This window comes from Chryseobacterium sp. CP-77 (assembly GCF_036362765.1).
In the GTDB taxonomy this organism is placed as follows: Bacteria; Bacteroidota; Bacteroidia; order Flavobacteriales; family Weeksellaceae; genus Chryseobacterium; species Chryseobacterium cupriresistens.
Window position 1 is genome coordinate 3,863,986 of record NZ_CP143637.1, and the last position, 57,671, is coordinate 3,921,656.

General features: G+C 35.9%; 42 protein-coding genes and 1 riboswitch (2 of these 43 only partly in view). Of the genes, 16 read left to right on the forward strand and 26 right to left on the reverse strand.

Annotation, left to right across the window (positions count from 1 at the left end):
- Window positions 1-146, forward strand: partial view of a hypothetical protein gene (locus V0410_RS17225; RefSeq protein ID WP_330745020.1) — the final stretch only. It extends 772 nt beyond the left edge of the window; only the last 146 of its 918 coding nucleotides appear in the window; the start codon falls outside the window, past its left edge; its stop codon occupies window positions 144-146.
- Window positions 147-191: 45 nt separating this feature from the next.
- Here V0410_RS17225 and V0410_RS17230 read toward each other — a convergent pair whose 3' ends face one another.
- The 18 genes from V0410_RS17230 to V0410_RS17315 all read right to left on the reverse strand — a co-directional run bounded on the left by V0410_RS17230 (window position 192) and on the right by V0410_RS17315 (window position 18,408).
- Window positions 192-1,133, reverse strand: coding sequence for a glycosyltransferase family 2 protein (locus V0410_RS17230; protein WP_330745021.1), 942 nt, complete (start codon window positions 1,131-1,133; stop codon window positions 192-194).
- 172 nt (window positions 1,134-1,305) lie between these two features.
- Window positions 1,306-2,244, reverse strand: a complete 939-nt coding sequence (locus tag V0410_RS17235) for a glycosyltransferase family 2 protein (RefSeq protein WP_330745022.1) — start codon at window positions 2,242-2,244, stop codon at window positions 1,306-1,308.
- Entirely contained in the window at window positions 2,244-4,040 is a 1,797-nt protein-coding gene (gene asnB / locus V0410_RS17240; RefSeq protein WP_330745023.1) for an asparagine synthase (glutamine-hydrolyzing), read from the reverse strand. Before asnB ends, V0410_RS17235 begins: the two co-directional genes overlap by 1 nt.
- Before the next feature lie 202 nt (window positions 4,041-4,242).
- Complete coding sequence (locus tag V0410_RS17245; protein WP_330745024.1) at window positions 4,243-5,166, reverse strand: glycosyltransferase family 2 protein; 924 nt, start codon at window positions 5,164-5,166, stop codon at window positions 4,243-4,245.
- A gap of 4 nt (window positions 5,167-5,170) precedes the next feature.
- The gene (locus V0410_RS17250) at window positions 5,171-5,896 is read right to left on the reverse strand and encodes a class I SAM-dependent methyltransferase (protein ID WP_330745025.1); all 726 of its coding nucleotides are present in this window, start codon (window positions 5,894-5,896) and stop codon (window positions 5,171-5,173) included.
- Window positions 5,897-5,926: 30 nt separating this feature from the next.
- The gene (locus V0410_RS17255; protein WP_330745026.1) at window positions 5,927-6,856 is read right to left on the reverse strand and encodes a glycosyltransferase family 2 protein; all 930 of its coding nucleotides are present in this window, start codon (window positions 6,854-6,856) and stop codon (window positions 5,927-5,929) included.
- A gap of 1 nt (window position 6,857) precedes the next feature.
- On the reverse strand, window positions 6,858-7,526 hold the full coding sequence (locus V0410_RS17260) for a hypothetical protein (protein WP_330745027.1): 669 nt from the start codon (window positions 7,524-7,526) through the stop codon (window positions 6,858-6,860).
- A gap of 27 nt (window positions 7,527-7,553) precedes the next feature.
- A complete protein-coding gene (locus tag V0410_RS17265) occupies window positions 7,554-8,423 on the reverse strand; it encodes a glycosyltransferase (RefSeq protein ID WP_330745028.1) in 870 nt (289 codons plus the stop codon).
- A 1-nt stretch (window position 8,424) separates the two neighbouring features.
- Window positions 8,425-9,603: a glycosyltransferase family 4 protein gene (locus V0410_RS17270; protein WP_330745029.1), complete on the reverse strand. Its 1,179-nt coding sequence runs from the start codon at window positions 9,601-9,603 to the stop codon at window positions 8,425-8,427.
- A gap of 1 nt (window position 9,604) precedes the next feature.
- Window positions 9,605-10,195, reverse strand: coding sequence for an acyltransferase (locus V0410_RS17275; protein WP_330745030.1), 591 nt, complete (start codon window positions 10,193-10,195; stop codon window positions 9,605-9,607).
- 16 nt (window positions 10,196-10,211) lie between these two features.
- A complete protein-coding gene (locus V0410_RS17280) occupies window positions 10,212-11,117 on the reverse strand; it encodes a glycosyltransferase family 2 protein (protein WP_330745031.1) in 906 nt (301 codons plus the stop codon).
- The gene (locus tag V0410_RS17285; protein WP_330745032.1) at window positions 11,114-11,749 is read right to left on the reverse strand and encodes an acetyltransferase; all 636 of its coding nucleotides are present in this window, start codon (window positions 11,747-11,749) and stop codon (window positions 11,114-11,116) included. Before V0410_RS17285 ends, V0410_RS17280 begins: the two co-directional genes overlap by 4 nt.
- A gap of 2 nt (window positions 11,750-11,751) precedes the next feature.
- Window positions 11,752-12,834 (reverse strand): DegT/DnrJ/EryC1/StrS family aminotransferase, encoded by a 1,083-nt coding sequence (locus V0410_RS17290; protein WP_330745033.1) that lies wholly within the window; start codon window positions 12,832-12,834, stop codon window positions 11,752-11,754.
- A 10-nt stretch (window positions 12,835-12,844) separates the two neighbouring features.
- Window positions 12,845-14,038, reverse strand: a complete 1,194-nt coding sequence (locus V0410_RS17295; protein ID WP_330745034.1) for an ABC transporter ATP-binding protein — start codon at window positions 14,036-14,038, stop codon at window positions 12,845-12,847.
- Window positions 14,038-14,778: an ABC transporter permease gene (locus V0410_RS17300; RefSeq protein ID WP_330745035.1), complete on the reverse strand. Its 741-nt coding sequence runs from the start codon at window positions 14,776-14,778 to the stop codon at window positions 14,038-14,040. Before V0410_RS17300 ends, V0410_RS17295 begins: the two co-directional genes overlap by 1 nt.
- Before the next feature lie 273 nt (window positions 14,779-15,051).
- On the reverse strand, window positions 15,052-15,915 hold the full coding sequence (gene rfbA, locus V0410_RS17305; protein WP_330745036.1) for a glucose-1-phosphate thymidylyltransferase RfbA: 864 nt from the start codon (window positions 15,913-15,915) through the stop codon (window positions 15,052-15,054).
- Between the two features lie 95 nt (window positions 15,916-16,010).
- Window positions 16,011-17,090, reverse strand: coding sequence for a dTDP-glucose 4,6-dehydratase (rfbB, locus tag V0410_RS17310; RefSeq protein ID WP_330745037.1), 1,080 nt, complete (start codon window positions 17,088-17,090; stop codon window positions 16,011-16,013).
- A gap of 4 nt (window positions 17,091-17,094) precedes the next feature.
- Window positions 17,095-18,408, reverse strand: a complete 1,314-nt coding sequence (locus tag V0410_RS17315; protein WP_330745038.1) for a UDP-glucose dehydrogenase family protein — start codon at window positions 18,406-18,408, stop codon at window positions 17,095-17,097.
- A 213-nt stretch (window positions 18,409-18,621) separates the two neighbouring features.
- On the opposite strand from V0410_RS17315, the gene rimP reads away from it, so the two are divergent.
- The 11 genes from rimP to pckA all read left to right on the forward strand — a co-directional run bounded on the left by rimP (window position 18,622) and on the right by pckA (window position 37,178).
- Window positions 18,622-19,089: a ribosome assembly cofactor RimP gene (rimP, locus tag V0410_RS17320; RefSeq protein WP_034691441.1), complete on the forward strand. Its 468-nt coding sequence runs from the start codon at window positions 18,622-18,624 to the stop codon at window positions 19,087-19,089.
- Window positions 19,090-19,105: 16 nt separating this feature from the next.
- The gene (nusA, locus tag V0410_RS17325; protein ID WP_002982960.1) at window positions 19,106-20,341 is read left to right on the forward strand and encodes a transcription termination factor NusA; all 1,236 of its coding nucleotides are present in this window, start codon (window positions 19,106-19,108) and stop codon (window positions 20,339-20,341) included.
- A 76-nt stretch (window positions 20,342-20,417) separates the two neighbouring features.
- Window positions 20,418-23,387, forward strand: a complete 2,970-nt coding sequence (gene infB, locus V0410_RS17330) for a translation initiation factor IF-2 (RefSeq protein WP_110008475.1) — start codon at window positions 20,418-20,420, stop codon at window positions 23,385-23,387.
- A 305-nt stretch (window positions 23,388-23,692) separates the two neighbouring features.
- Complete coding sequence (locus V0410_RS17335; protein ID WP_330745039.1) at window positions 23,693-26,488, forward strand: SusC/RagA family TonB-linked outer membrane protein; 2,796 nt, start codon at window positions 23,693-23,695, stop codon at window positions 26,486-26,488.
- Between the two features lie 12 nt (window positions 26,489-26,500).
- Window positions 26,501-27,940 (forward strand): RagB/SusD family nutrient uptake outer membrane protein, encoded by a 1,440-nt coding sequence (locus tag V0410_RS17340; protein ID WP_330745040.1) that lies wholly within the window; start codon window positions 26,501-26,503, stop codon window positions 27,938-27,940.
- Window positions 27,941-28,032: 92 nt separating this feature from the next.
- Window positions 28,033-29,970 (forward strand): putative porin, encoded by a 1,938-nt coding sequence (locus V0410_RS17345; protein WP_330745041.1) that lies wholly within the window; start codon window positions 28,033-28,035, stop codon window positions 29,968-29,970.
- Window positions 29,971-29,982: 12 nt separating this feature from the next.
- Entirely contained in the window at window positions 29,983-31,569 is a 1,587-nt protein-coding gene (bshC, locus tag V0410_RS17350) for a bacillithiol biosynthesis cysteine-adding enzyme BshC (protein WP_330745042.1), read from the forward strand.
- 38 nt (window positions 31,570-31,607) lie between these two features.
- The gene (locus tag V0410_RS17355; protein ID WP_330745043.1) at window positions 31,608-33,572 is read left to right on the forward strand and encodes an amino acid ABC transporter substrate-binding protein; all 1,965 of its coding nucleotides are present in this window, start codon (window positions 31,608-31,610) and stop codon (window positions 33,570-33,572) included.
- Window positions 33,573-33,642: 70 nt separating this feature from the next.
- Window positions 33,643-34,518, forward strand: a complete 876-nt coding sequence (fabD, locus tag V0410_RS17360) for an ACP S-malonyltransferase (RefSeq protein WP_330745044.1) — start codon at window positions 33,643-33,645, stop codon at window positions 34,516-34,518.
- 10 nt (window positions 34,519-34,528) lie between these two features.
- Window positions 34,529-35,434, forward strand: coding sequence for a GYDIA family GHMP kinase (locus V0410_RS17365; RefSeq protein WP_330745045.1), 906 nt, complete (start codon window positions 34,529-34,531; stop codon window positions 35,432-35,434).
- Between the two features lie 127 nt (window positions 35,435-35,561).
- Window positions 35,562-37,178 carry a phosphoenolpyruvate carboxykinase (ATP) gene (pckA, locus tag V0410_RS17370; protein ID WP_330745046.1) on the forward strand — a complete coding sequence of 539 codons (1,617 nt, stop codon included), beginning with the start codon at window positions 35,562-35,564 and terminating at the stop codon, window positions 37,176-37,178.
- 49 nt (window positions 37,179-37,227) lie between these two features.
- On the opposite strand, the gene V0410_RS17375 is transcribed toward pckA, so the two are convergent.
- Together V0410_RS17375 and aroQ are read right to left on the reverse strand one after the other, a co-directional pair.
- A complete protein-coding gene (locus V0410_RS17375) occupies window positions 37,228-37,668 on the reverse strand; it encodes a hypothetical protein (protein ID WP_330745047.1) in 441 nt (146 codons plus the stop codon).
- Between the two features lie 37 nt (window positions 37,669-37,705).
- The gene (gene aroQ, locus V0410_RS17380) at window positions 37,706-38,113 is read right to left on the reverse strand and encodes a type II 3-dehydroquinate dehydratase (protein ID WP_330745048.1); all 408 of its coding nucleotides are present in this window, start codon (window positions 38,111-38,113) and stop codon (window positions 37,706-37,708) included.
- Between the two features lie 244 nt (window positions 38,114-38,357).
- Window positions 38,358-38,455: riboswitch (SAM riboswitch) on the forward strand.
- Between the two features lie 83 nt (window positions 38,456-38,538).
- On the opposite strand from aroQ, the gene V0410_RS17385 reads away from it, so the two are divergent.
- Together V0410_RS17385 and V0410_RS17390 are read left to right on the forward strand one after the other, a co-directional pair.
- Complete coding sequence (locus V0410_RS17385) at window positions 38,539-41,472, forward strand: SusC/RagA family TonB-linked outer membrane protein (protein ID WP_330745049.1); 2,934 nt, start codon at window positions 38,539-38,541, stop codon at window positions 41,470-41,472.
- Window positions 41,473-41,490: 18 nt separating this feature from the next.
- Window positions 41,491-42,984 carry a RagB/SusD family nutrient uptake outer membrane protein gene (locus tag V0410_RS17390; protein ID WP_330745050.1) on the forward strand — a complete coding sequence of 498 codons (1,494 nt, stop codon included), beginning with the start codon at window positions 41,491-41,493 and terminating at the stop codon, window positions 42,982-42,984.
- Between the two features lie 121 nt (window positions 42,985-43,105).
- Here the strand turns inward: V0410_RS17390 and V0410_RS17395 are convergent, their stop codons facing one another.
- The 6 genes from V0410_RS17395 to V0410_RS17420 form a co-directional block, all read right to left on the reverse strand.
- Window positions 43,106-43,567: a hypothetical protein gene (locus V0410_RS17395; RefSeq protein WP_330745051.1), complete on the reverse strand. Its 462-nt coding sequence runs from the start codon at window positions 43,565-43,567 to the stop codon at window positions 43,106-43,108.
- Window positions 43,568-43,579: 12 nt separating this feature from the next.
- On the reverse strand, window positions 43,580-44,008 hold the full coding sequence (locus V0410_RS17400; protein ID WP_330745052.1) for a hypothetical protein: 429 nt from the start codon (window positions 44,006-44,008) through the stop codon (window positions 43,580-43,582).
- A 29-nt stretch (window positions 44,009-44,037) separates the two neighbouring features.
- Window positions 44,038-50,742 carry an RHS repeat-associated core domain-containing protein gene (locus V0410_RS17405; RefSeq protein WP_330745053.1) on the reverse strand — a complete coding sequence of 2,235 codons (6,705 nt, stop codon included), beginning with the start codon at window positions 50,740-50,742 and terminating at the stop codon, window positions 44,038-44,040.
- Window positions 50,743-50,748: 6 nt separating this feature from the next.
- Window positions 50,749-51,216: a hypothetical protein gene (locus tag V0410_RS17410; RefSeq protein WP_330745054.1), complete on the reverse strand. Its 468-nt coding sequence runs from the start codon at window positions 51,214-51,216 to the stop codon at window positions 50,749-50,751.
- Window positions 51,217-51,222: 6 nt separating this feature from the next.
- The gene (locus V0410_RS17415; protein ID WP_330745055.1) at window positions 51,223-52,056 is read right to left on the reverse strand and encodes a cell wall anchor protein; all 834 of its coding nucleotides are present in this window, start codon (window positions 52,054-52,056) and stop codon (window positions 51,223-51,225) included.
- A 188-nt stretch (window positions 52,057-52,244) separates the two neighbouring features.
- Entirely contained in the window at window positions 52,245-53,051 is an 807-nt protein-coding gene (locus V0410_RS17420) for a class I SAM-dependent methyltransferase (RefSeq protein WP_330745056.1), read from the reverse strand.
- 347 nt (window positions 53,052-53,398) lie between these two features.
- Here V0410_RS17420 and V0410_RS17425 point away from each other — a divergent pair, with 347 nt between their 5' ends.
- The gene (locus V0410_RS17425; protein ID WP_330745057.1) at window positions 53,399-53,722 is read left to right on the forward strand and encodes a DUF6660 family protein; all 324 of its coding nucleotides are present in this window, start codon (window positions 53,399-53,401) and stop codon (window positions 53,720-53,722) included.
- 148 nt (window positions 53,723-53,870) lie between these two features.
- Window positions 53,871-57,671, forward strand: partial view of a CusA/CzcA family heavy metal efflux RND transporter gene (locus tag V0410_RS17430; RefSeq protein WP_330745058.1) — the 5' portion only. Its footprint extends 561 nt past the window's final position; the window shows 3,801 of its 4,362 coding nt (coding positions 1-3,801); it begins with the start codon at window positions 53,871-53,873; its stop codon lies off the right edge, out of view.

Here is a 57,671-nt window from a genome sequence, read left to right on the forward strand (position 1 = left end):
CCAAAAAATATGGCGTTTATTTCTTTGATTTCTCTTCCAAAGCCAAGGAATATCAATACACAGATGGAAATCATATGTATAAAGAATCCGGAAAAGTATTTACCTCACAAATAGCAGATTCTATTCTGTCTAAAACAAAAAGATAAGTACAATGTCCTGATTGTAGCGCAGCAGAATCTCTCAGATCCAGATCAGAATAAGTATTTCCTGAAATTAATATTATACAAGCCGGAACGGATGCTCGGATAATCTGTGACAAGATACTTTAAAATCATATTCCACTTTTTGAGGAGGGGAGCATTGGCAATTTCAAAACTACGGTGCATTCTTTTAATATGAAGTTTCATATGAGCGGGAATCGTACTCTCGTTTTCAGACCAGTCTTTCACCTCTTTCCAAAGCAAAACTCTTGTTGTGGCAGGTTTTATTTTCTTGGAATCTACCTTTGTAATCCTGTTGTCTTCATGCACACCTCTTACTGCAACCGCTTTGTCTAAAATACCCGGATAAAGATCAAGATAATAGGATAAACGGAATAAAAATTCGGTATCCTGATGCAATCTTAAATTTGTTTTGAATAAAGGATTCATCTTCCGATGTAAAGATTGTTTCCTGATCGTTAAAGTATCAATACTAAATAAACCAAAGCTGCCCAACATATTCATTTGCCCCGGAAATACATCCTTCGGCTTATGAATTTTGTACACCGTAGTTAAGCGATCCTGAAAAATTCTATAATACTGTTCTTTTGCTTTTTCCGAGTAATAATGTACACCCAATGCACCATACACACCTTCTACTTCGGGATTTTTAAATAATTCCCTTTCAGCATCAAATCTGTTGGGAAGGTAATAGTCATCGGCATCCAGAAAGGCAATGAAATCACCGGTAGCCTTTTCTATCCCAAGATTTCTGGTAGGGCCAGCACCATGATTGCCTTTGTCGGGGTGCTGATAAAGCTGAACTCTGCTGTATTTTTCAGCGAGTTGCTGACAGACCAGCAAAGCGTTGTCAGGAGACTTGTCTTCCACTAGAATAACCTCATGAACTTCATCAAATTGAAGCGCAGATTCTACTGCTTGGGAGACATATTTTTCTGCATTATAAACGGGAATGATGACTGAGATTTTCATTTTTTCAATAGGAAATTATATTGTGTTTATGCGTTATCTTCTTACTGGAGAATTTAAGCTTTTAATTTTATTTTTAAGTAATGGATTATCTTTTTTCTGCAAAATGATATAGAAATGCGGACACTACAAGTATTTTAATTTTCTGAAAAATATTTCTTCAGGTTATTAAGCTTCATGAGTGCATGTACGTAAAGCGGTATTGCGTTTTCAGAATATCTGGATTTTTTAAAATGGCAGCCAATAGACTCATCATTTTAGAAATTCCTTTTTTCTCCGAAAGTTCAAATGCTTTTTTCCGTAAATAAAGTTGATTTGCGGCATCTGTATCCAGGGGGACAGATCTGGACCACTCGTATAAGGAATTCCAGAAAAGGAATTGTCTGCTGTTATACTGTGGCGAGTATCGGATAATCTTAGTAATTCTGTTATCATCATGTATTCCCCTTATCGCAACGGCTTGGTCTATAATACCTGATTTCAGATAGCAGTGATAAGCCAGTTTAATGATAAAATCAGAGTCCTGATGTACTCGGAGAATATTATTAAACCTTAGCTTATTCTGATCCAGGGCAGATTTTCTGACGGTTAGTCCATTCAAATGAAAGAATGTACCGAAAGTTTTCGGTGTAAGCCCGAGAAGCCCTCTGAATACTTCTTTTCCTTCTGCCGGATAGTTTACTGTTGTCAATGTATTGTCACTGAATTTAGACTGAAATTCCTTTTTCCCTTTTTCAGTGAGATATTCAACCCCTATGGCATTGAAGATCCCGTCTACCTGTTGTTCTTTAAAAAGATCTTTCTCCGCATCAAACCTATTGGGGAGATAATAATCATCAGCATCCAGGAATGTAATGAAACTTGAGGCGGCTTTTTCAATACCCAGATTTCTTGAAGCAGCAGCACCATGGTTTCCTTTGTCAGGGTGCTGGAGCAAATGAACTCTTTGATCTTCGCCAGCTAATTCTTTACAAATTTCCAATGAATGATCAGAAGATTTATCCTCAACTAAAATAACTTCCTTCACTTCTTCAAATTGCAGGGCTGACTGTACTGATTTTTTTAGAAAATCAGCAGCATTATATACAGGGATAATGACAGAAATATCAAGCATCAGAGAACATATTTATTATTATGAGCCCAAAGGGCAAGCTGCAATAAATTCCAGTGCTTATGATCCTTGTTCAGAAATTTTTGGGTAGTATCAAAATCAATATAGTTAAAAACCTTTTGAGACGAATCTCTTAGAAGATCGTCGGAGAGCTTTAGAAGGTTTTCTTCATTAAACCAGTTCTTAACGCTGTGTCCGAAACCTTGTTTGTGACGTTTTCTGATTGTGTCGGTCCAATAATTATTCATGGATTCACGAAGGATAATTTTATCATTTTCACTGGTGATTTTCAGCTGATCAGGAAGCTGAATACAGAATTCTGCAAAATCAATATCAAGAAAAGGAGTTCTTACTTCTAATGAATTAGCCATCGCCATTCTGTCTGATTTGACCATCATATTTCCAGGGACATAATTTTCCAGATCTACTCTCATAATGTCATTCAACGAATCAGGATTCGGAGTAAAGCTGTATCCCTGCTGATAATCCTGTGAACATCCCAAAAGGGCACGTTCCGATTTATTAAAAACATTTCTTACGGAATTCAGATGAAAATCCAGAATGGAGTCGTACTTTAAATTCTGTTGGGTTACGAACGAAACCGTCTTTGCTTTTTTGTAAAGGTTAAGGCCGAATCTGGCGATTAGATTTTTATAACTGAAATGATTTTTCATCATATTTTCTACTGTATAAAAATGATATCCGCCGAACAGCTCGTCTCCAACATCGCCTGAAAGGGCTACAGTCAGATTTTTTCTTGCATTTTTACAGATCTCATAATGCGGAAGGTAAGAGGTATCAGCAAAAGGTTCGTCAAAGAAAGGAGAAACATGCAGTAATGATTCAGCCAGATCTTTTTTTTGCTCATGAACTTCTATATGATTGGTGTTGTATTTATCTGCGATTTCTTTGGCATATTTGAGCTCGCTGTCTTTATGGTCATAACCAAAACTGATTGTCGTCTGATGGGGTAAGAACTCATCCACAAGAGCAACTATAGATGAAGAATCCAGGCCGCCGCTCAGAAAACTGCCAACCTGCACATCTGCAATAAGCTGTTTTTTAACAGCATTTTTCAAAAGGTACAGAAACTCCTCCTTAGCATCAGAGAGGCTGATCACCCTGTCTTTTGACGGCAGGCTGTAATACCGTGAAACAATCACCTTTCCCTCTTTCCAGATCAGCTGATGAGCGGGTGGTAAAGTATATATATTGCTGTAAATGCTCTGATAGGTGCTTACATATCCATATTGGAGATAGTTGGAAATGGCTTCAGGATTTACCTTGGGACGGATTAATCCTGATGCAAGAATCGCTTTGATCTCTGAAGCAAAAATAAATTCATTATTATTTCCGATGGCATAGTAAAATGGCTTTTCACCAAAACGGTCTCTTGCACAGAACAATTGCTGTTCACGGTCATCCCAGATGGCAAAAGCAAACATTCCCGGAAGATCATGGATGAGGTTCTGCTGCTTTCTCTGATACATCGCAAGAATGACTTCCGTGTCGGAACCTCCATGGTAAGGATATTCTGCATATTGTCTCTTAATATCCTGATATCCATAGATTTCACCGTTAAGAACAATACATTCATTTTTTGTATTGGAGAACATAGGCTGTTTCCCGTTTTCGGACAAGTCTATAATGGAAAGTCTGCGGTGGCCTAATATTGCATTATCATAGAATTCAAAGTCTGAAGAATCGGGTCCGCGATGAATCAGAGAGTCTGTCATTTTTTTGATTTCCTCCTGATAATTTGCTGCATTATTGCTTATAATTCCGGCTATTCCGCACATATGCTTTTATTTTTCATCATTAATTTTATCATTTTGTAAAGCTAAATTACAATAAATTAAGGAAATTTCGATCGGTTTAGATCAGCTGTTGCCTCAAACTATTTGAATCGGCTATGTTCTGAATCATCTGTGTACAAGGGTCTGATAACTATGATTTTATTTTTGACGGATATTCATCAATATCAGCCATTGTCGATATTGATTATCTGGTGAAAGTATATTTTATAATTTTTAGTAGCTGGCTTATCCCCGTTCCGATATTTTTGGAAATGGAAAAGCGTTCAAATATGGCTCCATAAAGCTTTCTATTCCATACAGGAGAAACAAACTCCTTTTCGTAATAATATTTATTGATAAGCTGATCCAGGGTTTTTACTATCTGCTGGTTTGCTCTCTGATCATTATTAATCCTCTTAATATTTTTAAAAATATCAATAGAAGTGCGGTATTGTTTTTCTGTTTCTAATGAGCTGTAAACACCGCCGCTATGAAGACGGTAAACGCCCACTACTTTATTAAAGCTTCTGCCTTTTCCAAATTCAAGGGCATGATAAAAATAATAAAGATCCCTGTAATTGGGATAAATGTCAATCCACTTCTCATCAATACAGTCTTTTCTGATCAGATAAGTAAAAGTTTGGGTAGGGCGCTGTACAAAAAAGCTGTCCTGGGTATAATCAATATATTTCTGTCCGTTGAACATGGAGTCTTTTCCATCTTCTGTCAGTTTATTTTCATCCTGATGGAACAGTAAATTTCTGGCGGTCACCATGACATATTCTGAATTGTTCTCAAGGAAATCATACTGAAACTGTAGCTTTTGCGGGTCAATCCAGTAATCATCTCCTTCACAGTAGGCTAAGTATTTTCCTTGAGCTTGTGCGAATGCAAATCTTTGGTTTTCCACAAAACCTATATTGGTCTTATGATTAAAATAACGTATGATATTTGGGTATTGCTTTGCAAATTCTGAAATAACCCTGTCAGAATCATCCGGTGAATTGTCATTACAAATAACCAACTCAAACGGAAAGTCTGTTTTTTGAGAAAGCACACCTTCAATAGCCTCCTTTAAATAAGGGGCGTGATTATAAGTGAGCATAATGACCGATATTTCTGGCTTCATTGATTTAGTAATGAAATCTGTTAAGGAGGGATGGAATAATATCTTTTGATTTTAAATTGATCAATTCTTGAGGATTCTTTTTGAGATCCTGAAACGTGTAGGAAATAAACTGCCTGAAAAATTCAGTATCCAGCTCAAAATTCATAGGAAGATTATGTTTTTTCTGAATAATTCCGAGACCATAATCTGTGTCAATAACAAAAACCTCAAGATCCTTCGGATATTTTTTTAGCAGATAAAGGATAGATTTCCAGGTATCACCGTTCCACTCACCAGTCCATTCCGGATGTTTTTCTTTCGTAAAAAATTCTTCTGAGTTGTACGCTGTTGAGGCTGGCTCACTCACAGGAAAACAGTCATGCATGACAATAATTGATTTTTCATCCATGAAAGGAAGGATATTCAGAACATCTTTAAGTGCCTGGTGGTACGTATGCATACCATCAACCAGAGATATTTCAACACTGCCGAAATTTTTAAGAAACTCTTTTTTTTGCTCAAAAAAATCATCACTGGTCATTTCAAAATAATGCGTTTTTCTATTATTTTTAATGTCAAAGACTTTTCTTTTGAGTTTTTCCATTTTGGGTATTATGAAGTTGGGGTCTATTGCAATTTTGTTTTTACAGCTTATGGCATATAAAGATGTGCCACTTCGGGTCCCAATTTCAAGATATTTTTTAAAATTAGCTTTCTGGATGATACTGTTGATAAGACGAATTCTATTCATTTTTAATGCTGGGTTTAGATTTATTCTGAATTATACATGTTTTAGATTAAGAAATGCAGCCCCTTTATTTTTAATGATGGTTCTTGCGTTCATGATTTCATTAAACCGGGTCTTCTGATATTGATATTCTTTCAAAGTATCGGAAGCAGCAGAAAACTGCAGCTGGAGAGCTTGCTTTATCATTTTAGGAATGAAATCTCTGTTAAGTACCTTGGAATCAAACGGGAGCGCCGGATTCAGATAGCGTTGTTCCCGCTGCACTCTCAGAGCATTGATATGGCTGGTTTTATGGAAATCCTGTTTGCCATCGTGTACAACTCTGCTTGGCGGGCATACGATGATTTTTTTCCTGAAAAAAGAAATACGTTGTACATATTCATAATCTTCAGAATAATGAAAAAAGTAAGGATTAAAGCCCCCGATTTCTTCAATGGTTGCTTTGGGAAGCAGCCAGTGAGCGGCATTCACAAAATCGATCTCATAATAATCTTTCAGACTATTGTTAAAGCTGTCTGAAAATATTCTGTTATCCGGAGTATTTCTTGCCAGATAACGTTCGAAAAAAATATCGAGCTTTTTCTCGCTTCCATCCATGTGTATCGGACTTAAAATCCCCAGTTGATTTTTGTCGGGGTATGCGTTGTAGACATCCAATAGCTTTTGAAAACTATCCGGATAAATCCACGCATCCTGATTCATCAGGTAGAAAAAATCTGCTCCTTCTTTATACGCTTTTTCTATCCCTGCATTATTCGCTTTCCCAAAACCTAAATTTTGTGGAGATTGAGTGAAGTCTACCTCAGGAAAATACTTTTTGATATATTCCTGAGTACCGTCTGTTGATCCGTTATCTATTACAATACATTTTACAGGAACTGAAGAGGTTCTTAAGCTTGAAAAACATCTTTCTGCCCACTTCATGGCATTATAAGTAACAATGATTACGTGAATAGCCACCATCTTAAATATACTTTCGGGTTAACGTTTCAAGATAACTTTCAGGACTGATACCTGAAAAGAAGTCGTGAATTTCTTTATCAAAATCTACTCTGTAGAAGTCTCCTTCGTTCACTTCTGAATAATAGGCCTTTCGATGGGTTTCTTTTTCAATAGCACCTATAATTTCTTTTAAATCAAAATTATAGGGGAAAGAAAAGTTAATAACTTTATTAGGAAGATGCAGGCAGTAGGACTCTAAAAATTTAGAAATATCTTCTATATCCAGCAATAGCCTTCTTGCCTTTGTATGAACTGTAAACTGGTTTGAATTTTTAATCTGATTTTTAAGAAAATTGAATAATGTATTTGGGTTTCCTCCGTTTCCTACAATATTTCCAATTCTGAGAATAAGGTAGTTTTTACACTTATTTTTGATATAATTTTCAATTTCCTTTTTATGTAAAACGTAAAGACTGTCTTGTTTTGACTGATCATGAATGCTTAGAGTAGAAAAATAAATTAATTTATGATTGCTGTTACTCTCAATACATTTATCCAACAGAGTAAATTCTCTTTCAAACTCTGAACTTGTCGTTTCCAGAGAATTCGAAACTCCAGAAGCGAAAAATAGATTTTCCTCTGAGTCTATATTTTTTAATGAATTGGCAATAAGTCCGTTTCCTATGATCATATTATATTAAACAGTTTTAGATAAATTTTAATTCTTAATGTTGTGTTTTTTATTGATACTTCCGGCGTATCTTATATAGCCGTAATACTTTTTGGCTATTTCCAAATGCTCATTAAAATTAAGTTTTTTGGGATAAAATTTTAATGTCAGAAATAGGTTTTTTTTATTAACAGGGTAGTATTTAAAAAAATTGTGTAAAAACCCTAGAAATATTTTCTTTTCAGCTTCGGTGTCAATTTCTTTTTGAAAATCAGATCCTATACTTTCCCTTACTTTGATATTGGCATCTAACCAAGTTTTATCCGGATTTCCACCAGAAAAATGTTGAATCAGGATATTGTTAACCACATAATTCTGTTTTTTTGTAGAAACTCTTAAACTAAAATCAAGATCATAGCCATGGAAACCTTTCAATAGATTTTCGCTGAATTTAAACTGATTAAATATTTCTTTTTTAATTCCCAGAAAAACCCCGTCAACAGCAAAGACTTTATTTCTGTTTTCCTTCGTTGTTTGAATGGGAAAATACAGGGTATTTTCTTTATTTCCCTGTAAAATATTTACGAAATTATATTTCTCAGTAACGGTCCAGCTTGATGGAGCAGAAGGAACGTAGGATGATCCTGCAAGCCCTATAATTCCTGTATTTTCCTGGTTTAAATGATTTATGAGTGTATTCCCCCAATCTTCATTTTTAAATAAGATGTCTTCATGGATGAAAAGCAAATAATCAAAACCAGCTTTTTCCGCGCCTTTGTTATAAGCTTCACAAATACCCATCAATCCAGGATTGTTTATTTTAATGATTTCATAAGACACCCCAATTGTTTCTGCAATATTTTTTTCAAGTGCAGAAAAATAGTCAGGAAGATATGATGAGATTATGATGGAGATCATCCTAAAGTAAGTTATCAATTATTGTAAAAATTTTACCTGCCAATTTCTTGTCAGAATATTCGTTTTCCAATCTCTGATAAATATTTTCGCCATAACTTTCTCTTAGATTGGCATCCTGCATAAGTTTAACGGTTTCTTCAGCCATGGCATCCATATCCAGATAAGGAACAAGTACTCCATGATTGTTTTCCAGAAATTCAACGGCACCACCGCTTTTTTCAAAAGCTACGATGGTTTTTTTTAGTTTTGCAGCAGTCAGCATAACTAATGGAAAAGGATCTTCACGGGACATTAAAAGAAAAACATCAAAAATATTTATATAATCATTTGGCGTTTTGTTATGATCGATAAAAATGATGTCCTTTTCTACCCCTAATTTTTCAGCATCCAATTTGGCACATCTTACAGCAGCACTTTTGGATGTCCCTCCAAGGTTGATAAATTTAAAGCTAAGGTCAGTTTTCTGTTTTATTTTCTGCACCAAAACAGGAACCATCTCTGTACCTTTCCTTAACTCTTGCGAACTGGCAATTCCAACGATCAATTCTTCGTTTTTAATATTCAATTCCTTTTTCAATAATTCTTTATCCTTCTGGAGGTTGAGAACATTGTCTACGAAAGAATGTATTGCTGTTACTTTCTGAGGGGCTGCATTGTACTTGTTGATAAGATTGTCGGCAACAGCTTGCGAACCTGCTATAATTTGGGTGATATTTGAAATGTTTTCTAAAACAAACTCTTTAGAGTAAGTACTTTCAATCCCAAAACTAAGCTCGTGAATAGCAACAATTGTAGGAATGTTTTTTTTATAAAAAGGAAGCGTCCAAATCAATGATTCCATTGTGTTTCCATATACCAGATCGTATCTGTTTTCAAGAAGAGAGGTGGTAATTTTATCAATTTTGTCTTGTTGAGTCTCTTTTTTTCTGAAAACAATTGATTGAACTCTTTTTAAATTTCTTTTTAAAAATGAAAAAGACTGTAAATGATAATGAGCAACAACAATATTGTTAGCTACTTTTGCAAATTCTTCATACAATTCTCCTCCTCTGATCAATAAAATATCGATCTGATAATTCTCTTTTTCTTTTTTTAATCTTTTTATTAAATCTAAAACAAGAATGGGAGCACCGGATAAAGAAGCTTCGTGAGAAATAAATAATATTTTTTTTGTACTCATTTTAGAGGGTTTGAGAAATTAAATTTTGACTATTTTTCATAATTGTGTTTTCAGGAACAGATTTGTGTATTACACAGCCGGCTCCAATAATAGAATTGTCTCCGATAGTAACCCCTTTTAATATTACAGTATTGCTTCCAATCCAGCAATTTTTGCCAATTTTAATAGGAGACGTCATATATTTTTCTTTTTCTACAAAAAGTTTTTTACCTTTTTCGATAAGATGATTATGATCGTATAGCCTTACACCTTCACCAAAAATGGTATCATTACCAATTTCAATTTTATCTAAACAATTAATAGAACAATAATTGTTGAAAAAAACGCCTTTTCCAATTCTAAGCTCAGCATTCGGAAAAACTAAAATATTGCAATATTCTCTCAGTAAAAAATTTTCGCTAATTGTAATATTTCCTGTTTGATTATTTTCTCCTTTAAAAATATCTGCATCTTTGGGCGAAAAACTTGGATGAATATTTATATTAGGTCTGGATATGAAAATATTCCATTTTTCCTGCTTTTTTCTTTTATCATTATTCTCGACAAGAGTAATGATTTTTTGTGCGATATTATTTTTAAGCTTTGTAAACATTTTAGAAAATTAATTTTTACAATTTTAATTTCTTCATAATTTTAGATTTCATGATTTTTAAAAGACTTCCCATATTGGTAATCGTTTCAATATATCGATAATCTTTTAGTTTTAAATCTAATGCTTTTTTCTCATCAAAAGGCCTTATTAAAGCATTTCTGAAATTATTATATTGTACAAGAAGATTCTCATGAACTTCTTTATTGCTTTTAAAATGAAGCAGTAAAAATCTTAAGCAATACATGGTATTTACCATTTGATCTACCTTGTTTTGTGTACTCCACATACCGCTTCCTACTCTGTAGGTTGCCATTTCCTGCGGAAAATATTTTATCAACCCGAAAGACGCATTCAGCATGTGCATGGGATAATCGCCGATGGGAGAATATTTCAGCCAGTCAGGGAGAATCTCCATATTTTTTCTGAAAACCACAGAAACGGTGATAATGAAGTTTTCTTTTGCAAGATCTTCAATTGTATAAGTTTCTTCGGTATCAGGATTAGGATAAGTGAATTTTTCGTCTCTTGTGGTAAGTTCGTTAATCTTATGAAATGTCAGACTGTAATCAGGATTTTCTTCCAAAAAATCAACCTGTTTCTGCAGTTTTAAAGGATCTTTCCAATAATCATCGCCTTCACAAATGGCAATATATTGACCTTTGGATTCACAAATGGTCCATACAAAATTGGGGATGGCACCTTTATTTTTCGTATGTTTTATGTATTTTATCCAATGTCCGTTCGGATGGGTGTTGATAATATTTTTTACAACCGCTTCGGTATTGTCCGGCGAGCAGTCGTCTGAAATAATCAGTTCTATTTCTCCATTGAAAGCCTGTGACAAGACCCCATTAATACTTTCTTCTATATATTTTTCATGACCATAGGTGATCATCACAACGCTTACTTTAGGATTCATCATGTATTTGTTTTAATAATTTTTGCAGGAACTCCCACAGCTACGCAATTGTCCGGAATGTTTCTTGTGACAACGGCCCCGGCTCCTATAATGACATTGTTTCCAATCTTAATGCCCGGAAGAATGATAGAACCTGAACCTAATTGACAGAAACTGCCAATATATGCCCTTCCTAAAATTTTCACATCAGGTGAAATTTCTGTAAAATCACCAATTTCTACATCATGAGTGATAATAGAATTGTAATAAACAATAGCACCAGTTCCTATGGTAACATCGTTGGAAATTTTCACCCCGTCTAAAATATTTGCTCCTCTGCCGATGCTTATTCCGTATGAGCCGATGTCGGCTTTCGGGCTTATGGTAGAGGTTAATTTTCCACCGGCTTCTGTAAATTTGTCGGCTAATTTTTTTCTTAATCTAGGATTTCCAATTCCGACGGTGAACTTTTCATCAATGGTTTCAAAATACTTTTCTGCATCCTGAATATTTTTCAGAACAGGAAACTGATGATACAGATTACCAAAGACATCATCATTCACATCGTCATAAAAAGCAAGATCGGCCAGGTCATTATTCTGATGGCAGATCTCTAATACTTCTTTTGCAAATCCTTTGGCTCCGATGATTAACATGATTAATTATTTTGTATTCTCAGCATAAGCCGGGCAATAAGCTCAACTTCTTCAAAAGTCAGGTCATGATAAAGCGGAAGGCATAACGCTCTTTTCGCAATATCTTCAGTCACCGGAAGTTCCAGTTTCGGGAGATAAGGTAATGATGATGCCAGGCTCGGATAGAAATATCTTCGGGTAAAGATTTCTTGTTTATCCATTTCGGCTTTTAATTTTAACAATAATTCTTCACTTTCTAAAATAATAACATAATAAGGGAAATTTTCATTAGCATTTGAATGCCACAATGGTTTTACGGCTTTTAAATTTTTCAGCTTTTCATCATAAAGTCTAGATAAAGCTTTTCTTTTTTCATGAATTTCGTTGATGTATTTAAGATTAATCAACCCCATGGCAGCATGAAATTCAGAATTTTTTCCGTTAAGTCCTAATTCAGCAAATGAATCAAATCCTGAAATTCCAAAGTTCCTGATATATGCTAATTTTTTTAATAGATCCGGATCTTTGGTGATGACCAAACCTCCTTCAATGGTATGGTAAAGTTTTGTTGCATGAAGGGAACACGTAGAAATATCACCATATTCAAAAATTGATTTTCCGTTCACTTCCACTCCAAAGGCGTGGGCTGCGTCATAAATTACTTTTAAATTGTTTTTTTTTGCAATAATCTCTATAGCTTCCACATCACATGGATTTCCATAAACGTGTGTGGCAAGGATGGCGGTAGTTTTTTCTGTGATGGCTTCTTCAATTTTTTTAGCGTCAATGCACAGGCTTTTTGGATCTATATCAACAAAAACGGGCGTACAGTTTTCCCAGACGATAGAACTCGTTGTAGCAATGAAAGAAAATGGGGTAGTGATCACTTCACCTGTAATTTCAAGTGCCTTGATCGCCATTTGTATGGCTACGGTACCGTTGGTTACAAATAATAGATGCTGTACTTTGAGGTAGTCTTTAAGCTCCATTTCTAATTGACTCGCTAAAGGTCCCATATTGGTAAGCCAGTTTCTTTTCCAGATACCGTCTAAATATCTTTCATATTCTTCCTGTGGCGGAAGAAAGGGTTGGGTTACGGGAATCATAAATAAATTTTTAGTGTAAAGTTATGATATTTTCGCTATCAAGCTCAAAGGGTATCCATTGTTCTTTTTCTCCGCTTACCATAAACTCAATAATGTTGTTGATACGAAGAAAAGGTGATTCTGTCGAAGGCTCGTACAACCCGACATCCAGAATGTATTTTCCTAACGTGAAAAGCGGATTTTTAATGGTTGTTTGGTAAGTAATCTTTGTGCTTTGGCCTATATTTTCTCTAGATTCTCTTACAAAAATTCCGGCAATTGGCTTTTGCTCTTTATCCTTGAATTCAAGATATAAAACAGGCAGCTCATGTACAGGTTTATTGATTTTAAATTCAAAAGAAAGAATGAAATCCTTATGGCGGTGAATTTCGTTATTTAAAAGGTTTGTTTTTGCAGAAATTAATTCAAAAGTCTGATTATCATAGACTTTATTTTCGCCGTTATTCGAAAATTTATTGTAATAAAGCTGAATTCCTTTTCCGATTTCTTTTCCATGATATTCAACCTTACCATGATCCATTAAAATAATTTCATTACAAATCCTTGAAACCATCGGCATGCTGTGAGAAACAAAAATTACGGCTGTATGAGGAAGCAGTTCGTCAATTTTGCTGAAACATTTTAAGACAAAACCTAAATCGCCCACGGCTAAAACTTCATCAATAATCAAAATATCCGGTTCGAGATGGGCTGCAACCGCAAACCCTAACCGTACTTTCATCCCTGAGGAATAGTTTTGTACGGGGGTATCAATAAAATCTCTTATTTCAGAAAAATCAATGATAGATTCTATTTTTTCTTCAACATCTTTTTTAGTAAAACCTAAGATGGAAGCATTGTTATAGATATTTTCCCTTCCTGTAAGAATCGGATTAAAACCGGCGCCCAATTCTATCAAAGCTCCGATTTTTCCTCTCATGACGATTTGTCCTTTGTCAGGAGCGTATAATCCGTTCAAAACTTTTAGGAGGGTAGATTTTCCGGCACCGTTATGACCGATCAGTCCGATACATTCTCCTCTTCTCAGCTCAAAACTTACATCATGCACTGCCCAGAATTCTTTGGGACGCAATTCTTTATTGATCGATAAACCCAGTGTACTTCGGATAATGTCTGAAGCGCCGTATCTAAGCGAGCTTTTCAGGTTTTTACTGAATTTTTTAGATACGTTTTGTACCGATACTAATACTTCTTTATCTTTCATTACCCTGCAATTTTTTCAATAACAATCGGCATTGATTTTCTGAAAATAACCAAACCAATCAATAAAACAATAATGCTGACAGCCGTTAAGATAACGGTAAATACCAGTGACTGTGCTTCCATTCCTACCAATGTATTTCGGGTATCATTAATAAGATATGTTAAAGGATTTATTTTAAATAAAATTTTAAAAACCCCAACTCTTGGCGCGGCATACACTACAGGCGTGAGGTACATCAAAAAAGGAATACCAGTAGTAAGTACTTTGCTGATATCGGTGTAAATTAATCCTAATGGTGTAATAATTAGCCCTATAGCAAAAGCAAAAAGTGTTAAAGCCACAATATAAAATGGATACAAAAGAAGGCTCCATGAAGGTACTACCTGATACACAATTAAAATTGCAACGACAGGTATCATTTTTATAGCTAAATTGAAAAGAGTAGTATATAACCCTTTCATTAATAAGGCTTCTTTTGGGAAATTAATTTTTGAAATAATTGCTCTTCCTGCATTCACAGAATTGATAGGGCTCTGAACAGCTTCAGCAAAGATATTCCAAAGAGTGGTACCTACGATAACGAAAACCGGATAGGGAATTCCTCCCGGAATATTGACATTTACCACGCCTGAGCCATTTAGGAATAACCAGATCAATGAATTGATTATTACCGGAGCCAATATCCAGAAAAACCCCAATAAAGACTGCCTGTGCTGAGACTGAATGTCTCTTTTGGTCATTTGATAGGCTAAAAAATTAGAAGATTTTATATCCCGGTAAATCGCTTTGAGCTCTTGGAAAAAATGTGTTTTTTTATCAGATGTGTATACTACGGTTTTCAAAGTAGATTTTTTTTCAAATTTATAATAATTAATCTTATCCCGGATTTTATGTATTAGGAATATTATTTACATGCAACAGGAAAATTACAACTAATATATTAATAGTTGTATTATAATCAAAAGCTATTAACATTTTTATAGAATAGCTTTTGATTTTTGTAGATGAATTTATTATTTTATTACGAGCTGTTTCAGGTATTCACCGTATCCGCTTTTACCATATTTGGTAGCCGTTTCAAGCAGTTTCTCCTCATCAATGAATTTGTTTCTGAATGCAATTTCTTCAATACAGCCGATTTTAAATCCTTGTCTTTTTTCAATAACACTTACAAATTCTGAAGCGTCATGAAGAGAATCAAAAGTCCCTGTATCCAGCCATGCCGTTCCTCTGTTAAGAACAGCTACTTCAAGTTTTCCATTGCTTAAATAAACATTGTTGATATCTGTGATTTCCAGTTCACCTCTTGCAGAGGGCTTGATGTTTTTAGCGATTTCAACGACATTGTTATCATAAAAATACAGGCCGGGAACAGCGTAGTTTGACTTAGGATTTAAAGGCTTTTCTTCAATGGAAACAGCTTTCAGGTTTTTGTCGAATTCTACTACACCATATCTTTCAGGGTCTGCTACGTGGTAAGCAAAAACAACTCCTCCCTGCGGATTGGTTTTGTTTTTCAATAAAGTTCCCATTTCGGAACCATAGAAAATATTATCTCCCAATACCAGTGCGGCGGGGTCGTTGCCAATAAATTGCTCACCCAGAATAAAAGCTTGTGCTAAACCATCAGGGCTTGGCTGTACAACATATTCTATATTACAGCCGATTTGCGAGCCGTCGCCCAAAAGTTTGATGAAACCTTCCTGGTCATGTGGAGTAGTGATGATAAGAATATCCTTGATTCCTGCTAAAAGCAATGTGGAAAGCGGATAGTAGATCATAGGTTTGTCGTAAACAGGCATCAGCTGCTTGCTTACGGCAATAGTTAGAGGGTAAAGTCTTGTTCCGGAACCTCCGGCTAATATTATTCCTTTCATGTTTTGGTGCGTAAGACGCTTATTTCTTTTGTGTTGTGAGTTGAATTTCTGTGAAGATAAAGAGTTCTATTGCTCTGTTATCTCAAATAATATATTTAGCTGTATTGTTTGCTGTAATAATCCTGATAATTTCCAGAAGTTACATTTTCCAGCCATTCCTTATTTTCCAGATACCAGTCGATGGTTTTTGCTAATCCTTCTTCAAAGGTAACTGAAGGTTTCCAGCCTAAATCTTTATTCAGTTTTGTTGCATCAATAGCGTAACGTTTGTCGTGACCCGGTCTGTCTTTAACAAAAGTGATCAGTTTTTCTGAATAACCTTCCGGTCTTTCCAGTTTGGCATCCATTTGTTTGATCAGTTCTTTGACAAGATCAATATTCTGCCACTCGTTGAATCCTCCAATATTGTAAGTCTCACCGGTTTTTGCTTCTTTAAAGATCTGATGAATCGCCTTGGCATGGTCAATGACAAACAACCAGTCTCTGGTATATTTTCCATCACCGTAAATAGGAAGGGGTCTCTCGTTGATGATATTCGAAATACAAAGAGGGATAAGCTTTTCGGGGAAATGATTCGGGCCGTAGTTGTTGGAACAGTTCGATACGATGAAAGGCATTCCATAGGTATTTCCGTAAGCTCTTACCAAATGGTCAGAAGCTGCTTTTGAAGCTGAATAAGGAGATTGAGGGTCGTATGATGTGGTCTCCAGAAAGAAACCTGTTTCCCCTAAGCTTCCATATACTTCATCCGTGGAAATATGATAGAAAAGATTGTTTCTTTTTTCATCCGGGAATCTGCCGTGGGTATGATCGGGATTTAATGTCCAGAATTCTTTACAAAGGTTCAGAAGATTAGCGGTTCCGTTCACATTCGTGTTGATAAATGCCATTGGATCTGTAATACTTCTGTCTACGTGGCTTTCTGCTGCTAAATGTACAACTGCATCCGGATTATATTTTTCGAAAACTTTTCTAAGTTCTTCCGGTTTTGTGATATCTGCTTTTTCGAAAACATAATTCGGCTCATTTTCAATGTCCTTTAAGTTTTCCAGATTTCCGGCATAGGTAAGAGCATCAAGATTGACGATCGTAGTATCCGGATTGTTTTTTACAAACTCTCTTACAACATGGGAGCCGATGAATCCGGCACCTCCTGTAATGATAATATTTTTCATTGATTTATTTTGTGATGGTCTTTCTTCCTATACTTTTATAATGAAATCCATTCTGTTCAGGGATTTCCAGTGGGTACATATTTCTGCCGTCAAAAATGACTTTGTTTTTCATCTTTCTAGCCATAAGGTCAAAATTAGGATTTTTGAATTCCGGCCATTCTGTAGCAATAAACAGTGCGTCTACATCTTCGAGTGCATCATACATTCCTTTGGCGTATTGTATTTTATCACCTAAAAGCTTCTGAACATTATTTTCTGCAACAGCATCATATGCTACAATTTTTGCACCTTTTTCCAATAAAAGAGCAATATTATCTAAAGATGAAGCTTCTCTAATGTCATCTGTATTGGCTTTGAAGGCAAGCCCCCACATAGCAATTTTCTTTCCTTCAATACTTCCTCCGAAATATTTTTCAATTTCAGACACTAAGATCACCTTCTGGGCTGTATTTACATTTTCCGTAGCTTCAAGGATCTGAAAATTAAAATCTTCCTGCTTTCCGGATTTTATAAGTGCTTTTACATCTTTAGGGAAGCAGCTACCTCCATATCCGATCCCCGGGAATAAGAATCTGTGTCCGATTCTGTCATCACTACCCATCCCAAGTCTTACCTTATCTACATCTGCGCCCACTTTTTCACAATAGTTCGCGATCTCATTCATAAAGGTAATTTTTACTGCCAGAAATGAATTCGCAGCATATTTTGTAAGTTCTGAGGATTTCTCATCCATGAAAATGATAGGAATTCCGGTGTTGGTAAAAGGCTGGTATATTTTAGACATGATGTCTTTGGCTCTTTCCGAACTTGCACCAACCACTACTCTTGAGGGATTCATTGAATCTTCAACCGCAAATCCTTCTCTTAAAAATTCGGGATTTGAAACAACATCAAAAGGGATATTTGTTTTTGCTGAGATGGTTTCTCTTACTCTGTCTGCAGTTCCTACAGGAACCGTACTTTTATTGACAATGACTTTGTATCCGGTCATCATTTCGCCAATATTATCAGCTACCTGAAGTACATAAGACAGATCTGCAGATCCATCTTCTCCCGGAGGAGTAGGTAATGCCAGATAAATCACTTCGCTTTTGTCTAAAGCTTCCTTAAGGTTGGTAGTGAAAAATAATCTTTCAGACTGAATGTTTCTTAAAAACATTTCTTCAAGGTTCGGCTCATAGATGGGAACTATGCCGTTTTTCATACCTTCTACTTTTTTTTCATCAATATCAACACAGTATACTGAATTGCCAAGTTCTGCCAGAGTGGTTCCTGTAACCAAACCTACATAACCTGTTCCTACAATCGTTATATTCAAAATGTCTGTTTTTAAATTCTAAGACAAAAGTAATAAAAATCTTCTGACATATTCTTTTAATTTATTGTAAATGAATCTGGCGCTATTTACTTGATACTTAAGATTATTTTGCATTTTTAGAAAAAAAGCTTATATTTGCAATGGATTTACGGAAAAAATGGGAAGGCTTCGGAAGAAAGCCTTTTTTCGTACTGTAAATCAAGATAAAAATATATGGAGTTTAGAAAAAGAATTGAAGAATTATTAAATGAATTCCTTGAGACCAGAAAAGATCTGTTTCTTATTGATCTTAAAATTTCTGCAGGGGATGATATTACAGTGATTTTGGATGGTGATAACGGAGTTTCTTTGCAGGATTGTCTTGATGCAAGCCGTGCAATTGAATTCAATATGGATCGTGAAGAGCATGACTTCAGCCTTCAGGTGATGTCTGCAGGACTGAGCGAGCCATTATCCACACCAAGACAGTTCAGTAAAAACATTGGAAGAGAGATTGAGGTGATGCTGGAGGATTCTTCTAAAATTGAAGGAGAATTGTCAAAAGTAGACGATGAGAAGATCACACTTGTTCTGCGTTACCGGAAACCGAAAGATATCGGAAAAGGAAAAGTAGATGTGGAGGAGGAGAAAGAGATTTCTTATCCTGAGATCAAAAAAGCATTAGTAGTAATTAAATTTTAAAAAGAAAAAAGAATAGATGGATAATATAGCGTTGATTGAATCCTTTGGTGATTTTAAAGACGAAAAAGGGATCAGTAAGATTGATCTTATGGCAATTATTGAAGATTCACTGAAAACTCTTTTAAGAAAGAGATTCGATTCAGATGATCATTTTGATGTGATTGTAAACCCGGATAAAGGAGATTTTCAGATATTTTTAAATAAAACAATTGTAGAGGACGAAATGTCTGAAGATGATGATTTGGAAATTGAAATTTCTGAAGCGAAGAAGATTGATCCTACCTTCGAAGTAGGTGAAGACTTTACAATGGAAATTCCTGTTGCACAGTTGGGAAGAAGAAATATTCTTACCCTTAAGCAAATCCTTGCTACAAAACTTCAGGAACACAATAATGCAATGCTGTACGAACAGTTTAGAGATAAAATTGGTGAAATTGTTGTAGGGGAAATCCACCACATCCGTCATAAGCACGTGATTCTGCTGGATGATGAAGGAAATGAATTTATTTTACCAAAAGAAAACCAGATCCCATCCGATTTCTTTAAAAAGGGTGAGAATATCAGAGCTATTGTTGAGACAGTAGATTTTAAAGGTTCTAAACCACAGATTATTATTTCCAGAACTGCACCTAAATTCCTTGAGAAGTTATTAGAGCTGGAAATTCCTGAGATCCAGGACGGAACAATTATCCTGAAAAAGGTAGTGAGAATTCCTGGTGAAAAGGCGAAGATTGCAGTAGATGCTTATGATGACAGAATTGATCCTGTAGGAGCTTGTGTAGGAGTGAAAGGATCCAGAATTCATGGCGTTGTAAGAGAGTTGAGAAATGAAAACATCGATGTTATTCAGTGGTCTAAAAACCCTGAGATCTTGGTGAAGAGAGCATTAGGAAATGTTACTATTAACAAAATTGAAATCAATGAGGAGACGAACTACGCGTTGGTGTATACTCCTGTTGAAGAAATTTCTAAAGTGATCGGAAAACAAGGTCAGAATATCAGACTGGCTTCTTGGTTGACAGGATATGAGATTGATGTATACAGAGAGTCCAGCGAGGATGATGATGTTGAATTGAAAGAATTTAACGATGATATCGAGCAGTGGATTTTGGATGAGTTTAAGAAAGTAGGACTTACAACTGCAAAATCAGTATTGGATAAAGAAACTGAAAGTCTTTTAAATATGGTTGACCTTGAAGAAGAAACTATTGAAGAGGTGAAACGTATTCTGAGAGAAGAATTTGAAGATTAAGATTTTAAATAAATTTTAATAAACAGTAAAAAAGAAATACTTTAATTTTAAAAATTAAAAACAGTAAATAATATAAATGCCAAAAATTAGATTAAATAAAGCGGTTAAGGAATTCAACATTTCGATGTCCAGATTAGTAGAGTTTTTACAGTCAAGGGGTTTCGAGGTTGAAAGCAATCCTAACGCTCAATTGGAAGAAGCGGCATATTCTGCATTGGAGGCTGAGTTTGCTAAAGACGGCGAACAAAGAAAGGCTTCCCATGAGGTGGTGATCACTAAAGTTCCGGAAGAAAAGCTGGAAATTGAAGAAAAGAAAACCCCTGAAGTGATAAGAGCTAAAGCAAATAAACCAGAAACTAGAATTTTAGGTAAAATAGATTTGGAACCTAAGAAGCCTGAAGCTGAAGAGGCTCCTGCAGCTCCTGCAGTTCCTGTGGCTCCTGTTGCGACACCGGTTGAAGAAAAGAAAGAAGAAATCGTGAAAGAAGAACAACCGGAAGTTAAAGCAGCGCCTGAAAAGCAGGAATTTAAAGTTTTGGATAAAATTGATTTGTCTCAAATAGAATCTAGAAACAGACCTGTGAAAAAAGACAAACCAAAAATGGAGGAGAAAAAAGAAGAAGTTAAACCTGTGGAAACAGTAAAAGAAACTCCAAAACCAGTGGTTGCAGAGGAGAAAAAAGTGGAAACTCCAAAAACAGAGGCTGAACCTGAATCTCAGGAACCACAGAAAATTGAGACAGTATATCAGAAGCTTGACGGTCCTAAAATCGTTGGGGAAAAGATCGACTTGACTCAGTTTGCGCCGAAGCCGGGTGCCGGAGCAAAAAAGAAAAGAAAGAGAATTGAAAAACCTGGTCAGAATAACCAACAAGGTCAGGGGAATAATCAAAACTCAGGAAATAATAACCAAGGTGGTCAGGGCCAGGGAAATCGTCAGAATAATAACGGTGGACAAGGCGGAAACCGCCAGGGTCAGGGAGGACAAGGAAACCGTCCTCAAGGTCAGGGTGGCCAGGGTGGAAACCGTTTTGGAAATAACCAGGGTGGTGGAAACCGTCAGGGTCAAGGTGGTGGCTTCAAAAAAGGAGGTCAGAACAACAGACCAGGGCAGAGAGTTATGCCAGTTGAATTAACTGACGAACAGGTTAAAAACCAGATCAAAGAAACATTAGAAAAACTTACTAATAAAGGAGGAAAATCTAAATCTGCAAAACACAGAAAGGACAAAAGAACTTTCCGTAGAGAGCAGGATGAGCGCCAGCAGGAGCTTGAAGCACAAGACAGAACTCTTAAAGTAACAGAATTCATCACAGTAGGTGAATTGGCAAGTTTGATGAATGTTTCTCCAACTGAAGTAATCTCTGCTTGTTTCTCATTAGGGGTAATGGTTACCATGAACCAGAGACTTGAAGCAGATACTTTATTATTAGTAGCAGATGAATTTGGTTATAAAATCGAATTCTCAGATGCTGATCTTGAAGATACAGATGCTGAAGATGAAGTGGATACTGAAGAAAGCTTATTGCAGAGAGCTCCTGTAGTTACTGTAATGGGACACGTTGACCACGGTAAAACTTCATTATTGGATTACATCAGAAAAACCAACGTAATTGCTGGTGAATCAGGAGGTATTACTCAGCACATCGGTGCTTATAATGTGAAACTGGAAAACGGTCAGAGAATTACATTCTTAGATACACCAGGTCACGAAGCCTTTACAGCGATGAGAGCAAGAGGGGCACAGATCACGGATATTGCAATTATCGTAATTGCTGCCGATGATGATGTAATGCCACAAACAAAAGAAGCAATTGCTCACGCACAGGCTGCAGGAGTACCAATGATCATTGCTATCAACAAAGTAGATAAACCGAATGCAAACCCGGACAACATCCGTCAGCAGTTATCAGGATTAAATCCACCGGTTTTAGTAGAAGAATGGGGTGGGAATGTTCAGGCACAGGAGATCTCAGCTAAATTCGGTAATAACGTAGATGTATTGCTGGAAAAAGTTTTACTACAGGCTGAAATGCTTGAGTTGAAAGCAAATCCTGACCGTGCAGCAAACGGAGTTGTTATTGAAGCATCCTTAGATAAAGGTAGAGGTTATGTAGCAACAATGTTGGTGCAGACCGGAACTTTAAGAGTAGGTGATTATGTAGTAGCAGGTAAAAATCACGGTAAAGTAAAAGCTTTGCTTGATGAAAGAGGAAAAAATCTAAAAGAAGCAGGGCCATCAATTCCTGCAACAATCTTAGGTTTAGACGGAGCGCCTACTGCTGGTGATAAATTCCGAGTATATGCTGATGAAAGTGAAGGTAAAGCTATTGCCAATAAGAGAGAACAGCTGCAGAGAGAATTATCAATCAGAACCAAGAAGCATACAACCCTTGAAGAATTGGGTAGACGTATTGCTTTAGGAGAATTCAAAGAATTGAACATTATCCTTAAAGGAGACGTGGATGGTTCTGTAGAAGCTCTTTCTGATCAGTTACAAAGATTATCAACAGAAGAAATCAGTGTGAAGATTCTTCACTCCGGTGTAGGACAGATCACTGAATCTGATATCAACTTAGCAGCAGCATCAGATGCCATTATCATTGGATTCAATGTAAGAGCAGGTGCCAATGCAAAAGAACTTGCCGATCGTGAGGAAATTGAGATCAGAACTTACTCTGTAATCTATAAAGCAATCGATGAAGTAAAAGAAGCGATGGAGGGAATGCTTTCTCCGGAAATTCAGGAACAGGTGATTGGTAATGTTGAAATCCGTGAGGTATTCAAGATTTCTAAAGTAGGAACAATTGCAGGTTGTATGGTTCTTACCGGAAAAGTAACAAGACAGTCAAAAGTACGTTTGCTAAGAGACGGTATTGTTAAATTTGACGGTGAACTTGAAAGTTTGAAACGTTTCAAAGATGATGTGAAGGAAGTAACAAAAGGTTACGAATGTGGTCTGAACCTTAAAGGTTATAATGATATTGAAATCGGAGATATTCTTGAAGTTTACGAAGAAGTAGCGGTTAAGAAGAAACTGAAATAAATATATCCTAAATATGTGAAAACCACTTTTTTATAAAGTGGTTTTTTTATTTTTTGAATCCATTTAATTTATAATTATTCTAAATAATATTTTTTAAATTATTAATAATTTGTTAAAATGAATTTGGTCGGTAAGAAAAATATTTTTTATTGAATAAAATCTGTAAATTATTATTGAATCCTATTTTATTTGTGTAAATTTTAAATGAAACATTAAAAAAAAGAGTACTTTAAACACTGGTTTAATTTGTGGATGTTAATATTTATTAACATATTTGCTCATTAAATATATTAAAATTTGTTAATATGAATGTTAAACTATGTGTATTGAGTGCAGGGGTTATGTTCTTTTTAGGACAATCTGCTTTTGCACAAACAACTAAAAAGGATACAGCAAATACTAAAGTAATTGATGAAATTGTTGTAGTTGGGGTACAAAAAAAGAAAAAAGAAGAAGTTACCCAAGCTGTTTCTGTAGTATCTGGTGAAGAATTAACGAGAATGTCAGCTTCAAGTACAGGTATTACCAACATGCTTCAAGGTAAGATGTCAGGTTTGCAGGTTTCTACAAACTCTGGTAAACCAGGAGAACCGGGATCAATTAGAATCAGAGGTGCTATCAATGTGTCTTCTACTCTAGGAGCATCTGATCCACTATTCGTTGTTGATGGTATCTATATGACTCAACGTCAGTTTAACTCGATTCCTCCAACAGATATTGAAAGTGTTACCGAATTGAAAGATGCTGCTTCTACTGCTGTTTATGGAGCTAGAGCTGCAAACGGGGTTATTGTAGTTACTACTAAAAGAGGTAAATTAGGAAAACCAGCCATTACATACGATACAAGATTTGGTTTTGCTTATAAGCCAAAGGATATCAACTTCAAAATGATGAATACTGCACAAAAGATTCAATTTGAAGATGAAATGTCCACAATTGGAATTAATCCAAACCCGCTTTATACAGATCAAGAAAAAGCTGCATTATTAGCGCAGGATCATGATTGGTCAAAAGAAATTTTAAGAAACTCAAGCATCCAGTACCACAACTTATCTGTAAGAGGCGGAGGAGATAAAAATTCATATTATGCTTCTATCGGTTATGATTCTGACTCAGGGATCTTACAGGAATTAGAAGGATTTAAAAGATACAATGCTAGATTTAACTTCGATCAGAAGATTACTGATAAAATGAAGTTAGGTTTTGATTTTGGTGTAGTAAATGTTAAGACTCAAGATCAGCGATTCTCATATAACGCATTAAGTCCATTCTATTCAGTATACTCATTGAATCCATATGAGCCAATTTATAATCCAAATGGTTCATTCAATCCTACAACAAACTCTATTAACCCAATTGACCTTAGAAGAAATGAGGTGACAACTGACTGGAGAACAAGATTGTCAGGACAGGTATTTGGTACTTATGAGTTCTTTAAAGGATTATCATTTAAATCTACTTTCGGTACAATCTATGACCTTCGAAAAAACAAATATGTTGTAAGAAAAGGTTCAGATATTGCTAAAGTGTACGGATATCCGGATGGAAGTATTAGAGATACAAGATCAGATTTCTGGACATATGTATTTAATAATAGATTCGACTTCTCAAGATCTTTCGGACAACATAAAGTGTCTGCAGTTGCTGCATTCGAATATAGCCAGGAGCAATTCGGAAGTTTATCAGGAACAAAAAGAGTTATGCTAGGGCCAGACATTACTGATGTAGGTTCGGCAGCTACTCCATTTGCGGTTACAGGTAATACAACTACAACAAATTATGTGAGTTTATTAGGAGTTGTTGACTATAACTATGCTAACAGATATATCATATCTGGATCAATCAGAAGAGATGGAAACTCAAGACTAGGGGAAGGCAATAAATATGGTAACTTCTGGTCTGCTTCAGCAGCATGGAATTTAGCAAAAGAATCTTTTTTTGATGTTCCTTTCTTCAATGATATTAAATTCAGATATAGTATTGGTACAACAGGTAATATCTCTGCTCTTGCAGATTATCAAAACCTTATCTCTATTGTATCTGGTGACTATGGTTTAGATCCTACTTCAGGTCCTTCTAACAGTGTAGGAAACAAAAACCTTAAATGGGAGTCTAAAACATCTCAAAACTTAGGGGTTGACTTTGTAATGTGGAATAACAGAGTTAAACTAAGTGCGGAAGTATTTAAGGATGACAGAAAAGATTTCCTTTATGCAATTCCAAGTACTCAATATGAAGGAGGTGGATACTTATTCTCGAGTGTTACCAATGCTGGAAATATTGAAATTAAAGGTTTAGAATCTGAATTGAATATTGACATCATCAGAAGTAAAGATATTGACTGGTCTGTAAGAGGAAATATTTCAATGCTTAAATATAATGTAAAGAGCTTATACGGAACTAATACTCAGCTTAGCTTAGATGGTTACACATTCATGAGCATTGGAAACGAGCCAACAGTATTTAAAATGGTTAAAAGTGCAGGTGTAGATCCTACTACAGGAGATGCATTGTATTATAAACTTGATGGTTCTATAACTAATGTATATAGTTCAGGTGATGCTCAGTTCCTGCCAGGAAAATCTACATTGCCAAGTGCTTATGGAGGTTTTGGAACAACGTTCAGATATAAAGGATTTGACTTAAACGCAGATTTCTCTTTCCAAACAGGAGGATATAGCTATAATATCGTAGCACAAAACCTTGTTGACTTCTCTGCTTATAACCAAAACTTAAGTACAGATGCATTCAATTACTGGAAAAACCCAGGAGATACAGGTGTGTTACCAAAACCTAATGTAAACGGTCTTCAAACAACAGATCAATTCTTACAAAAAACAGATTTCGTAAGATTGAGATCAGTAGAAATCGGATATACATTTGATAAGAAATTCTTAGGTGAGAAACTTCCTGTAAACAGTATCAGAGTATATGGTTCTGGTCAGAACTTAGCTCTTTGGACTAATTTTACAGGAGATCCAGAAATTGCTGTAGCTTCTGAAACTCAAATTAACAATGGAGCATTTATTCCAGGAGCTTTAAGTTTATACAATTATCCAAATACAAGAACATTCCTAATGGGAGTGCAAGTTAACTTCTAATTCAATTTTATCATGAAAAAAAATATAGTAAGAATAGTATTATTTGCTTCAATGGCTTTCACTGTTGCATCTTGTACTGATGATTTAAGTGTAGAGCCAAATGATAGACTGATTGTAGATAACTATTATACAACTGAAGGAGACTTCAGAAGAGGGGTAGATTATGCATATGATGCGTTTAAAATTGGAGGGTACTATCAAGGAGATAATACTCAATTGATAATACCAGATATTCTTTCAGATAACCTAATTCAGAATCCTCAGGGAAGGAGATCTAATAACGATGGATACAATTTAAATTTTGCTGGAAACGTAGGAGAAATTACTTCTGTTTATGGAGGTGGTTATGCTGTAGCGGCTAGGGCTAATGCGGTTCTTGATAAGATTAATAATTTAGCGCCTGGGGCATTTAGAACTAATATCGAAGCTGAAGCAAGAGGAATCCGTGCAATTGCTCACTTTGATATCGTAAGAAGATATTGTAAAATACCTACTCAGTCTGCTGATGCTGGAGGTTCAATGGGTATTGCATATGTTGATAAATTTGATCCGTTTTTGGTAACTACAAGAAATCTGACCGTAAATCAGGTTTATGACAGAATTCTTGGTGATTTACTTTTTGCAGAACAAAACATTACGCAATCTGCAAATGTAGGTAAACTTACAAAGGCAGCTGTACAAGGAATGTTATCAAGAGTATACTTGTATAAAGGTGATTATGATAATGCTATTACTTGGGGGCAAAAAGCTCTTGCCTTAAAACCAAGTGTTGGAACAATCGGAACTTTTAAAAATATCTGGAATGATACTTCTGTTGATGGAGTTTTATTCAAAATATTGAACTCAAGTATTGAAAATATTAAAACAGGTTCTGCTTATAACCAGACTGTAGGAGGTCAGATTAAGTCAGAATATGTTGTAGACTATGATTTATATACTAAGTTCAAGGATATAGATATTAGAAAATCTTCTTATATCGTGACATCTCCTTTCAATGGTAAAAATTATAATAACGTAATTAAATACAAGCAAGCTACAGACAAACCAATTGAAGCCGTTGATGTGAAGTATTTAAGAACTTCAGAAGTACTTTTAAATGTTGCTGAAGCAATGTATAAAAAAGGAAACGAAGCTGGAGCTTTAGGTTTATTGAATACATTAAGAGCTCAAAGATATACTGGATTTGTTCCTGGAGCAGAAGCTGGTCAAGCTCTGTGGGATGCAATTATGTTAGAAAGAAGACTAGAATTAGCATTTGAAACAGACAGATTCTTTACTTTAAAGAGACTTGCTCTACCTATTCAAAGATCTAACTTTGGTCCTGAATCTAATGGAGCAGGAAACCCTGCGACTGTATTGTCGCTTCCTGTTGCAAGTCACAAGTGGCAATTACCAATTCCTCAAGGAGCAATTGATAACAACCCTCAGATTCAACAAAACCCTGGTTATTAATCATACAATAATCATTTGATATACAACCCCTGCTCAAAGCAGGGGTTTTTTATGTCCTTTTATTTCTTATTTTTGCTGTACAATAATGAATAATGAAGTACATCCTTTTCATACTCTTCTCTTTAGGTTTTATAGCCAAGGCTCAGGTCGTGAATAAAGCAGAGACAAAGCCTCAGTCCAAAAAAGAAGACACCCTTGTGATAGATTCCGGGAAAAAAGATTCCCTGAAAATTTTTAAGCCTACCATTAATGACTACCAGTATCAGACTCAGTTTTCTGAAAAGAAAGTTTTTGATACCGTAATGACTTTTGATAAAACCTATATCTTTTCACAGCAAAATAATAAAGATAATTTTGGAAAAGTTCAGCCTGCCAACATTGGTGCAGGATTCAATCCACTTGTATTTGAAGTAAATCCTGAAGAAAATCTTTCATTACTGCCTTCCAATAAATCCTACATGATCATTGGAGCCAATGATGTGAAATACTACGACGTAAAAACACCTACCGCATCATTTATTTATCATAATGCCATGCGAAACGGAGCTGCTCTGAAATCAACCTATACTCAGAACATCGGAAAAAGATTCAACTTCGCTCTTGAATATATGGGACTCCGTTCTCAGGGACTTTACAGAAACTCATTGTCAGCAAATAACAATACACTATTCTCTGGGCACTATGTTTCAAAAAGCGGAAATTATGAGCTTTTTGCCCATTATCTTCATCAGAATGTAAATAATCAGGAAAGTGGAGGTATTACAGAGGATAATCTGTTTCAAAGTGGTGACAGTAATTATAGCAACAGACAAAATGCGCAGGTAAATCTGGCCTCTTCAAGCTCACAGTTTTCTTACAGAAGATACTATCTGAGTCATCAGTTTACGCCATTCAATTCCGGGAAATTTCCTTTTAGTATAAGACATATTATTTCTCATCAGGGGAACAAATATTATTATAATCAAACTGCTTTGGAGCCATATTGGTATAATGACCCTGCTGAACTGGTAGATGGTTTCCCGCTGACAACCAAAAAATATTCTGAAAACTTCAGCAATACGGTAAGCTTGATTTTTAATAATGAAAAATTCAAGCTGGATGCAGGGGTGCGTTATCAGATGATCAAATTAGGTATAAGAGATGTTGTTGCACTGAACGGTGTTCCTTTCCCTGGCGAACTGAAAGAAAACAGAATTGGAGCTGTAGGAAATCTGCAGGTAAAACTTTGGAACAAAATTCAATTAAATTCATTCCTGGAATTTTCAAACGGAAGCCAGTTTAAAAGTTATCTGAAAACAACCAATAATCTGAAGTTTGAACCAATCAAAGATTATTTCGTTAATGCAAAAGTAAACTTCCAGAGTGCCTATCCTTCTTTCAATTATTTATTAAATACTTCCGTTTATAACAATTTCAATTATTATTTTGAAGATGCGAAGAACCAGTCTGTAATGGAAGTAGGAGGTAGCATCAATCTGAAATGGTTCAAAACAGAGCTTTTTGCCAATTACTTCAGAATTGATAACTATACGTATTTTGATAGTAACGGAAGTCCGAAGCAAAGTAACAATTCTGTGAATATTTCTCAGATCGGAGGAGATGCCACATTCAGCTTCAATAAATTCCATCTGAATACAAGAGTGCATTTCCAGAATACTTTAACCAATAAAGAATTGCTTCCTTTACCAGGTTTTATCGGGAGAGCCAACTTCTTCTACCAGACACAGGCCTTTAAAAAAGCAGCAGAAATTCAAGCAGGGGTTAAAGTATATTATTTCTCTAAATTCGCTTCAAGAGAATATTTCCCGGTTCTTAATGAATACATTCTGCCAAGAGCAGATTCATTTTCAATTGGAGGGCAGCCTATCGCCGATGTTTATATTAATATGAAGGTGAAGAAAATGTTCTTTTTCATAGAAGGGCAGCAGATAGGAACGGTGATCTCCAACAACAAAGCATATGCATTTCCACATTACCCGGTGTATGATTTCAGATTGAATATCGGAATTGTGTGGTATTTGTTCAACTAAAAACTGTACAGGTTGAAAACAATTAATAAAATATCATTTAACGATATAGAAAGCATTCCTCAGCTGGTAAAAGATTTTTTACATCAGAAAATTGAAGGTTTTGAAAATAACACATTTTCCTTAGAGCATTTCAGACAGCAGATGCACCTGAAGAAAGATTCTTTCGCATCAGAGAAAAGAAATATTTTAGCTGATGTATTTGAAAGTCAGCTTGTAAGTCTTACTCTTTCTTCAAAACAGAAAGAAAATCTTGATAGTATTAAACAGCCAAACACGTTCACTATTACAACAGGACATCAGCTGAACCTGTTTTCCGGACCTGTCTTCTTTATATATAAAATTCTTCAGACGATAAAGACATGTACCTATCTGAAAGAAAATTTTCCGGATTTTAATTTTGTTCCGGTATATTGGATGGCTTCGGAGGATCATGATTTTGCAGAGATCAATCATTTTAAAACTGAAAATAACTATTACGAAACCAACGGGAAATCCGGCGGCCCCGTAGGACGAATTGAAATCAGTGATACCTATTTTATTTCTGAATTTGAAAAGGAATTCAAAGATTCTGTTTTCGGGACAGAGCTGATTTTAATGATGAAGGAAGCTTATAAAGCAGGAAACACCTTAACGGAAGCCATTAAGATTCTTGTCAACCGTCTTTTTTCAGAATTCGGACTTTTGATTCTGGATGGAGATTCTGTAGAACTTAAGAATCAGATAAAAACGATTTTTAAAGATGAGCTTCTGAACTTCAGTTTACAGAAAACTTCCAAAGACAAAGTAGATTTTCTTACTGAGAAATATGGAAAGGTTCAGGTAAATCCTCGTGAAATTAACCTTTTCTATCTTTCTGACACCAGAGACAGAATTGAATTTAATGGTCAGAAGTATATCATTGTGGATAAAACCATCCAGTTTACAGAAGAAGAGATTCTGGCTGAACTGGAAAATCATCCTGAAAAATTCAGTCCGAATGCATTAATGCGTCCGGTTTATCAGGAAAACGTACTTCCCAATCTGGCTTATATTGGTGGAAATGCCGAAATCATGTACTGGCTGGAACTGAAAGATTATTTCTCAAAAATCAATATTCCTTTTCCTATCCTGATTCCAAGAAATTCTATGCTTTTCCTGAAAGAAAAAACCTTAGGGAAAATAAAAAAGCTTGATCTTAAAATAGAAGATTTTTTCCAAAATTTTACGGTACTTACCAATCAGAAGATTTTAAAAGATAATTCTGTTCTACGATTGCTCGAAGAAAAAGAAGAAGTATTGATCAGTAATTTTTCTGCACTGAAAGCATCTGCGGAAACTACGGAGAGATCTTTCGGTAATATGGTGAAGGCAGAAGAAGTACGACAGCTGAAATCATTTAAAAGAATGAAAAAACGACTGCTTCATGCAGAAAAAATAAAACAGAATGAATTGCTCGAAAGACTTGAAAATCTGTTTTTAGATGTTCATCCCGCAAAAACATGGCAGGAGAGGGTATATAACTTTAGTGTATTCTTTTCAGATTATGGCTATTCGTGGCTTGAAAATTGTTTGGAAGAAATGGTGGTTCAAGATTCAAAATTAATAATTGTTGCCATTTAATTTTAAAGAAGTATTTTTGTAAATTATAATTATCGAATATGATAAAGAGGTTTTTTATTCTATCCAGTTTATGTATGGTTTTGGGAGTTTCAGCCCAGAAATCACATACGGTTGTGCAAGGTGACAATCCTTACAACATTGCCAAAAAGTATGGAATGACTGTAGATGAATTGCTGAAGCTAAACCCAAAACATAAAGATGGCAAACTGGCGATCGGAGATGTTTTAACGATAAAATCAGAAAAAGCAGCCACTCCGGCTGTAACAAAAACAGCTCCTGCAGGAAAAGTAACTTCAAATACAAGTGCTTCTTCTCTGGGTAAAATTGTTTTACTGCCAAAGCAAACCATCTATGGTATTACAAAACAATACAGAATTTCCGAAACTGATTTAAGAAAACTGAATCCTGAACTGGATTCTCACATGAAAATCGGAGACGAAATCACATTACCTCTTGCCAGCATTAAAAAATATGGTGGCGAGCAACAGGCTGTAACAGTAGAAAAGCCCGTTGAAACTCCTGTAGAAAAAGTAACAGCAACTGCTGCTACATCTGCTACCACTGCTGCTGCAGAAGGAGAATCTTATGTGATTCAGGCAAAAGATAATTATTACAGAATTACAAAACAGTTTGGCATCAGCCAGCAGGATCTTTATGCTTTAAATCCGGGATTGGAAGAAAAAGGACTGAAACCTGGTGATACCATAACAATAAAAAGATCCAATAACAATAATACTGATACTGTTGCTGAAACTTCAAATCCAAAAGCAAAAATGGATTCAGGCAACGAAAAATCAACCGCTGCTTCCACTGTTGTTGCAGGTGATGATTATGTTACTTACACGGTTCAGCAGGGAGATACAGTGTTCTCTATTGTTAATAAATTCGGTGTTTCTATTGATGAGCTTATTGCTCTTAACCCGGATCTATCACATGGTTTGAAAACCGGAATGGTTTTAAAAATCAAAAAGCAGGATGCTGCATACATAAAGAAGAATGGTGATGCTTTAAGCGTTATTTTGATGCTTCCTTTCGGGTACAGCACCAATGAAACGCAGTACAGAGGAATGGCACTTGACTTTTTGACAGGAGCTAAACTCGCTATTGAAAGAAATGCAAGAGGAGGACAAAAACTGGATATTAAAGTAGTAGACTCAGGGAATGAAGCTTCGTTCAAAAACTCTTTGACGCAGATCAACCCTGATAATACAGATCTTATTATCGGACCTTTCTTCAAATCTAATGTAATTGATGTTCTTGATTTCACCAAAAATCAGAAAATCCCGATTGTAGCACCATTTGCCAACTCACCGGAACTCTATAACTACAGTAACCTTATTATTGTAGAAACCAATAATCAGACGTATGCTGATAAGATTGTGGAAGAAGTAAAAGCAGTGTATTCAGATCAGAAAATATATATAGTGGCAGATGCTAAAAAAGAAGATGCCAACTATATCAAAGCCGGACTTGAAAAAGCTGTAAAAAATCCTAATATTATTATTGTTAATTCGTCGGCAGATATTCAGCCGGATCAGAATATGATGACAGGACAGTCTGCACCGGTTATTGCCATTTTAGCAAATGATGATAATACTGCAGGAGATGCTTTTGCCAACAGAATGATTGCGATGTCTAAAGAAGTTCAGGGAATAAAAGCCTTCAGTATGTTCTATTCTCCTGTTTTTGAGAAGAAAGTGGATGAGCTGAGCCAGGCAAGTCTTGTATATCTGATGGATAGAAAGATCAATACAGACGGAAGCTTTGAGAAAGAAATTCTGGCTGCTTATAAAAGCAAATACTGCAAAACGCCACCGAAATATGCTATCGTAGGTTTTGATGTGGTAAATGACATGTTAACCAGAGAGAATAAAAAAGGAGAGATCTTTAAACAAATGAATAAAGTTCAGACTCAGCTTGCGACCAAATTTGAGTTTGTAAAATCTAAAGCTAACGGTGCTTATGTAAATACAGGTTACAGAGTAATCAGGTTAGTACCATAAATGATTTATAGCACTTAAAACGAATATTGTTAACATTATAGTTATATTTGCATAATATTTAATTCAATACATGAAAGCACTTGTATTTCCAGGGCAGGGTTCTCAGTTCGTAGGAATGGGAAAAGAATTGTATGATTCTAGAAAAGATATTAAAGATCTGATGGAATCTGCCAATGAAATTTTAGGTTTCGACATTCTTTCCATTATGTTTAACGGTACGGATGCGGATCTTAAGAAAACAGAGGTTACCCAGCCTTCAATATTTATACATTCAGTAGCAGCATTAAAAGCCGTAAATGGTCTTGGTGCTGAAATGGTAGCCGGACACTCTTTGGGAGAGTTTTCAGCTTTGGTTGCCAACGGAGTTTTATCCTTTGATGACGGTTTGAAATTAGTTTCTGAAAGAGCGAAAGCAATGCAGGAAGCTTGCGACGCCAATCCAAGTTCTATGGCTGCAATCTTAGGATTAGACGATGCAAAGGTTGAAGAAATCTGTGCGCAGATCAGCGGGATTGTTGTTCCTGCCAACTATAACTGTCCGGGACAATTGGTTATTTCAGGGGAAACTCCTGCAGTAGAAGAAGCTTGTATAAAGCTGAAAGAAGCAGGCGCTAAAAGAGCATTGCTGTTACCGGTAAACGGAGCTTTCCACTCACCATTGATGCAGCCTGCACAGGAGAGACTGGCAGCAGCTATCGAAAAGACAAAATTCAGAAAAGCAACTATTCCTGTATACCAGAATATTACGACTACAGCGGTAACCAACCCTGATGAGATCAAACAAAACCTGATCGCTCAGCTTACCGGTCCTGTAAAATGGACTCAATCTGTTCAGAATATGATTAAAGATGGTGCCTCTAACTTTGTAGAAGTAGGACCAGGAAAAACCCTTCAGGGATTGATCAAAAAAATTGACGGATCTGTAGAAGCAACTTCTGCAATCTAAATAAAAAAATATGAGCGCGATCTTTTCACCGGGCAAGCTTATGCTTACTTCAGAATATTTCGCAATCGATGGAGCTCTTGTCTTAGCGGTACCTACCAGGCTGGGACAAGAGTTTTTCTTTGAAGAAAAAGAAGATGGAAAATCTCTTATTCTTTGGGAAGCCTATCATCAGAATACATTATGGTTAAAAGCTGTCATTGATTATAAAAACTGGCAGATCTTAGAAACCAATATTCCGTCAAGCGCTGAATTTATTACCAAAACATTACAAAATGTTCAGCTGCTTTCTGACAGTAAATTCAAAACAGACCTTACTTATTATTTAAAAACAGACCTTCAGTTTCCTGCAGATTATGGGCTTGGGAGCAGTTCCACCCTGATGAATAACCTTGCGGAATGGGCTGAAATAGATCCTTTTCATCTTAACAGCATCAGTTTGGGAGGCAGTGGATACGATATCGCTGTAGCGAAAGAAAAATCTGCAGTTCTTTTCCAGAGTAAACCGGAGATCAGATATGAGAAAGTAGATTTTAATCCAGCTTTTAAAAATGAACTGATTTTTATCCATTTAAATCAGAAGCAGGATAGTAGGGAAGGAATCAATTTTTACAAATCAAAAAAGAAGTCCCCGGAACTGGTTGATGAATTTTCGGATATCACAAAGAAAATTATGTTATGCGATGAATTGGAAAATTTTTCTGAATTAATGATGATTCATGAGCGGAAAATTGCCGATTTTCTTGAAATTCTCACAGTTAAAGAAAAATTTTTCTCAGATTGCCCTTCATTTGTCAAAAGTTTAGGCGCATGGGGTGGAGATTTTGTGATGAGTGCGAAATTTGGGGACTATAAGAACTATTTTTGGGAGAAAGGTTTTACGACTGTTTTTGAATGGGATGATATAATTGGTTTATAATCAGTATATTACAATCCTGTTTTTTTATTTGCCATTCTGACTTATATCAGTATATTTAAACCACCTTTAACAAATAATTAATATTATTTTTGTTGAAAGCAATAAAGAAATAGAAAATATAAGTAAAATGAAAAACACTAAAATCATCCAGGATTTAGAGAAATTAGGGATTAAAGGAAACTATGAAGTAGTGTATAATCCTTCTTACGAAGAATTATATCAGGCTGAAGTTTCTCCTGAAAATCAGGGGTTTGAGAAAGCTGAGCTTACAGAATCAGGCGCAGTATCAGTAAAAACAGGAATTTTCACAGGTCGTTCACCTAAAGACAGATATATTGTTCAGGATGATGTTACAAGAGATACAATTTTCTGGGATGGTAAAGTAAACTTACCTACAACTGCAGAAATTTTCGGGTCTTGTAAAGAACTAGTGCTGAACCAGCTTGCCGGATCTAAAAAGATCTATGTAGTAGATACATTCTGCGGAACGAATGCGGATACGAGACTTAAAGTAAGATTCATCGTTGAAGTGGCTTGGCAGGCACATTTTGTTACTAATATGTTCATTCGTCCTTCTCACTATGAGCTTGAAAACTTTGGCGAGCCGGATTTCACAGTAATCAACGGATCAAAAACTACCAACCCGAACTGGGAAGCTCAGGGATTAAACTCTGAAAACTTCATCATGTTCAACCTTACTGAAAAACTACAGATCATCGGAGGTACATGGTATGGAGGTGAGATGAAGAAAGGGATGTTCGCTATGATGAACTACTATCTTCCATTAAAAGGGATGGCTTCAATGCACTGTTCTGCAAACGTAGGAGAAAAAGGGGATGTAGCTTTATTCTTTGGTCTTTCAGGAACTGGTAAAACAACTTTATCAGCCGATCCTAAGAGATACCTTATCGGTGACGACGAGCACGGATGGGATAATAACGGAGTATTCAACTATGAAGGCGGATGCTACGCTAAAGTTATCGACTTATCCGCAGAAAAAGAACCGGATATCTTCGCTGCCATCAAGAGAGATGCTCTTCTTGAAAACGTTGTTGTGAACAATGGAGTAGCAGATTATACCGACGGATCTATCACTGAGAACACCAGAGTTTCTTATCCAATCTATCATATCAACAAAATTGTATTGCCTTCTAAAGCAGGTCATGCCAAAAAGATTGTTTACCTTTCAGCAGATGCATTCGGAGTACTTCCTCCGGTTTCTATCCTGAATGAAGATCAGGCTCAATACCACTTCCTTTGCGGTTATACATCAAAATTAGCAGGAACTGAAAGAGGAATTACAGAACCTCAGCCATCTTTCTCTCCAGCATTTGGTGAAGCATTCCTTACCTTACACCCAACAATGTATTCTAAAACATTAATTGGTAAAATGAAGGAACACGGAGCTAAAGCTTATCTGGTTAACACAGGTTGGAATGGTACCGGAAAGAGAATTTCTCTAAAAGATACCAGAGCAATCATTGATGCCATCATTGACGGTTCTATTGATAATGCTCCTAAAACTCAGGTTCCGATCATGAACCTTGAAATTCCTACTGAATTGCCAAACGTTTCTACAGGTATTTTAGATCCTAGAGATACTTATGAAAGTGCTTCAGAATGGGAAGAAAAAGCAAAAGATCTTGCTTCAAGATATATCAAGAATTTTGAGCAGTACTGTGATACTGAAGAAGGTAAGAAGTTAGTTGCTTCAGGACCTCAATTGCAGGAACAAACTATTTAATACTTACCAATCAACATACAAAACGCCTCATCAATGATGAGGCGTTTTTTTATTCATATTTTTTACAGTTTTCAATCAACTCATTCTGTTCATCCAGTTTTAGAACTGTTAATTTGATTGATTCTTCAGTTAGAGATTTTATGATGATAAAGTGCTTTGAAGAAAAATAAGACTCTTCATCCAACATCTTATCTAAATACTTTGGAGTTGTGAAGGTCATCCAATATTTTGCTTTATCAGAAAATGTAATGGTTACTTCTATGACATCAGATTCAATATTTTCTATTGTATCATCTATGTTAATCGAAATTATTTCCGGTTCATTATTTAAACTAAAATAAAATTTCGAATACCATCTCAGCCTTCCTTCATTATTTTGAATCCTTACATTTGCATCATTTATTTCTTTAATAATATAGGATTCTCTTTTTGTTAATTGACTGGAATAGACCCCAACATCCTTACAGTAAATTTTATCATTTATTTTCATAAATTTATCCATAACTAGCTGCGGGAAATTACTAGAATTATTTTAAACTTAATAAAGCCAATCTATACCCATCCATCCCAAAACCAGATAAAACCGCATCCGTATTGGCTGCCGTCACAGATTTCTGTCGGAATTCTTCTCTTTTATAAATGTTACTGATATGTACTTCTACTTTTGGCTTTCGAATATTTTTCAAGCAATCAGCAATAGCGTAAGAATAATGAGTAAAAGCTCCCGGATTAATCACAACGGCATCAAAGTCATCTTCCTGAAGCTTGTTGATAAGCTCTCCTTCAATATTTGACTGATAATATTTTAATTCATGAGATTGAAACTCGGATTTTAAAATTTCCAAATAATTTTCCATAGAAACATTTCCATAGATTTCAGGTTCTCTTGTGCCCAACAGATTGAGGTTAGGGCCATTGATGATTAAAACTTTCATTCTATAAAATTAAAAAGTTTTTTTAATTAATTACATAAAAATTAAGTGATGCTGAATTTTTATTCCATTGAATTATTGATAATGATATTTGTCATGTGTGAAAAAATGATAACAGTCGCAACTCCTTATTGTTATGGCTTTTATTAAAATTTTATGTTAATTGTTAAAATATTATCATGAAAAAAATATAAGTCTACTTGTTTTGTAGACTAAAAGTTTTTAGCTTTGCAACCATATTTCGATCGGCTTATAAAGAAAGATGGAGGGAACTGACCCTGTGAAGTCTTGACAACCTACCCGTGGGCAAGGTGTTACATTCAGCCTTTTAAGGAAAAATAAGCATTTGGTTTATCGTATTTATCGATGCCCTTTGCTGACTTTTCTGCAAAGGGCAAAATTTTAATATATGGTAAATAAAATTGATTATGATTAGTAAAAAATTATTTAGTGCCCAAGTATGGATTCCTCCGGTTGCTGCTTTCTTTCTGGGAGTCACCAGTGTAAATGCACAGAATTCCAGACTGAAAAAAGATAGTCTTCATGAAAAGGAGCTTGATGAAGTAGTTGTGGTAGCTTACGGAAAAGCAAAAAGAAACAGCTATACCGGTTCTGTAGCCACCATTTCCAGTGATAAAATCAATAACAGACCTGTCACCAATATTACCAAAGCATTGGAAGGGCAGGTTGCAGGGATTCAGACTACCAGTGCCTCAGGGCAGCCGGGTGCGGTTTCTACTATCAGAATCAGAGGAATTGGTTCCATCAGTGCTTCCAGTGATCCTTTATATGTAGTGGATGGAATTCCTTTTGACGGAAATATTAACTCTATCAGCCCAAGTGATATTGAATCCATCAGTGTTTTGAAAGACGCTACAGCAAGTGCTTTGTATGGTTCAAGAGGGGCAAACGGAATTATCATCATCACTACAAAATCAGGAAAAAAAGGAGAAGCAAAAGTTAATTTTAATATCAGCCAGGGATTCTCAGGAAGAGCTGTCAAAGATTATGAACAGGTAAACACAGATCAGTACTTTCAATTATATTGGGAAGCGTTGAGAAACGGATATCAGTCCGGTAAAGTTTCTTCTCAGCAGGCTGCTCAGATGGCAACAGATAATCTTGTTTCTACTCTTGGAATTAATCCATATGGAACTGTTTATCCAAAACCTGTAGGAACAGATGGAAAACTATTGCCTGGTGCTTCACCACTCTGGAATGATGACTGGAGAGATATTTTACAGAGAGTGGCCTCAAGAAACCAGGTGGATCTTGATATCAGCGGAGGAAGTGAGAAAAGTAATTACTTCTTTTCCCTTGGTTATCTGGATGACAAAGGCATGGCCATTGAGTCTGGTTTTAAGAGATATAATACCAGGCTTAAAATTAATTCCGAAGTTAAAAAATGGCTGAATGTTGGAGTCAACTTAAGCTATACGAACAGTATTCAGCAGGCGCCTACTTCTTCGGATTCAAAAGTGAGCAATATCATCAATGCCGCAAGGTTTATTCCTTCATTCTATCCTTATTATGAAAGAAATGCTGACGGAACTTACGTTTTAGATGCCGACGGAAATCCAATTTATGATTTTGGAAAATACAGGCCAACGAATGCGCTTCAAAACCAAAATGCTGCAGCAACTTTGCCTTTAGATAAAAACGAAAATAAAGAAGATAACTTTTCAGGGAAAGGATTCATGGAATTCACCTTCTTGCCGGAGTTAAAATTCAAGACAAGCTTCTCTGTTGATCTGGTGAATTATAACGGACATTATTATTCAAATCCATTACTTGGGCAAGGTGCGGAAATTGGAGGTTCAGTGACGAAGACCAATACCAGAACACTTTCCTATACAACCAGCAATATTCTGACGTATGATAAAAAGTTTGGAAAGCATCATGTTAATGCATTAGCAGGACATGAATTCTACAAATACGATTATCAGACGATTTCAGGAACGAGAAGTCAGTTTTCACTGCCTTATTACTATGAGCCGGATGCTGCTTCTCTGCTGGGAAGTTTCAGTGGAAACAGTAATAAATTAAGCTTATTGAGTTTCCTTGGAAAAGTAGAGTATGACTACAATAATACTTACTTCTTATCTGCATCGGGAAGAGCAGACAGTTCTTCAAGATTTGCGAAAGATAACAGGTGGGGAAGATTCTGGTCAGTAGGAGGTTCATGGAAAATTTCGAACGAGGAATTTATTAAAAGCCTGAATGTTTTCAATCAGTTAACACTGCGTGCCAGTTACGGAGGTCAGGGGAATGATAAATTACTTAGACCCAACGGACAGCCGCTTTATTATGCGTATCAGGAGTTATACAGGTTTATCAGCCTTGGTGGAGAACCGGGAACAACATTGGAGAAAACGTCTACCAATAATGTAAAGTGGGAAACCAACCTTAATTTAAACGTAGGATTGGAATTCGCTATTTTGAATAACAGAGTTAAAGGAAATATTGAATACTTCAAAAGAAAAAGCCAGGATCTTCTGTTTAACATGCCAGTGGCACCATCATTGGGAATCAGTGATTATCCTGCTAATATCGGAACGATTCAGAATACAGGATTTGAATTTTCATTATTTACAACACCGGTTAAGAATGATAATTTCCAGTGGAATGTAGATGTGAACTTAAGTACTTTAAACAATAAAGTCACAAAATTACCTGGCGGTTCTCTTGTGGTAGGAACCAAGCTGTTAACGGTAGGTGGTTCTGTGTACGATTTCTTTATTCCTGAATGGGTTGGAGTAGATCCAAGCAATGGAAAGCCATTGTGGAAAACAGTTTCTACTGATGCCAGCGGAAACTCAGTGGAAGGAACAACCTCAGAATATTCAAAAGCAACAAAACTATTACAGGGTTCTGCATTGCCTAAACTGACAGGAGGAATCAGTACAAGCATTACCTATAAGAATTTTGACTTTTCAGGATTACTGACATTCAAAATCGGGGGTAAAATTTTAGATACAGATTATACTTCCATCATGCATAACGGAAGTGCGGGAGGACGTGCGTGGAGTACCGAAATGTTGAACAGATGGACACCGGATAATCCATATACAGATGTTCCCGCATTGAGCACAACAACGAATAACTGGACATCAACGTCTTCAAGATTCCTGTATTCCGGTACTTATGCAAGACTTAAAAATGTAAGCTTAGGATATACACTCCCTGAAGATTATTTTGAGAAAATAGGATTGAAAAAATTCAGAATTTATATCCAGGCAGAAAACCTTCTCACATTCTATAAACATAAAGGAATGGATCCTGAACAGGCTTTGGACGGAACCACGTATTATAGATATCCTGCCATGAGAACAATTACTTTTGGACTTCAGGCAACGCTTTAACCTTTTAAAATTGAAACAATGAAAAAATTAAAATATATATCGTTTGCTCTTATCGGATTTTTGTCGTTGGCAAGCTGCGAAAGCGAGCTGGATACAGCTCCTACTGATCAGGCCAGTAGTGTAGAAGTTTTCAAAACAGCCGAAAGTGCTGAGACGGTAGTGAACGGTACCTGGGCAAAATTTAATAATGATGGAACAACCTATGCCAATATCGGGTATTCCACTGTGTTGAGAGCCAGTGATGCCATGGGAAGTGATGTAGCAGTATTGACGAATAAATATGGTTTCGCTTCTACCTATGCCTTTACAGAAATGGTGAACAGTACAGCAAGCCGTCCGCTGTTTATCTGGACTATGTTGTATTCCACCATCAATAATATGAATAATGTGATTACAAGAATTGATGGAACGGAAGGCAGCCAGGAGAAAAAGGATCAGGTGAAAGGCCAGGCAAAGGCATTACGTGCTTTCTGTTACCTGAATCTGGCGAGTTTTTACCAGTTCAGCTATCTTAAAGACAAATCAGCGTTGACAGCCCCGATTTATACAGAACCTTCCACAACAAGCACAGTAGGGAAGAAGAGAGCAAGCCTTGAAGAAATTTATACTTTGATTAAAAGTGATCTTACCGACGCCGATAACCTGTTGAAAAATTATACAAGAAATAATAAGGATAAGATCAACCGTTCTGTGGTAAACGGACTTTTAGCAAGAACTTACCTGAATACAGGAGAATGGAGCAAAGCTTCAGCATCAGCAAAAATCGCAAGGGAAGGATTTTCTCTAATGGCTCCGGAGAAATATAAAGATGGCTTTAATGATATCAACAACGCAGAATGGATCTGGGGACATGCACAGACCCAGGAACAGTCTGATGAAAGTTATGCCTTCCATTATCTGGATGTATCTTCCTCAGGAAGTTATTATTACAGCTTTATGGCAGATCCTTATTTTAAAGACCTTTTTGATACTAATGATATCAGATATCAATTATTTTCATGGGACGGGCAGAAAGGAAGAGAAGGATTGCTGAGGTATGCCAAGTTTAAATTTAAACCTACCCTTATTGCAGATATTGTTTATATGAGAGCTGCGGAAATGTACCTGATCGAAGCGGAAGCGGAAGCAAGAAGCGGAAATGTTTCTCAGGCGGTAACCGTACTGAACCAGTTGAAATCTGCCAGAAATGCTAATATTTATTCTGGATCATTGTCACAGAATGCAGTAGTAGATGCAGTTCTGATTGAAAGAAGAAAAGAATTGTTTGGAGAAGGTTTCTCTCTTTCAGATATTATCAGAACACAGGGCACAGTAGTAAGAAAACCATTTGTAGATGCAGATGGAAAACCGATAAAAGTTCAGGTAACTACACCGGACGGAACTGTGAAAACCGTAGACGGTAAAGGACATTCTGTTCTTGATTTCCCGGATAAATCTGCTTTTGTACCGAATAGTAATTATTATTTATTCAGTATTCCACAAAGGGAATTTGAGAATAATCCGAATTTATAGGATATAGTCCATAATTAGATTGATTTTTTTAGCCACTGCTTTTGCGGTGGCTTTTATTAAAAGAGACTGCCCAAACTTGTTGGACAGCCTAAAAAAACAAAGTTAGTGTATAAGAAATTTTCTAAAAAACTTTATTTATCATTTCTACTCTAACATCCAAACTTTCATTCATTGTTGAATTAGGTTTATAATAATTTAGCATAAAGTTTTCGGTGTCCCAAACGATATAAATGTATTCATTTAATTTAGCTTTATCAAACTTAAAGTCTTTACTGGATATTATACCTGAGCTAAATGTACCTTCTTTATCATTATTGTTATGACTTGGAAATAGATCATCTTCAAAAGCAACTTTCGGATTTCCATACAACTCTAATAATTTATTTAAGATATCTGAATGCTTTTTAGCATCATCTATGGAAAAAATCATTGAATTTATTGTATCATTGTTAATACCAATGTTAGACACTTTTACTTCTTTTCCCAAAAAGGATAAAGGTAATTTATTTTCAGATGTTTGACCTTTACTATAAGTATTTAAAGACCCTAATTTTTTTCCCAAAATATCATGTGTTAATTCCATTATTGCAAATTTTTATCTTATATTAATATAAAAATTATGTCCTCCTATTCCTCTTACTAAAGGATAATTTGAAACAGTAATAATAATGGATTCATAATTCCATCTTATAACGTCTAAATTCATAATATATTCAATATCAGTATTGTTAATATTTGTAAAAGCTTTTTTTTCAATTTTTGACTCTGAAAAATTACTATTTTGTACTTTTTCTTCATGCCAAGTATTCTCTGTATTTTGTATTGGAGAGCCTAATCTATGTATTAAATCATTTATAAGACTGTATTTGTCAGAAATATTTAAAACCAAGTCAATACTTAAAAGAACTCTATCTAACTTGTTTAATGAAATATATATAACATTTTTTTTAAGAAAAGTATACTTTATTTCATTTTTTATTTCTTTTTCTTCAAGCAAAGAATGTACATTATCAAAAATATCCATACTTAATTTATTTTTAATTATTATTTTCTTTAAAACCAAGACCCTCTCCAATTAGAATGCATAAATTTTCTCATAGTATTGAAAGGAGCTTGGAAACTAGATGTTCCTTTTTCAAACCGTAAATTTAAATCTATTGTATTTTTTAACAATAAATCCATTTCTTGTTGAGTAAATATACCTTCTTGCAATTTAACTTTCAATGATAGAGCATCTAATCCAGCATCAATGGCTTTAGCAAAGATTCTTTGTGCATTAGTTGGTATTCCAGCGTGCTTAATTGTAACACTCATATAGAGGGTTCTAACTGTTCTAAAGCTCGCCTTACCCACTCCTGTATTATCTAAGAAATAAAACGTGTCATTGATATTATTTACTCCCGCAACATAATTTATTCCAACTTTATTAATCATTATAGATTCAGGATCAGTTCCAAAGATTCCTAAAGGACTATTCGCCTTCATTATCTTCATAATTGAAGAGTCTCCATCTCCATCCCCATCTGATTTAGAAGCCTTGAAAAGATTGTCGCCTCTGTGAGCCAGATGATTAAAAATAGCGACAATAGCACCAATCTTCACGCCTTCCCAGAAATTTCCTCCGGAAAGGGCAGACCCCACACCACCGGAAAGCATTCCCAAAGCAACCTGGCTTACACCGCTGTACGCAGCAGCTCCAACAGCTTGTCCATACCCAAACGATACAGCACTTGACAAAAATGCACTGGCAGCCGCAGTAAAGAAATTACCTCCCTGCATAAAGCTCAGCGTTCCCTGTACCCCCGCATGGACGAGACTTTTTAAAGCCTCATTTCCTATACTTGCTGTAGCAGTAGAAAAGACATCTCCTATAACAGTTGTTATCCCCGCACTTATCAAACTCATTACAATACTAGAATATAAGTTGAGAATATTAAACTTCGCACCAGTAATCAAAACAGTAGCAGTGTAAGAGACTACAGCAAAAAGTAACGCTTTAACAATAGGAATTGCAAAAATCTGCCAGAATTCACCACTCGGATCATTAAACATCAATGGATTATTCATTACATACCCATACTTATTGTAATTCTGGGTATTGTATGGATCCTGTATATTTTCATCAGCATTTAAGAATCTTCTTAATAGTGGATCATACAGCCTTCCGTTCATATGGATAATTCCTATCTCTGCAAAATGCTCATGACTAGTATACCCACGATCTATAATGAGATCCTTCGACAGGCTCAGGATGACATTTTTGTCTGTAATGATGGATCCGTTTCCGATTTTTAAATGGGTGAAATTACCCCATGCATCAAAATGTCTTTGTTCTAGTTTATTTCCAGCTTCATCAGTGATAGCTAAGATACTTCCTATATAATCTTTATGTAGGAATTTGTAAGTACCGCTACTCTCCGTAAAGTTCTTTAAATATACAATATTTGATTCATAAGGTGTACCCCCAATATAAATGATATGCTTTTCTTTTCCGGTCGTATTATCTTTTACGATTTCATAGCTTCCGTCTTCACTGTAAAATTTGGTAAACTTACCATCTCCATCATTACTAAAATCGCCACCATAGGTAACTCTTTGTCTCATATTCGTAAGTCCATACTGGAAGGCAACATCTCCTTTCATTCCATCAATAAAAACTGGATCATTGTTTTCGTTATAAGCAATGCTTTGGATTAAGTCATTGTTATAATTCTGAGTTCCTGCCGCATTCAACGTCATTCCGGTTGGCTGGTAAATCTTGGCAGAATTTTCATACTTCATCGCTCCTACCTGATCGTTCTCCATGATTCTACCCTTAATATCGTAAACATTTCGGTTGGAAGATGGTTTAACTCCTGTTACCGGATTTGTCCAATTTACCAAACGGTTATTATCATCGTAATCAAAAGATTCTACAATATTGAAATCTCCTCCCGTTGTTCTACTATTCAATTCATTTTTAATGGCATTGAATGAATAAGAAAGTTGAAGGATACTTGGTTTTACTGTTGAAGAATGGTTAACATTGGCTAAGAAACCATTACCATCGTATATATTATTAATATTAGCAGCACCTAATTTTGCTTTCAATACCTGACCTTTGGCATTGGCTTCTGTCAATTCCCAAAGGGTTTTGCCTGAATTTTTATCTTTTACCAGATACAATTCTCCATTCCATGCGCTATACATATTTTCAATCTGAACTTTAGTAAGAGCACCGGAAGAATAGAGCTGCTTTTCATAAGAAATTACCCTTCCTTTATCATCATAGGTAATTCCTTTCTGGATAAAGTATTTTCCGTTGCTGCTTTCTGAGGATGATAGTACTCTTCCCTGTTGATCATAAGACACATTTGAACTGTAAACTTTTCCTTTAGATGTTCCATCTTTTGAAACTAACCTTCCTTTATTATCATAAGTAAAAGAAATTGTTTTGTTGGTAGCCTGTCCTCCGTCTATACTTGAAATTTCCGTCTGAGCAACCAACTGTCCCAGATTATTATACGTATATTCCTTTGTTCCTTTCGGACTTATAATCTTCTTCGGCTGCCCGAATCCGTCATATTCATATTTATACAATCCGTTGGAAGGATCATTAAATTCTGATTTTCTTCCCCAGGAATCGTATTTTGTGGTGACAATATTTTCTGCATACTGTGCTTTGATTTGCTCTCCGGCTGCATTATAGGAGAAGATAATCGTTCCTCCTTTGTCCGTTGAAGAAACTACATTTCCTAAAGCATCAGTGGTTCTGGAAGTAGTTCTTCCATAACCGTTAAGTTCTTTTACAATTGTGGTCAAGCCTGAGACAGTAGTTTCCATCTGCTTACCATTGAATGCTGTAGCGGTTGCCTTGCTGATAGGGAAAACAGAATCATCATAAGTAATGATATTCCATCCAGAAGCACTTTGCCCTTCAAAATAAGGCTCGGATTCCCTAATTTTTCTTCCCAGTATATCATATTGGATTTCTTTACAAACAAATTGTCCCTGTCCAAATGCTTTAGCAGAGGTTTTATAATCCTGACCCAACCTATTGGTAAATTTTTTAGAGATATTTCCATCAGGATCGTATTGGGTAAGAATTATATTAGCGTTATTATCTCTTTCATACTTATAGGTAGTTGTTCCTCCTAAATTGGTTTTGGAAGTTAATAACTTCCCCCAGCTATCATACGTATTGATAAGTGTATTACCTAATGGATCGGTTTGCTTTTTGATCTGTCCCCAATCATTATATTCAATAATAGTTACTAATCCTAAATTATCAGTCTTTTTCTCTACAAACCTTCCTTTAGGCTCATACAGACTTGTTTCTGTCTGAGTTTGAGAATCTACGCTATTGCTGATTGTTTTTCCGGTGATATTACCAAAACCATCGTATTTGTAGGTTTCCAGTAAGTAGCCTGTAGTATCCCTGTTCCACTTTTTTAAGGTTTTAAGAAGATTATTTTCATAAATATATTCTTCTTTGGCAGATTTTGTATCACCATAAGCTTGTACTACATCGGTTTTAGATTGAGGACGACCTACAAAGTAATCTGGTCCAATTCCTGAGAAATTATGAATATATTCAAAATTAGAATTTGTTATCGCATATCCGTTATTAACATTCAATACACTTTGCTTTGGAAGATAATAATCCCCATAAGTGATAGAAGTGTTTGTTAATGTACCATTTAGAAAATCCTTTGTTTTAGTACTTGTGGGAATAGTAGCTGTTACAACTTTTGATTTATCAGTATCAGCAATTACTCCCGTTACAATTTGCCCGTTTAATAGCTTATCTGTTTGGTAAACAGTAGATTTAAAACTTAATAACTGGGTGTTGTTTTCAGAAATATCAGAAGGAAATATTTTAGATTCATCGTTGGTCGAGATATTCCATTCTTTTACCGGGAGCCCATCAAAAAGAGGATCCATTTCTACTCCTGACCAGATTTTAGTATTTTCAAAACCGTCTGCATACCATGACGAGCGGGCAGATTGATAATAGCCCATCATCCCTTTTCCATGCATATGCCCGGTCATCCCTCTGTATCGAAAATCCTGCTTTCTTCCTTCTTGTCTTAACAGAGATACAGCATAGGATTGGTCAACCCTGTTTAAAGAAAAATAAGGATAATATTCTTTTTTAACCTTTTGATAAAAATTAGGATTAACAGTATTATTCGGGATTATTTCTAAATAATCTGCTGATGTTGTAATCCCTCCCTGGGTAATGGTTTGCACTCGGGACAACTTTCCAACAGAAGAAGTGGATTTAAGCTTGTGCATCCTTTCTTTCCAGAATAAAAAAACATCATAATAATTATTGTTGACCTTTACCTGTGAAGTGATCGGAGAGAATAGAGTAAAGTTGCCTACATCATTGGTTACATAATTATATCCTCCATACGTATAGCTGGTAAAGAAATCAGGGCTGCCATTTGTTGTAGCCCCGTTAGCAGTATAAGCATCAATAGTATAGCCAAAGTATCGGTTAAGTATAAGTCCGCTTGAATTTACCTGCCCTGCCTTGTTAAAAGGGAGGATATGGACAATATCTGATTTCCCATCTTTATTGATGTCTGACACTGCATATACGTGCTGGTATATATTAAAAGTAGGGTAATTACTATTTTGATAGTCATTAGGTTTTCTGTATTTCAAGAAATCTGTTTTTAGAAAATTGGAAAATCCTTTTCCAGTTCCCATATAAAACCTCCAGTCATCTTTTTCTTTGTTATCTGTTGTTGGGATCGTAAAGTCAAGGTTTCCATCACCGTTAAAGTCTCCAAATAAAACAGGAAATTCAGGTGCTTTTGTTTCGACTAAATTGCCTGTGAATCTAATTTTCTTCAGATACTGATTAGGAGCTGTTTTTACAAACTCAAATACAGTATAGGCGGTATTGGAAACATCAATAATATCTACTTTTCTGTCTCCATCTACATCCAGATATTGTTGTTTATAATATGAATTTTCATTGATTGCGGAATCAACAGTATAGGTAACGACAGGATTATTTACATTCTTTAAGTCAATAATAAAATTTCCGACTGTATAAGTAGTACAATCAAGTATTGTACATGGGGGAGGACGGCTAACGGTACCATCAGCACTTTTATCGCTACAGTTAGGATCCGGGATCCAACGACAAAGTTCTTGCTTTAATGTTAAAAATATATCTGAAATACCATCTCCATTAAGATCACCTTCGTTAAATATAGGGGATAACATTCGACAGCCTGCAGGATAAGGATCAGTTGTACTTTGTGTACATTGTGATTCATCATATACGGCCTTTTCAAATATCTTTACAAAAGCATTATTTCTGAATATATAACCTACTACTTTACCACTTTCATATTGAACAATCCCATTTCCATTATAAATCTCCCCTTCTTCATCTAACAGCGTGCTGATAACTTTAGCTTCAGCATTAAAGGTTTTACCTGTTGAAATATCAGTATAGGTGTCATTTAATCCTCCAAGCTTTATTGTTCCGTTATTCATAACAAAATCCAGATAGGAATCACCATTAAAATCTCCTGACAATTTTACATTCTCAAAGCTATCTACATTATTGTTCGAAAACTCTAAAACAGGCTGGGTAGGAGCTGGATAAGTAAAAGCTACCGGATTAGCTGCACTGTTGTCTGTATTATACTCAGTTATCTTATCAACTGATTGATAATTTGTTCCATTTTTAATATAATTAATTCCATATTTTTTAAATTGGCTACCATTTGAAATTACCTTAATTTCGGACAAAAGTTTATTTTGATCATATCTTAATCCCTGTACATATGACTGTTCGGTCAAGTCCCTGTCTATATAAGTAAATTCAATGCTGTTATAATGAGGTTTATTTAATGTTTCATTTCCTCCCCATGTTATAGTGGATATTCTGGACACACCACCATTTATGCCCGCGGAACCAAGTGGTGTATATTCATAGCTGTATGTGATGAAGTTCCCTTGAGGATCTTTCCATTTTGTGATGTTATACTCCAATGCTGGGGTTGTATCTCCCATAAATCCTGATGAAAATGTTTTTTCATATTTAGCTTGAGATCCATTTTCAAAAGTCACTTCCCAATAGTTGGGTCCTGAAATGTTTAAACTATTTCCAACAGATTTAATTTTTACGTTAGAGTATTTTTCCGTCACATATTCAGCGCCATCCTTACCATATTCTCCTGATTTTAAAATTAATCTTTGACCATTAAAGCTATAATAATCGGAATAATCCAATTGTATTCCTTTTATTTCTCCATCCTTCTCAATATTTTTACCAACTCTGGAGATAGAGGTAACACCTGAAATGTTCCAGCCATATCCTGCTATTCCATTGGAAGAACCGCTGGTATACATCAAATTAATTTGTGGAGCTACGCTTTTCACCCCGGGAGGCAAAGCAATAGGTAAAGTAAATTGTAATTGCCCGGCTCCGTTAACCTCAATATTACCCTTGGTATCATGAAAACTCTTTCCATCCGGAGCTGTCGTTCCCGATGGATTAGTTGCCCCCGCATTTGAATCGGTAGGACCACCGCCCGGATTCTCCGTAGCAGGACCAATTTTAGCTATAAATGGATTTGATGAGCTGGAAGACGCTCGAAATCCTGGTGCCAGCACCACTGTTTGTGGATCCTGAACCGTTCTCGAAGTACTCTCTGCCTGATACAGTATGGTTTGTGAAAAGCCCATTACTGCCCATAATGACAGTATGAATGATGAAAATACTTGTATTTTCTTATCGTAAAGTTTCATGGTTATTTATCGTTTGGTGATGTTTTTACTGAAAATTCTGCCATCTTTTAGCGTAAAGCGCAAAACATATACTCCCCAGTCATAACCTGTCATATTGATTTTAACCTGACGGTTTAAGTCCGGGATATTCTGTTGCTGGAATTTCCAGTGAATTGTACTGTGCTGATACAATGAAACGGATTCTATAAGCCCATCCACTTCTTCTGTCCAGTCTATGGTAAGATAGTCATTAACAGGAACCGGGAACAGGCGTATTTGTTTCAGGAATGTTTTTTCATCAATAACAGGAGCTTGTCTGGTAACAGCTGCTACCTTTGATTCTTTTGAAACCATTCCTTCGGCTTGTTTACCAGCAGCGTCGATTCCCCTGTATCGCTGGTTTCCGGCCTCATCATATTTGAAATACACTTCGGTTTGGGAATAGCCGAAGAATCCTATCATCAGGGATGATAGTGAGAGTAATTTTCTTTTCATTGGTGGTTATTTTTGTGTTGATAAGAGTTGCTGAACCTGAGTTTTTAGTTCTTGAAGCTCTTCGGACTGTTTTTTTAACATCTTAATTTCCTCTGCTTGAAACTTTAATTGCTTATTTTGTTCAATAGAGTATAATGTCAATTCTTCAATCTTCTCAAGCAGCTTAGAATTCATCTCAGCAACGTTAATTCCGTTTTTCAGTACTTCCTGAGCAGTGGGAATGTTGGGCAAATGCCCTTTTTCAATAATATGTTTTTCAACATCCTCTAAAGATTTCAGCTGATATTCTTTTTTAAAAACATAATCTGCCCATACATTGGTTTTTACTTCAACTTCTTTAGCCTTAATCTTACCGTCAAATCTGGCAATAGCATTGTTGAAAAACTTGACCCATGTTCCGTTATAAGCATCCTGAATACCAAAATAAGTGGAACCGTCATTACCATCATTAGGTTGGGCGATAATGATATTGTGGCTTGTACCTTTATTTCTTAGAACTGTATCTCCGATTTGCCCACCCCAGCAGCCATTACATCCTGATTTTCCGATCTGGAATGATCCCAAAGAATTAGCAATCTCAAAAGCCGGATTGTCTTCCTTATAGATTCTGAAATACGCTTCATCACTTCCTCCCGGATCATTAATGCCTACTTTTACTACACCATTGGGAAGAATGTTCATCACTTTTGTATTGTTCGTTTTAAAAATCAGAGGTTGATTATCCGTAGTTCCAATAAAATTATTGGATGGGTTAGTTCCTGAATTTCCTGTTGTACTCCAACTTTGTGCAAATGTAAATGATGACACTAAGAATGCCATCGAAAATAATTGAGTTTTCATATCGTGTTTTTTATTATATGTTTAAATAAATATTTTTTCTATTGAATATCTAAAAATCAAAAAACAGAACCCCTGCCATTACTATTATTTTATAATACTATGAAAGATCGATCTTATAGGTCCTCATTCTATATCTATTTGTATCTCCATGTGAATGATTAAACAGTAAATACAAATCATATTGTAGATCATTTTTTTATTATCCACACATCTTGAGATATATTACTGTTAGCTAGATCATCAGAATAAACAATATGGTTCAGTATAGTAAAATCTTTAAATAAGTATTTTACAAATGTTTCCGGATGGAAAGCAGAATACATTCTATGTCCTTCTTTCGTATTGCCCCGTACTACAAGTTTTCCATTAGTAAATTCTTTTAACTCAGAGGACGTAAGCTTTGACTTAAAATTGTTTCCCTGCAGACTTACAATTAAGATCCCGTCTTTTTTTAAAACTCTTCTAAGTTCATTAATCCACTCAGTATGCATTTTTTCAGATAAATGAGTAAAAATTGAAATCCCATAAATTATATCAAAAAAATCATTTTCATAGTGTAATGGTGGAGATAGGTGATTTGTTTTAAAATCAATATGATCTATACTTTTTGAACACCAATCTATTGACTCTTCATTATAATCTGTTGCAAAAAATTGGTTAGTCTCTTCCAAAAGAGTGGGCATATGTCTAATTACTCTCCCCGGACCACATCCCCAATCTAAAATTTTTTTATGTTTAATCTCTTTGTGATTTCTAATTAAACCTATAATCCATTCTGCTGTTACTTTCCCTCCATTATAATAGCTGTCATAATCTAATAAGAAAGATTCATACATTAGATAATCTTTAGGGAGCTTAGTATTTGGATGAATTGACCTGAATTTCTTATTTTTTTTATACATTTTTAACCAGGTATAATAAAACCTGATTTGGTCAGCGAAACGGAGTAATTTTAGTTTTCTTAAATACTTGGATAACTTACTTTTTATTTTCATTTTGTGTTTTCTATGCCAAAACTATTTATATTTTATATGGATTCAAAGTACCTTTTCGTAATTACGAATATCTCTCTAAAAGTTTCTGAAACAGGCTGATGATGTACAAAAATATAAGCGTTTTGTAGTTTTTTTTAAACGAGATTAGTGTGTTTGCAATTTGTGTATCTGTCTGAATTACAATTTGAAATAAATCCTCTATCGTTTATACTTCTTTTTTAAGTATATAAGTTTTTTTTAAGCTAAAAATTCATTCGATCAAATAAACTGGATCTAAAACTATATTTTTATAATCCAGTTATATAAAGAAAAGCTTCACCTTTACAAAAAATTTCTACCTTTGTACCATGAACCTCTTAAGATGGATACTGGCAATTTATTTCATGGCGCTATCATTGATGCCATGTGCTGATGTGTCTCATCCACAGAATTCGGTAGAGAATAAGATCTCATTAAGCATTCATGGCGTTCATTCTACAGAGAAAGGAGATATCTGTTCTCCGCTGTGTGCATGCAGCTGTTGTCAGATAACAGTTTCAGCATTTAAAATGGATCCCTTATTGGAAATTCCCGAGCAGATTCCTGCTTACTTTTCAAAGAAGATCCTGTTCCACAAAAACGACTTTGCTTACCAGGTTTACGACCCTATCTGGCAGCCTCCTAAAATTTAATTTTTATTGACTTTTAGAAAGCTTTTGCTTTCTGATATTTACCTGTGCTTAAAACTTTGCAATACCATTGCAGAGGTTTTCAGGATATTTTTGCTGCAGTATTTTATACTGTGTGCATTCACTTTTCAATAAAAATTAAATACAAATCGTGTTAGATAAAATTATAAAATTCAGTATCAAAAACAAGGTGATCATTGGTTTGATGACGTTGGTGCTGATCATCTGGGGAACATGGAGCGCCACCAGATTACCTATAGATGCTGTGCCGGATATTACCAACAATCAGGTACAGATCATTACCGTATGTCCTACATTGGCCGGACAGGAAGTGGAAAAGTTGGTTACTTTTCCTATTGAACAGAGCATTGCCAATGTTCCTGATATTCAGGAGACAAGAAGTATTTCAAGATTCGGGCTTTCTGTGATTACAGTAGTGTTCAAAGAAAATGTAGATGTCTATTTTGCTAGACAGCTCATTAATGAACAGCTGAAAAATGCCGTGGAAGAAATTCCAAAAGGAGTAGGAACTCCCGAGCTGGCTCCTGTAAGTACAGGTCTTGGAGAAGTGTATCAGTATATTCTCCATCCTAAAAAAGGAAGTGAGAAGAAATACAATGCCAAAGAACTCCGTACCATGCAGGACTGGATCGTTCGCAGACAGCTGAACGGAACACCCGGAGTTGCGGAGATCAACAGTTTCGGAGGTGAATTAAAACAATATGAAGTAGCTATTGATCCCAATCGGTTAAAAGCAATGGGAACAAGCATTACCGAAATTTTTACAGCGCTTGAAAAAAACAATCAGAATACAGGAGGAGCTTATATTGATAAAAAGCCCAATGCCTATTTCATCCGTGGAATTGGTTTGGTTACCTCTTTGGAAGATATCAAAAATATCGCTGTTAAAAACGAAACAGGAAGCGTTCCGATCTTTATAAAGGATGTTGCTGATGTTCGTTTGGGAAGTGCTGTTCGTTATGGAGCGTTAACCTATGACGGGAAAGTAGATGCCGTAGGTGGAGTAGTGATGATGCTGAAAGGAGCCAACAGCAATGAAGTGGTAAGCAACATCAAAGCAAAAATTCCGACCATTCAGAAATCTCTTCCCGATGATGTGGTGATAGAACCTTTTCTGGACAGAACAGACCTTGTAGACAGAGCGATCAATACCGTTGAGAAAAACCTCATCGAAGGAGCGCTGATCGTTATTTTCGTTCTTGTGATTTTTCTTGGAAACCTGAGAGCGGGACTTATCGTGGCTTCGGCCATTCCGCTTTCCTTATTATTTGCATTGGGAATGATGAATGTTTTCGGAGTGAGTGCCAATCTGATGAGTCTTGGAGCCATAGACTTCGGATTGATTGTAGATGGTGCGGTAATCATTGTAGAAGCAACGTTACATCATTTGGGCGTAAGAAAATCTGCCCGCGCTTTGACGCAGTCCGAAATGGATGAAGAAGTTTTCCTTTCTGCATCAAAAATCAGAAGCAGTGCCGCCTTCGGAGAAATCATTATCCTTATTGTATACATTCCGATCCTTACCCTGGCAGGTGTAGAAGGAAAAATGTTTACCCCAATGGCCAAAACAGTAGGATTTGCCATTCTGGGAGCCTTGATTCTGTCACTGACCTACATTCCGATGATGAGCGCTTTGTTTTTATCTAAGAAAGTATCCCACAAAGAAACTTTCTCCGATAAAATGATGAACCGTCTTCAAAAGATCTATCAGCCCCTATTACAAAAAGCAATCAAAGTAAAGTATATCATTGTTTCTGCAACAGCTGTAGTGTTCCTTATCTCTGCTTTTATCTTTAAAAATATGGGTGGGGAATTTATCCCGCAGCTGCAGGAGGGAGATTTTGCCTTCCATTGTATTTTACCGCAGGGAAGTTCTTTGAGCCAGAGTATAGAAACCTCCATGCAGGCATCAAGAATTATCAAACAGTTTGATGAGGTCAAAATGGTCGTTGGGAAAACCGGTTCTGCTGAGGTTCCTACAGATCCTATGCCTCCTGAAGCAACCGATATGATCGTAGTATTAAAACCGCAAAGTGAATGGAAAACCAAGAAGTCCTACAACGAACTCGCGGATGAGATCAGTGAAAAACTGGAAACCATTCCAGGAGTATTTTTTGAGAAAAACCAGCCTATTCAGATGCGTTTCAATGAGTTGATGACCGGGATCAGACAGGATGTGGCGGTAAAAATCTTTGGAGAAAACCTGGATTCTTTAGCGATGTATGCGGATAAAGTCGGTAAAATCATTCAGACGGTAGATGGAGCTACGGCACCGCAGATTGAAAGGGTGAGCGGTCTTCCACAGATCAACGTTCAATATGACAGAACAAGAATCGCTAATTACGGATTAAATATCGAAGATGTCAACAATGCAGTAAGCACAGCCTTTGCTGGAAAAGCTGCCGGACAGGTTTTTGAAAATGAAAGACGTTTTGATCTGGTTGTCCGCCTGGACAGTCTTCACAGAACAGATATTTCAGATGTGAATAATCTGATGATAACATCCGCCAGCGGAGCTCAGATTCCATTGTCACAGGTGGCTAATATAAGTTATAAGCTGGGGCCGGCACAGATCAGCCGTGAACAGGGAAAACGGAGAATTGTGATCGGATTCAATGTGAAAGACAGGGATGTGGAAAGTGTGGTGAAAGATATTCAGGCAAAACTGGAGAAAGTGAAACTTCCTTCCGGGTACTACTTTACCTACGGAGGTCAGTTTGAAAATCTTCAGGAAGCCAGCAAGCGCTTGATGATCGCTGTTCCGGTATCATTGCTTCTGATTTTTATGCTTCTGTATTTTACTTTCCGTTCATTCAAACAGGCTGCATTGATCTTTACAGCCATTCCTATGAGTGCGATCGGTGGTGTATTTGCCCTTCTGGTAAGAGATATGCCTTTCAGTATCAGTGCCGGAATCGGGTTTATTGCCCTGTTTGGAGTAGCGGTATTGAACGGAATTGTTTTGATCGGAACATTCAATCAATTAGAAAAAGAAGGTGAAGCGGATATTCTGAAGAGAGTCTTTGAAGGAACAAAAACAAGATTAAGACCTGTACTGATGACGGCTACCGTAGCTTCACTAGGATTTTTGCCAATGGCTATTTCCACCGGAGCCGGAGCTGAAGTACAGAAACCTTTGGCGACAGTAGTAATTGGGGGGCTGGTAACGGCTACATTCCTTACATTATTCGTTTTACCGATGCTGTATATCATTTTTAACACAAAGATTTTGAAAAGAAAAAATAATAATACGGGAATGTTTACAGCAGTTCTTGTTGTAGGATTGATGATGCTGGGACAGACTTTTAACGCCCAATCCAGACCTATTTCTGTGGAACAGGCGGTAGAGCAGGCAGTGAATAATAACTTAACCCTGCAGTCAAAAGACTTAAGCATTAAATCCGCTGAAGCATTGAGGGCAACTGCAAAAGAACTTCCGAAATTGAGCTTTGAAGCACAGCTTGGGCAATACAACAGCCCAAAGTTTGACCAATCGTTTGCGATCTCACAGAGTATTCCTTTTCCTACACTTTTTAAAGCAAGAAAAGATTTAATCAATGAGAATATTAAAAGCAAGCAGATTGATAAGGAGATTACAGTCAATGAACTGATAAAACAGGTGCGGACTTACTATTATCAGATTGAATATCTTCAGTATAACAAGGCCCAGCTGACCAGCCTGGATCAATATTATGAGGAATTCATCAGAATTGCAACCGTAAGATTCAAAGCAGGTGATATCAAGAAAATTGAGATCAGTACTGCAGAAACCCAGAAAGGGGAAATTGATCTGCTACTCAGACAAAATGAAGTCTATCTGAATAATGCCTATAAGAATTTAAAAACTCTTATGAACACTTCGGAAGATATTGAAGTCCCGTTTAATAAAGACTATATTCCTTTGAAAGCAGAAAATGTACTCGATAGCACG

Excerpts from the sequence above, each read along its gene's own strand:
- V0410_RS17230 (WP_330745021.1), bottom strand. The coding sequence starts at position 1,133 with ATGAAAATCTCAGTCATCATTCCCGTTTATAATGCAGAAAAATATGTC.
- V0410_RS17235 (WP_330745022.1), bottom strand. The coding sequence starts at position 2,244 with ATGCTTGATATTTCTGTCATTATCCCTGTATATAATGCTGCTGATTTT.
- asnB (WP_330745023.1), bottom strand. The coding sequence starts at position 4,040 with ATGTGCGGAATAGCCGGAATTATAAGCAATAATGCAGCAAATTATCAG.
- V0410_RS17245 (WP_330745024.1), bottom strand. The coding sequence starts at position 5,166 with ATGAAGCCAGAAATATCGGTCATTATGCTCACTTATAATCACGCCCCT.
- V0410_RS17250 (WP_330745025.1), bottom strand. The coding sequence starts at position 5,896 with ATGAATAGAATTCGTCTTATCAACAGTATCATCCAGAAAGCTAATTTT.
- V0410_RS17255 (WP_330745026.1), bottom strand. The coding sequence starts at position 6,856 with ATGGTGGCTATTCACGTAATCATTGTTACTTATAATGCCATGAAGTGG.
- V0410_RS17260 (WP_330745027.1), bottom strand. The coding sequence starts at position 7,526 with ATGATCATAGGAAACGGACTTATTGCCAATTCATTAAAAAATATAGAC.
- V0410_RS17265 (WP_330745028.1), bottom strand. The coding sequence starts at position 8,423 with ATGATCTCCATCATAATCTCATCATATCTTCCTGACTATTTTTCTGCA.
- V0410_RS17270 (WP_330745029.1), bottom strand. The coding sequence starts at position 9,603 with ATGAGTACAAAAAAAATATTATTTATTTCTCACGAAGCTTCTTTATCC.
- V0410_RS17275 (WP_330745030.1), bottom strand. The coding sequence starts at position 10,195 with ATGTTTACAAAGCTTAAAAATAATATCGCACAAAAAATCATTACTCTT.
- V0410_RS17280 (WP_330745031.1), bottom strand. The coding sequence starts at position 11,117 with ATGATGAATCCTAAAGTAAGCGTTGTGATGATCACCTATGGTCATGAA.
- V0410_RS17285 (WP_330745032.1), bottom strand. The coding sequence starts at position 11,749 with ATGTTAATCATCGGAGCCAAAGGATTTGCAAAAGAAGTATTAGAGATC.
- V0410_RS17290 (WP_330745033.1), bottom strand. The coding sequence starts at position 12,834 with ATGATTCCCGTAACCCAACCCTTTCTTCCGCCACAGGAAGAATATGAA.
- V0410_RS17295 (WP_330745034.1), bottom strand. The coding sequence starts at position 14,038 with ATGAAAGATAAAGAAGTATTAGTATCGGTACAAAACGTATCTAAAAAA.
- V0410_RS17300 (WP_330745035.1), bottom strand. The coding sequence starts at position 14,778 with ATGACCAAAAGAGACATTCAGTCTCAGCACAGGCAGTCTTTATTGGGG.
- rfbA (WP_330745036.1), bottom strand. The coding sequence starts at position 15,915 with ATGAAAGGAATAATATTAGCCGGAGGTTCCGGAACAAGACTTTACCCT.
- rfbB (WP_330745037.1), bottom strand. The coding sequence starts at position 17,090 with ATGAAAAATATTATCATTACAGGAGGTGCCGGATTCATCGGCTCCCAT.
- rimP (WP_034691441.1), top strand. The coding sequence starts at position 18,622 with ATGGAGTTTAGAAAAAGAATTGAAGAATTATTAAATGAATTCCTTGAG.
- nusA (WP_002982960.1), top strand. The coding sequence starts at position 19,106 with ATGGATAATATAGCGTTGATTGAATCCTTTGGTGATTTTAAAGACGAA.
- infB (WP_110008475.1), top strand. The coding sequence starts at position 20,418 with ATGCCAAAAATTAGATTAAATAAAGCGGTTAAGGAATTCAACATTTCG.
- V0410_RS17335 (WP_330745039.1), top strand. The coding sequence starts at position 23,693 with ATGAATGTTAAACTATGTGTATTGAGTGCAGGGGTTATGTTCTTTTTA.
- V0410_RS17340 (WP_330745040.1), top strand. The coding sequence starts at position 26,501 with ATGAAAAAAAATATAGTAAGAATAGTATTATTTGCTTCAATGGCTTTC.
- V0410_RS17345 (WP_330745041.1), top strand. The coding sequence starts at position 28,033 with ATGAAGTACATCCTTTTCATACTCTTCTCTTTAGGTTTTATAGCCAAG.
- V0410_RS17355 (WP_330745043.1), top strand. The coding sequence starts at position 31,608 with ATGATAAAGAGGTTTTTTATTCTATCCAGTTTATGTATGGTTTTGGGA.
- fabD (WP_330745044.1), top strand. The coding sequence starts at position 33,643 with ATGAAAGCACTTGTATTTCCAGGGCAGGGTTCTCAGTTCGTAGGAATG.
- V0410_RS17365 (WP_330745045.1), top strand. The coding sequence starts at position 34,529 with ATGAGCGCGATCTTTTCACCGGGCAAGCTTATGCTTACTTCAGAATAT.
- pckA (WP_330745046.1), top strand. The coding sequence starts at position 35,562 with ATGAAAAACACTAAAATCATCCAGGATTTAGAGAAATTAGGGATTAAA.
- V0410_RS17375 (WP_330745047.1), bottom strand. The coding sequence starts at position 37,668 with ATGAAAATAAATGATAAAATTTACTGTAAGGATGTTGGGGTCTATTCC.
- aroQ (WP_330745048.1), bottom strand. The coding sequence starts at position 38,113 with ATGAAAGTTTTAATCATCAATGGCCCTAACCTCAATCTGTTGGGCACA.
- V0410_RS17385 (WP_330745049.1), top strand. The coding sequence starts at position 38,539 with ATGATTAGTAAAAAATTATTTAGTGCCCAAGTATGGATTCCTCCGGTT.
- V0410_RS17390 (WP_330745050.1), top strand. The coding sequence starts at position 41,491 with ATGAAAAAATTAAAATATATATCGTTTGCTCTTATCGGATTTTTGTCG.
- V0410_RS17395 (WP_330745051.1), bottom strand. The coding sequence starts at position 43,567 with ATGGAATTAACACATGATATTTTGGGAAAAAAATTAGGGTCTTTAAAT.
- V0410_RS17400 (WP_330745052.1), bottom strand. The coding sequence starts at position 44,008 with ATGGATATTTTTGATAATGTACATTCTTTGCTTGAAGAAAAAGAAATA.
- V0410_RS17405 (WP_330745053.1), bottom strand. The coding sequence starts at position 50,742 with ATGAAACTTTACGATAAGAAAATACAAGTATTTTCATCATTCATACTG.
- V0410_RS17410 (WP_330745054.1), bottom strand. The coding sequence starts at position 51,216 with ATGAAAAGAAAATTACTCTCACTATCATCCCTGATGATAGGATTCTTC.
- V0410_RS17415 (WP_330745055.1), bottom strand. The coding sequence starts at position 52,056 with ATGAAAACTCAATTATTTTCGATGGCATTCTTAGTGTCATCATTTACA.
- V0410_RS17420 (WP_330745056.1), bottom strand. The coding sequence starts at position 53,051 with ATGAAAATAAAAAGTAAGTTATCCAAGTATTTAAGAAAACTAAAATTA.
- V0410_RS17425 (WP_330745057.1), top strand. The coding sequence starts at position 53,399 with ATGAACCTCTTAAGATGGATACTGGCAATTTATTTCATGGCGCTATCA.